Origin of the sequence: Stenotrophomonas maltophilia group sp. Smal32 (genome assembly GCF_030237085.1) — a bacterium.
Taxonomy (GTDB): domain Bacteria; phylum Pseudomonadota; class Gammaproteobacteria; order Xanthomonadales; family Xanthomonadaceae; genus Stenotrophomonas; species Stenotrophomonas maltophilia_Q.
On record NZ_JASJSI010000005.1, the window covers coordinates 1 to 48,992 of the forward strand.

82 protein-coding genes, 1 tRNA gene and 1 other RNA gene (1 of these 84 running past the window's edge) are annotated in these 48,992 nt (G+C 64.3%); 48 read left to right on the forward strand and 36 right to left on the reverse strand.

Going from position 1 to position 48,992, the window contains the following annotated elements:
• Positions 1 to 408: 408 nt before the first annotated feature.
• The 19 genes from QRO91_RS01960 (at position 409) to QRO91_RS02045 (ending at position 11,694) form a co-directional block, all read left to right on the forward strand.
• Positions 409 to 795, forward strand: coding sequence for a hypothetical protein (locus QRO91_RS01960; RefSeq protein WP_197650369.1), 387 nt, complete (start codon positions 409 to 411; stop codon positions 793 to 795).
• A gap of 102 nt (positions 796 to 897) precedes the next feature.
• A complete protein-coding gene (locus QRO91_RS01965; protein WP_285310214.1) occupies positions 898 to 1,563 on the forward strand; it encodes a glycoside hydrolase family 19 protein in 666 nt (221 codons plus the stop codon).
• Complete coding sequence (locus QRO91_RS01970; protein WP_053462892.1) at positions 1,560 to 1,886, forward strand: hypothetical protein; 327 nt, start codon at positions 1,560 to 1,562, stop codon at positions 1,884 to 1,886. Before QRO91_RS01965 ends, QRO91_RS01970 begins: the two co-directional genes overlap by 4 nt.
• Positions 1,883 to 2,098 carry a hypothetical protein gene (locus QRO91_RS01975; protein ID WP_043034789.1) on the forward strand — a complete coding sequence of 72 codons (216 nt, stop codon included), beginning with the start codon at positions 1,883 to 1,885 and terminating at the stop codon, positions 2,096 to 2,098. Before QRO91_RS01970 ends, QRO91_RS01975 begins: the two co-directional genes overlap by 4 nt.
• Position 2,099: 1 nt before the next feature.
• Positions 2,100 to 2,576 carry a hypothetical protein gene (locus QRO91_RS01980; RefSeq protein WP_285310215.1) on the forward strand — a complete coding sequence of 159 codons (477 nt, stop codon included), beginning with the start codon at positions 2,100 to 2,102 and terminating at the stop codon, positions 2,574 to 2,576.
• Positions 2,573 to 2,773: a hypothetical protein gene (locus tag QRO91_RS01985; protein WP_197650366.1), complete on the forward strand. Its 201-nt coding sequence runs from the start codon at positions 2,573 to 2,575 to the stop codon at positions 2,771 to 2,773. The genes QRO91_RS01980 and QRO91_RS01985 overlap by 4 nt, the downstream gene beginning before the upstream one ends.
• A gap of 128 nt (positions 2,774 to 2,901) precedes the next feature.
• Complete coding sequence (locus QRO91_RS22530) at positions 2,902 to 3,099, forward strand: HNH endonuclease (RefSeq protein WP_197650365.1); 198 nt, start codon at positions 2,902 to 2,904, stop codon at positions 3,097 to 3,099.
• Positions 3,100 to 3,244: 145 nt separating this feature from the next.
• Positions 3,245 to 3,670, forward strand: coding sequence for a hypothetical protein (locus QRO91_RS01990; RefSeq protein ID WP_197644492.1), 426 nt, complete (start codon positions 3,245 to 3,247; stop codon positions 3,668 to 3,670).
• Positions 3,603 to 5,351 carry a terminase large subunit gene (locus tag QRO91_RS01995; protein ID WP_197650364.1) on the forward strand — a complete coding sequence of 583 codons (1,749 nt, stop codon included), beginning with the start codon at positions 3,603 to 3,605 and terminating at the stop codon, positions 5,349 to 5,351. Before QRO91_RS01990 ends, QRO91_RS01995 begins: the two co-directional genes overlap by 68 nt.
• Positions 5,348 to 6,637, forward strand: coding sequence for a phage portal protein (locus tag QRO91_RS02000; protein WP_197650363.1), 1,290 nt, complete (start codon positions 5,348 to 5,350; stop codon positions 6,635 to 6,637). Before QRO91_RS01995 ends, QRO91_RS02000 begins: the two co-directional genes overlap by 4 nt.
• 3 nt (positions 6,638 to 6,640) lie before the next feature.
• Complete coding sequence (locus QRO91_RS02005; protein WP_197650362.1) at positions 6,641 to 7,507, forward strand: head maturation protease, ClpP-related; 867 nt, start codon at positions 6,641 to 6,643, stop codon at positions 7,505 to 7,507.
• An 11-nt stretch (positions 7,508 to 7,518) separates the two neighbouring features.
• On the forward strand, positions 7,519 to 8,730 hold the full coding sequence (locus tag QRO91_RS02010; protein ID WP_285310216.1) for a phage major capsid protein: 1,212 nt from the start codon (positions 7,519 to 7,521) through the stop codon (positions 8,728 to 8,730).
• 54 nt (positions 8,731 to 8,784) lie between these two features.
• Complete coding sequence (locus QRO91_RS02015; protein ID WP_197650360.1) at positions 8,785 to 9,144, forward strand: hypothetical protein; 360 nt, start codon at positions 8,785 to 8,787, stop codon at positions 9,142 to 9,144.
• A 3-nt stretch (positions 9,145 to 9,147) separates the two neighbouring features.
• Complete coding sequence (locus QRO91_RS02020; RefSeq protein WP_197650359.1) at positions 9,148 to 9,492, forward strand: head-tail connector protein; 345 nt, start codon at positions 9,148 to 9,150, stop codon at positions 9,490 to 9,492.
• Position 9,493: 1 nt separating this feature from the next.
• Entirely contained in the window at positions 9,494 to 9,832 is a 339-nt protein-coding gene (locus tag QRO91_RS02025) for a phage head closure protein (RefSeq protein ID WP_197650358.1), read from the forward strand.
• 5 nt (positions 9,833 to 9,837) lie between these two features.
• On the forward strand, positions 9,838 to 10,326 hold the full coding sequence (locus QRO91_RS02030) for a hypothetical protein (RefSeq protein ID WP_197650357.1): 489 nt from the start codon (positions 9,838 to 9,840) through the stop codon (positions 10,324 to 10,326).
• Positions 10,326 to 10,688 (forward strand): DUF3168 domain-containing protein, encoded by a 363-nt coding sequence (locus QRO91_RS02035; RefSeq protein WP_119007729.1) that lies wholly within the window; start codon positions 10,326 to 10,328, stop codon positions 10,686 to 10,688. Before QRO91_RS02030 ends, QRO91_RS02035 begins: the two co-directional genes overlap by 1 nt.
• Positions 10,689 to 10,750: 62 nt before the next feature.
• Positions 10,751 to 11,254 carry a phage tail tube protein gene (locus tag QRO91_RS02040; protein ID WP_119007730.1) on the forward strand — a complete coding sequence of 168 codons (504 nt, stop codon included), beginning with the start codon at positions 10,751 to 10,753 and terminating at the stop codon, positions 11,252 to 11,254.
• A gap of 83 nt (positions 11,255 to 11,337) precedes the next feature.
• Complete coding sequence (locus QRO91_RS02045; RefSeq protein ID WP_197650356.1) at positions 11,338 to 11,694, forward strand: phage tail assembly chaperone family protein, TAC; 357 nt, start codon at positions 11,338 to 11,340, stop codon at positions 11,692 to 11,694.
• Here the strand turns inward: QRO91_RS02045 and QRO91_RS02050 are convergent.
• Entirely contained in the window at positions 11,691 to 11,960 is a 270-nt protein-coding gene (locus QRO91_RS02050; RefSeq protein ID WP_197650355.1) for a hypothetical protein, read from the reverse strand. The genes QRO91_RS02045 and QRO91_RS02050 overlap by 4 nt on opposite strands.
• Between QRO91_RS02050 and QRO91_RS02055 the strand changes: the two genes are divergently transcribed.
• From QRO91_RS02055 to QRO91_RS02095, 9 genes are all read left to right on the forward strand, one after another.
• A complete protein-coding gene (locus QRO91_RS02055) occupies positions 11,959 to 14,133 on the forward strand; it encodes a hypothetical protein (protein WP_197650354.1) in 2,175 nt (724 codons plus the stop codon). The genes QRO91_RS02050 and QRO91_RS02055 overlap by 2 nt on opposite strands.
• Positions 14,126 to 14,461 (forward strand): phage tail protein, encoded by a 336-nt coding sequence (locus QRO91_RS02060; RefSeq protein WP_197650353.1) that lies wholly within the window; start codon positions 14,126 to 14,128, stop codon positions 14,459 to 14,461. Before QRO91_RS02055 ends, QRO91_RS02060 begins: the two co-directional genes overlap by 8 nt.
• A gap of 9 nt (positions 14,462 to 14,470) precedes the next feature.
• A complete protein-coding gene (locus QRO91_RS02065; RefSeq protein WP_197650352.1) occupies positions 14,471 to 14,920 on the forward strand; it encodes a hypothetical protein in 450 nt (149 codons plus the stop codon).
• Between the two features lie 2 nt (positions 14,921 to 14,922).
• Positions 14,923 to 15,294 carry a hypothetical protein gene (locus QRO91_RS02070; RefSeq protein WP_197650351.1) on the forward strand — a complete coding sequence of 124 codons (372 nt, stop codon included), beginning with the start codon at positions 14,923 to 14,925 and terminating at the stop codon, positions 15,292 to 15,294.
• Entirely contained in the window at positions 15,291 to 15,986 is a 696-nt protein-coding gene (locus tag QRO91_RS02075) for a phage minor tail protein L (RefSeq protein ID WP_197650350.1), read from the forward strand. Before QRO91_RS02070 ends, QRO91_RS02075 begins: the two co-directional genes overlap by 4 nt.
• 156 nt (positions 15,987 to 16,142) lie before the next feature.
• Positions 16,143 to 16,883, forward strand: a complete 741-nt coding sequence (locus QRO91_RS02080; protein WP_285310217.1) for a C40 family peptidase — start codon at positions 16,143 to 16,145, stop codon at positions 16,881 to 16,883.
• On the forward strand, positions 16,876 to 17,475 hold the full coding sequence (locus QRO91_RS02085) for a tail assembly protein (RefSeq protein WP_197650348.1): 600 nt from the start codon (positions 16,876 to 16,878) through the stop codon (positions 17,473 to 17,475). The genes QRO91_RS02080 and QRO91_RS02085 overlap by 8 nt, the downstream gene beginning before the upstream one ends.
• On the forward strand, positions 17,472 to 20,945 hold the full coding sequence (locus tag QRO91_RS02090; RefSeq protein WP_285310218.1) for a host specificity protein J: 3,474 nt from the start codon (positions 17,472 to 17,474) through the stop codon (positions 20,943 to 20,945). The genes QRO91_RS02085 and QRO91_RS02090 overlap by 4 nt, the downstream gene beginning before the upstream one ends.
• A 296-nt stretch (positions 20,946 to 21,241) precedes the next feature.
• On the forward strand, positions 21,242 to 21,979 hold the full coding sequence (locus QRO91_RS02095) for a hypothetical protein (RefSeq protein WP_197650347.1): 738 nt from the start codon (positions 21,242 to 21,244) through the stop codon (positions 21,977 to 21,979).
• Here QRO91_RS02095 and QRO91_RS02100 read toward each other — a convergent pair.
• Together QRO91_RS02100 and QRO91_RS02105 are read right to left on the reverse strand one after the other, a co-directional pair.
• Complete coding sequence (locus tag QRO91_RS02100) at positions 21,976 to 22,407, reverse strand: hypothetical protein (RefSeq protein ID WP_197650346.1); 432 nt, start codon at positions 22,405 to 22,407, stop codon at positions 21,976 to 21,978. The two genes, QRO91_RS02095 and QRO91_RS02100, sit on opposite strands and share 4 nt — an antisense overlap.
• A gap of 104 nt (positions 22,408 to 22,511) precedes the next feature.
• Entirely contained in the window at positions 22,512 to 23,177 is a 666-nt protein-coding gene (locus tag QRO91_RS02105) for an SOS response-associated peptidase (protein WP_197650372.1), read from the reverse strand.
• A gap of 143 nt (positions 23,178 to 23,320) precedes the next feature.
• Here QRO91_RS02105 and QRO91_RS02110 point away from each other — a divergent pair, with 143 nt between their 5' ends.
• Together QRO91_RS02110 and QRO91_RS02115 are read left to right on the forward strand one after the other, a co-directional pair.
• A complete protein-coding gene (locus QRO91_RS02110; RefSeq protein WP_197650345.1) occupies positions 23,321 to 23,749 on the forward strand; it encodes a BLUF domain-containing protein in 429 nt (142 codons plus the stop codon).
• A gap of 91 nt (positions 23,750 to 23,840) precedes the next feature.
• Positions 23,841 to 24,344 (forward strand): hypothetical protein, encoded by a 504-nt coding sequence (locus QRO91_RS02115; protein ID WP_197650371.1) that lies wholly within the window; start codon positions 23,841 to 23,843, stop codon positions 24,342 to 24,344.
• Between the two features lie 3 nt (positions 24,345 to 24,347).
• Here QRO91_RS02115 and QRO91_RS02120 read toward each other — a convergent pair whose 3' ends face one another.
• From QRO91_RS02120 to QRO91_RS02250, 27 genes are all read right to left on the reverse strand, one after another.
• Complete coding sequence (locus QRO91_RS02120) at positions 24,348 to 25,553, reverse strand: phage integrase central domain-containing protein (RefSeq protein WP_197650344.1); 1,206 nt, start codon at positions 25,551 to 25,553, stop codon at positions 24,348 to 24,350.
• 165 nt (positions 25,554 to 25,718) lie between these two features.
• Positions 25,719 to 26,072: a transfer-messenger RNA gene (gene ssrA, locus QRO91_RS02125) on the reverse strand.
• 110 nt (positions 26,073 to 26,182) lie between these two features.
• Complete coding sequence (locus QRO91_RS02130) at positions 26,183 to 26,755, reverse strand: hypothetical protein (protein WP_285310219.1); 573 nt, start codon at positions 26,753 to 26,755, stop codon at positions 26,183 to 26,185.
• A gap of 39 nt (positions 26,756 to 26,794) precedes the next feature.
• The gene (locus QRO91_RS02135; RefSeq protein WP_285310220.1) at positions 26,795 to 27,934 is read right to left on the reverse strand and encodes a site-specific integrase; all 1,140 of its coding nucleotides are present in this window, start codon (positions 27,932 to 27,934) and stop codon (positions 26,795 to 26,797) included.
• On the reverse strand, positions 27,931 to 28,179 hold the full coding sequence (locus QRO91_RS02140) for an excisionase (RefSeq protein WP_285310221.1): 249 nt from the start codon (positions 28,177 to 28,179) through the stop codon (positions 27,931 to 27,933). The genes QRO91_RS02135 and QRO91_RS02140 overlap by 4 nt, the downstream gene beginning before the upstream one ends.
• Entirely contained in the window at positions 28,172 to 28,402 is a 231-nt protein-coding gene (locus QRO91_RS02145) for a winged helix-turn-helix domain-containing protein (protein WP_285310222.1), read from the reverse strand. Before QRO91_RS02145 ends, QRO91_RS02140 begins: the two co-directional genes overlap by 8 nt.
• The gene (locus tag QRO91_RS02150) at positions 28,395 to 28,664 is read right to left on the reverse strand and encodes a hypothetical protein (RefSeq protein WP_285310223.1); all 270 of its coding nucleotides are present in this window, start codon (positions 28,662 to 28,664) and stop codon (positions 28,395 to 28,397) included. Before QRO91_RS02150 ends, QRO91_RS02145 begins: the two co-directional genes overlap by 8 nt.
• Positions 28,661 to 29,221 carry a hypothetical protein gene (locus QRO91_RS02155; protein ID WP_285310224.1) on the reverse strand — a complete coding sequence of 187 codons (561 nt, stop codon included), beginning with the start codon at positions 29,219 to 29,221 and terminating at the stop codon, positions 28,661 to 28,663. Before QRO91_RS02155 ends, QRO91_RS02150 begins: the two co-directional genes overlap by 4 nt.
• Entirely contained in the window at positions 29,214 to 29,390 is a 177-nt protein-coding gene (locus QRO91_RS02160; RefSeq protein ID WP_285310225.1) for a hypothetical protein, read from the reverse strand. The genes QRO91_RS02155 and QRO91_RS02160 overlap by 8 nt, the downstream gene beginning before the upstream one ends.
• On the reverse strand, positions 29,383 to 29,565 hold the full coding sequence (locus tag QRO91_RS02165; RefSeq protein ID WP_285310226.1) for a hypothetical protein: 183 nt from the start codon (positions 29,563 to 29,565) through the stop codon (positions 29,383 to 29,385). The genes QRO91_RS02160 and QRO91_RS02165 overlap by 8 nt, the downstream gene beginning before the upstream one ends.
• A 90-nt stretch (positions 29,566 to 29,655) precedes the next feature.
• The gene (locus tag QRO91_RS02170; RefSeq protein ID WP_285310227.1) at positions 29,656 to 30,324 is read right to left on the reverse strand and encodes a hypothetical protein; all 669 of its coding nucleotides are present in this window, start codon (positions 30,322 to 30,324) and stop codon (positions 29,656 to 29,658) included.
• Positions 30,317 to 31,054, reverse strand: coding sequence for a hypothetical protein (locus tag QRO91_RS02175; protein WP_285310228.1), 738 nt, complete (start codon positions 31,052 to 31,054; stop codon positions 30,317 to 30,319). Before QRO91_RS02175 ends, QRO91_RS02170 begins: the two co-directional genes overlap by 8 nt.
• Positions 31,041 to 31,349 (reverse strand): hypothetical protein, encoded by a 309-nt coding sequence (locus QRO91_RS02180; protein WP_285310229.1) that lies wholly within the window; start codon positions 31,347 to 31,349, stop codon positions 31,041 to 31,043. The genes QRO91_RS02175 and QRO91_RS02180 overlap by 14 nt, the downstream gene beginning before the upstream one ends.
• A gap of 2 nt (positions 31,350 to 31,351) precedes the next feature.
• The gene (locus QRO91_RS02185) at positions 31,352 to 31,609 is read right to left on the reverse strand and encodes a hypothetical protein (RefSeq protein WP_285310230.1); all 258 of its coding nucleotides are present in this window, start codon (positions 31,607 to 31,609) and stop codon (positions 31,352 to 31,354) included.
• Positions 31,590 to 32,312, reverse strand: coding sequence for an HNH endonuclease (locus QRO91_RS02190; RefSeq protein WP_285310231.1), 723 nt, complete (start codon positions 32,310 to 32,312; stop codon positions 31,590 to 31,592). Before QRO91_RS02190 ends, QRO91_RS02185 begins: the two co-directional genes overlap by 20 nt.
• Positions 32,313 to 32,315: 3 nt before the next feature.
• Positions 32,316 to 33,032 carry a hypothetical protein gene (locus tag QRO91_RS02195; RefSeq protein WP_285310232.1) on the reverse strand — a complete coding sequence of 239 codons (717 nt, stop codon included), beginning with the start codon at positions 33,030 to 33,032 and terminating at the stop codon, positions 32,316 to 32,318.
• Positions 33,029 to 33,280, reverse strand: a complete 252-nt coding sequence (locus tag QRO91_RS02200; RefSeq protein ID WP_049397828.1) for a hypothetical protein — start codon at positions 33,278 to 33,280, stop codon at positions 33,029 to 33,031. The genes QRO91_RS02195 and QRO91_RS02200 overlap by 4 nt, the downstream gene beginning before the upstream one ends.
• Before the next feature lie 7 nt (positions 33,281 to 33,287).
• Complete coding sequence (locus tag QRO91_RS02205; RefSeq protein WP_049406977.1) at positions 33,288 to 34,190, reverse strand: recombination-associated protein RdgC; 903 nt, start codon at positions 34,188 to 34,190, stop codon at positions 33,288 to 33,290.
• Positions 34,190 to 34,348, reverse strand: a complete 159-nt coding sequence (locus QRO91_RS02210) for a hypothetical protein (RefSeq protein WP_160314045.1) — start codon at positions 34,346 to 34,348, stop codon at positions 34,190 to 34,192. The genes QRO91_RS02205 and QRO91_RS02210 overlap by 1 nt, the downstream gene beginning before the upstream one ends.
• Positions 34,345 to 34,608 carry a hypothetical protein gene (locus QRO91_RS02215; protein ID WP_049397826.1) on the reverse strand — a complete coding sequence of 88 codons (264 nt, stop codon included), beginning with the start codon at positions 34,606 to 34,608 and terminating at the stop codon, positions 34,345 to 34,347. The genes QRO91_RS02210 and QRO91_RS02215 overlap by 4 nt, the downstream gene beginning before the upstream one ends.
• Positions 34,605 to 34,853, reverse strand: coding sequence for a hypothetical protein (locus QRO91_RS02220; RefSeq protein ID WP_049485231.1), 249 nt, complete (start codon positions 34,851 to 34,853; stop codon positions 34,605 to 34,607). The genes QRO91_RS02215 and QRO91_RS02220 overlap by 4 nt, the downstream gene beginning before the upstream one ends.
• On the reverse strand, positions 34,850 to 34,978 hold the full coding sequence (locus QRO91_RS02225) for a hypothetical protein (protein ID WP_263969833.1): 129 nt from the start codon (positions 34,976 to 34,978) through the stop codon (positions 34,850 to 34,852). Before QRO91_RS02225 ends, QRO91_RS02220 begins: the two co-directional genes overlap by 4 nt.
• Complete coding sequence (locus QRO91_RS02230) at positions 34,975 to 35,274, reverse strand: hypothetical protein (protein WP_151458193.1); 300 nt, start codon at positions 35,272 to 35,274, stop codon at positions 34,975 to 34,977. Before QRO91_RS02230 ends, QRO91_RS02225 begins: the two co-directional genes overlap by 4 nt.
• On the reverse strand, positions 35,271 to 35,702 hold the full coding sequence (locus tag QRO91_RS02235; protein WP_049397823.1) for a helix-turn-helix domain-containing protein: 432 nt from the start codon (positions 35,700 to 35,702) through the stop codon (positions 35,271 to 35,273). Before QRO91_RS02235 ends, QRO91_RS02230 begins: the two co-directional genes overlap by 4 nt.
• Complete coding sequence (locus QRO91_RS02240) at positions 35,702 to 36,193, reverse strand: hypothetical protein (RefSeq protein WP_225792086.1); 492 nt, start codon at positions 36,191 to 36,193, stop codon at positions 35,702 to 35,704. The genes QRO91_RS02235 and QRO91_RS02240 overlap by 1 nt, the downstream gene beginning before the upstream one ends.
• 116 nt (positions 36,194 to 36,309) lie before the next feature.
• A complete protein-coding gene (locus QRO91_RS02245) occupies positions 36,310 to 36,654 on the reverse strand; it encodes a hypothetical protein (protein WP_033834770.1) in 345 nt (114 codons plus the stop codon).
• A 6-nt stretch (positions 36,655 to 36,660) separates the two neighbouring features.
• On the reverse strand, positions 36,661 to 37,050 hold the full coding sequence (locus QRO91_RS02250) for a helix-turn-helix domain-containing protein (protein ID WP_049442625.1): 390 nt from the start codon (positions 37,048 to 37,050) through the stop codon (positions 36,661 to 36,663).
• Between the two features lie 73 nt (positions 37,051 to 37,123).
• On the opposite strand from QRO91_RS02250, the gene QRO91_RS02255 reads away from it, so the two are divergent.
• Both QRO91_RS02255 and QRO91_RS02260 read left to right on the forward strand, forming a co-directional pair.
• On the forward strand, positions 37,124 to 37,444 hold the full coding sequence (locus QRO91_RS02255) for a hypothetical protein (RefSeq protein WP_049397820.1): 321 nt from the start codon (positions 37,124 to 37,126) through the stop codon (positions 37,442 to 37,444).
• Positions 37,444 to 37,734, forward strand: a complete 291-nt coding sequence (locus QRO91_RS02260) for a hypothetical protein (protein WP_049397819.1) — start codon at positions 37,444 to 37,446, stop codon at positions 37,732 to 37,734. The genes QRO91_RS02255 and QRO91_RS02260 overlap by 1 nt, the downstream gene beginning before the upstream one ends.
• A gap of 6 nt (positions 37,735 to 37,740) precedes the next feature.
• Here QRO91_RS02260 and QRO91_RS02265 read toward each other — a convergent pair whose 3' ends face one another.
• From QRO91_RS02265 to QRO91_RS02285, 5 genes are all read right to left on the reverse strand, one after another.
• Positions 37,741 to 37,881, reverse strand: a complete 141-nt coding sequence (locus QRO91_RS02265; RefSeq protein ID WP_162838287.1) for a hypothetical protein — start codon at positions 37,879 to 37,881, stop codon at positions 37,741 to 37,743.
• 325 nt (positions 37,882 to 38,206) lie between these two features.
• Complete coding sequence (locus QRO91_RS02270) at positions 38,207 to 38,584, reverse strand: hypothetical protein (RefSeq protein WP_049397818.1); 378 nt, start codon at positions 38,582 to 38,584, stop codon at positions 38,207 to 38,209.
• A gap of 292 nt (positions 38,585 to 38,876) precedes the next feature.
• Complete coding sequence (locus QRO91_RS02275) at positions 38,877 to 39,230, reverse strand: hypothetical protein (RefSeq protein ID WP_049485234.1); 354 nt, start codon at positions 39,228 to 39,230, stop codon at positions 38,877 to 38,879.
• 205 nt (positions 39,231 to 39,435) lie between these two features.
• Positions 39,436 to 39,777, reverse strand: a complete 342-nt coding sequence (locus QRO91_RS02280) for a hypothetical protein (protein ID WP_049397815.1) — start codon at positions 39,775 to 39,777, stop codon at positions 39,436 to 39,438.
• Between the two features lie 160 nt (positions 39,778 to 39,937).
• Complete coding sequence (locus tag QRO91_RS02285) at positions 39,938 to 40,258, reverse strand: hypothetical protein (protein WP_049397814.1); 321 nt, start codon at positions 40,256 to 40,258, stop codon at positions 39,938 to 39,940.
• Between the two features lie 81 nt (positions 40,259 to 40,339).
• On the opposite strand from QRO91_RS02285, the gene QRO91_RS02290 reads away from it, so the two are divergent.
• From QRO91_RS02290 to QRO91_RS02325, 8 genes are read left to right on the forward strand one after another with little or no spacing between them, the layout of a single operon-like run.
• Positions 40,340 to 40,864, forward strand: a complete 525-nt coding sequence (locus QRO91_RS02290; RefSeq protein WP_049397813.1) for a phage regulatory CII family protein — start codon at positions 40,340 to 40,342, stop codon at positions 40,862 to 40,864.
• Between the two features lie 17 nt (positions 40,865 to 40,881).
• Positions 40,882 to 41,928, forward strand: a complete 1,047-nt coding sequence (locus tag QRO91_RS02295) for a helix-turn-helix domain-containing protein (RefSeq protein ID WP_049397812.1) — start codon at positions 40,882 to 40,884, stop codon at positions 41,926 to 41,928.
• Positions 41,921 to 42,475, forward strand: coding sequence for a hypothetical protein (locus QRO91_RS02300; protein WP_049397811.1), 555 nt, complete (start codon positions 41,921 to 41,923; stop codon positions 42,473 to 42,475). The genes QRO91_RS02295 and QRO91_RS02300 overlap by 8 nt, the downstream gene beginning before the upstream one ends.
• A complete protein-coding gene (locus tag QRO91_RS02305) occupies positions 42,472 to 43,011 on the forward strand; it encodes a hypothetical protein (protein WP_049397810.1) in 540 nt (179 codons plus the stop codon). The genes QRO91_RS02300 and QRO91_RS02305 overlap by 4 nt, the downstream gene beginning before the upstream one ends.
• A complete protein-coding gene (locus QRO91_RS02310) occupies positions 43,008 to 43,439 on the forward strand; it encodes a DUF1064 domain-containing protein (RefSeq protein ID WP_049397809.1) in 432 nt (143 codons plus the stop codon). Before QRO91_RS02305 ends, QRO91_RS02310 begins: the two co-directional genes overlap by 4 nt.
• Before the next feature lie 53 nt (positions 43,440 to 43,492).
• The gene (locus tag QRO91_RS02315) at positions 43,493 to 43,774 is read left to right on the forward strand and encodes a hypothetical protein (RefSeq protein ID WP_225792085.1); all 282 of its coding nucleotides are present in this window, start codon (positions 43,493 to 43,495) and stop codon (positions 43,772 to 43,774) included.
• Positions 43,771 to 44,598, forward strand: a complete 828-nt coding sequence (locus QRO91_RS02320) for a hypothetical protein (protein WP_049397807.1) — start codon at positions 43,771 to 43,773, stop codon at positions 44,596 to 44,598. Before QRO91_RS02315 ends, QRO91_RS02320 begins: the two co-directional genes overlap by 4 nt.
• The gene (locus QRO91_RS02325; protein WP_049397806.1) at positions 44,595 to 45,569 is read left to right on the forward strand and encodes a hypothetical protein; all 975 of its coding nucleotides are present in this window, start codon (positions 44,595 to 44,597) and stop codon (positions 45,567 to 45,569) included. The genes QRO91_RS02320 and QRO91_RS02325 overlap by 4 nt, the downstream gene beginning before the upstream one ends.
• A gap of 3 nt (positions 45,570 to 45,572) precedes the next feature.
• Here the strand turns inward: QRO91_RS02325 and QRO91_RS02330 are convergent, their stop codons facing one another.
• Positions 45,573 to 46,145, reverse strand: coding sequence for a hypothetical protein (locus QRO91_RS02330; protein ID WP_049397805.1), 573 nt, complete (start codon positions 46,143 to 46,145; stop codon positions 45,573 to 45,575).
• Between the two features lie 83 nt (positions 46,146 to 46,228).
• Between QRO91_RS02330 and QRO91_RS02335 the strand changes: the two genes are divergently transcribed.
• The 8 genes from QRO91_RS02335 to QRO91_RS02370 form a co-directional block, all read left to right on the forward strand.
• Positions 46,229 to 46,660 (forward strand): hypothetical protein, encoded by a 432-nt coding sequence (locus tag QRO91_RS02335; RefSeq protein ID WP_049397804.1) that lies wholly within the window; start codon positions 46,229 to 46,231, stop codon positions 46,658 to 46,660.
• 204 nt (positions 46,661 to 46,864) lie between these two features.
• Positions 46,865 to 46,941, forward strand: a tRNA-Met gene (locus QRO91_RS02340).
• A gap of 131 nt (positions 46,942 to 47,072) precedes the next feature.
• Complete coding sequence (locus tag QRO91_RS02345; protein ID WP_049397803.1) at positions 47,073 to 47,327, forward strand: hypothetical protein; 255 nt, start codon at positions 47,073 to 47,075, stop codon at positions 47,325 to 47,327.
• A complete protein-coding gene (locus tag QRO91_RS02350) occupies positions 47,320 to 47,862 on the forward strand; it encodes a lysozyme (protein WP_049397802.1) in 543 nt (180 codons plus the stop codon). Before QRO91_RS02345 ends, QRO91_RS02350 begins: the two co-directional genes overlap by 8 nt.
• The gene (locus QRO91_RS02355) at positions 47,859 to 48,233 is read left to right on the forward strand and encodes a hypothetical protein (protein WP_049397801.1); all 375 of its coding nucleotides are present in this window, start codon (positions 47,859 to 47,861) and stop codon (positions 48,231 to 48,233) included. Before QRO91_RS02350 ends, QRO91_RS02355 begins: the two co-directional genes overlap by 4 nt.
• Positions 48,230 to 48,559: a hypothetical protein gene (locus QRO91_RS02360; RefSeq protein WP_053451716.1), complete on the forward strand. Its 330-nt coding sequence runs from the start codon at positions 48,230 to 48,232 to the stop codon at positions 48,557 to 48,559. The genes QRO91_RS02355 and QRO91_RS02360 overlap by 4 nt, the downstream gene beginning before the upstream one ends.
• Before the next feature lie 4 nt (positions 48,560 to 48,563).
• Positions 48,564 to 48,860 (forward strand): hypothetical protein, encoded by a 297-nt coding sequence (locus QRO91_RS02365; protein ID WP_053451715.1) that lies wholly within the window; start codon positions 48,564 to 48,566, stop codon positions 48,858 to 48,860.
• Between the two features lie 29 nt (positions 48,861 to 48,889).
• Positions 48,890 to 48,992, forward strand: partial view of a hypothetical protein gene (locus QRO91_RS02370; protein ID WP_053451714.1) — the 5' end (the start) only. The gene runs 182 nt beyond the window's last position; the window shows 103 of its 285 coding nt (coding positions 1-103); it begins with the start codon at positions 48,890 to 48,892; its stop codon lies beyond the right edge, outside the window.

Genomic DNA, 48,992 nt, shown 5'->3' on the forward strand with positions numbered 1-48,992 from the left:
CGCCATTCGCAGGCATTCTTGAACAAGATCGCCAGACGTCTCAACGAAAGACCTCGTAAGACCTTGGGCTTCCAGACGCCAGCCGCTAAGCTGAGCCAAGCCGTTGCGTCGACGGGTTGAACTCACCATGACCTTTTGTTGTATCGACGGCTTGAGAATGGTCGGGTAGTTTGCCTATCCCTTGATGAGGAAGGCCACTTCGGGCCAGAAAGGGAAATCAGCATCCACGAGGCATGGTTGGCTAAGCCGAGAATTGACGAGTATCTCGGACTCGTACAGCTCACCTTCAATGACTGGGAGAGTTTCGCTCTCGAGCGGCGCTATCGATGGGGACGAATCCGAATCCGCCTATTACGTTTGATCAGAGCAGCGCGTTCCAAGTTGGACCGTTACAGGAAGAAGACTGCTGTGGAGCGCTATACCGTGCTCAACACCGTCAGAAGCCTGCGAGTTGGAGATAGGCAGCCAACGGCTTGGGATGTAGCTAGCCGGCTGCTGGGGCAATTCTGGGCCGACAATGTCGACGCGTTTGACCGGCTTGATCAGGTAGAGGCCATGCTGGATGCATTGGAGGAGTTGGGTGAAGTGAAGAAGAACGGTGTGCGCTACTTGGTGACAGGGAAGGGGATTGCAAGTTTGTCCCAGTACGAAGAGGAGGAGCGGAAGCACCGCGAGTCGATGAAGAACCAAAATGCTATCCGTTGGCTCACGGTGATTATGGCCATCGCAGCGCTGTTGCAGGCGAGGGTGATCAACGTGCCTGCTCTGCTCAACATCAAGGCATGGCCTTGGTGAAGTGCGGGGTTGATACCCCCGCACTTTTCCCGCTATTTTTCTACCATCGCGCACGACCTAACCCCGGCCACCCAGCCGGGGTTTTTCATTTCCGGAACCGCCATGATCCTGACCGCCTCGACAATCCAGCAGGCGGTGGGCTGCAGTGCCGCCGTCGCCGCCCAGTGGGCCCAGCCCCTGACTGACGCCTGCACGGCGTTTGGCATTAGCACACCGAAGCGGGTGGCAGCCTTCCTGGCGCAGGTCGGTCACGAGTCGGCGAGCCTGACCCGCACCGTCGAGAACCTGAACTACGGTGCGCAGGGCATGGCCGATACCTGGCCCAGCCGCTACGCCGTTGACCCCAGGGCCAAGCCGAGGAAGCCGAACGACCTGGCGCGCGCGCTGGAGCGGAAGCCGGTTGCGATCGGCAACAACGCTTACGCCAATCGGCTTGGCAACGGCTCGGAGTCGAGTGGCGATGGCTACCGCTATCGCGGCCGTGGTCCCATCCAGAACACGGGCCGGGCCAACTACGCGGCCATCCGCGACGCTCTCCGTGCGAAGGGCATCAAGGGCGTGCCTGACTTCGAGGCCAGACCCGAGGAACTGGAGCAGCCGAAATGGGGTGCCCTGGCCGCCGGAGCATTCTGGGATGCCCGATCCCTGAACAAGCTGGCGGATGCCAGCCGTTTCGATGAGATCACCGAGCGAATCAACGGTGGGCAGACCGGCGCGGCTGACCGAAGGGCACGCTACGCCCGCGCGCTGAAGGCGCTGGCCGCATGACGCCGAAGAAGAAGGGCGCCAAGTTGTCGCCGGTCAACCAGCTGCAGGGCGTGCTGGTGGTGCTGGAGAGTCAGAAAGCCAAAAGCCCCACGGCGGAGCTATTGCTGGCAATCCGCGAGATGGTCAGCGATGCGCTGGCCGTCCTGCAGGAGCCTGATCCGACCAAGCAGCGAATCGCATTCGTGCTGCTGGCAGTTCAGCAGTCCACTCAGGTGGCCATCAAGGAGGTGCGCGGCAAGCGCCTCACGCGCGTGACCATCATCGACCAGCAGCTCTACCACTGGGCGCTGGAGGAAATTCATTCACTGGCAGGTGCCGCATGACCTTCGCGACCCGCAACATAGGCGCCGCTCGCGTCGGCATTGCCGTGCTGGTGCTGTTCCTGCTTGGGATGGCCATGGCCGCCCTGATCGCAGTGGCCATTCCGCCGGAGAACAAGGACTCGTTCGGCATGCTGATCGGTGGCTTGAACAACGCGACCGGCATGGTTATCGGCTACTTCTTCGGCATGACCCGCAAGGGCCCGGGAGCCTGAGATGAACCGAATTGCTATCTACCTTCTGGTGTTCGTCGCCTGGTCTGCTGGCATGTTCGGCGCAGGCTGGGCCTGGCGCGGTGACCGGGCTGAGACAGTGGAAGCCCGGCAGCTGGCCGGCGCCAGCGCCGCCCAGGTCGAGCAGATCACCCAGACCCGTGCCGTAGAGCACAGCCACGCCGAGGCGCTGGCCACCATCGGAGCCAAGCATGAAGAAGACCGCACCGCGGCCACGGCCGTCCCTGCTGCTGTTGTTGCTGGCGTGCGCGATGGCAGCCTCCAGCTGCGCGACGACCTCGCCACCTGCAACACCGCTCGCCTGTCCCAGGCTGTCGCCGGCACCATCGAACGTGATGCGCACGCCCAACTACGAGCAGAGGTTGCGGGAGCTGTTGTTCAAGTCGGCCGAGACGCAGACGACCACATCCGTGCCAGCCAAGCCGTCATCGCAGCAGACCGTGCCGAGGTGACGCGATGAGCCTGCACGACCTGCTGCGCCGGATCGAGCTGCAGCAGGAAGAGCAGCGCCAGGCCACCGCCAGGCTTGAAGGGAAGGTTGATGCATTGTTGGCCGCGCTGGCAGCTGAGGGCGAGGAAGAGCAGGACGAGGTAGCCCGCAGCCTGGACGGTGAGCTGGTGCCAGGCGAGCGCGACCAGTCGCAGAGCCTGGGCTGATGGCAAGCTACCCTCGTCGACATAGACCGATGCCGCAGCTGGCTCCGGTACACGTCGCGCAAGCACCGCAGGAGAACTACGGCAAAGGCCGAGGCGGAAGGCCGTGGCGTCGCAAGCGCGATGCAGTGATGGCACGTGACCTGTACCTCTGTCAGCCATGCCGTGCAGCCGGTCGCATCCGCCAGGCAGAAGAGGTTGACCACGTTGTGCCGCAGGCTGAAGGTGGCACGGATGCGCTGGATAACCTGCAGGCGATCTGCTGCGAGTGCCACGGCACCAAGACCAAGGCAGAGGCGGCACGAGGCGCGAATCGTTCTCATCCGTAGCTGTCGAAGCGATGAATGCGATCGATTCTCATCAAGCGCTCCGGGGGGGGAGGGGAAAATGTTCGAAGCGTTCCCCTCGGACACCGGCCGCTCAGTCGTTTTTTTGCACCGTCAATTCGGAAAATTCAGTTTTTGAGGCCCGTCTATGTCCCGCCCCCGCAAGCCGACAGCGCTGAAGGTGGTGGCCGGCACCGACCGGCCCGACCGCGAAGCTCCTGCCGCCACCGAACTCCCTCTGGTGTCCGATGTACCACCGGCACCGGACTGGATGCCCAACGCACACGCACGTAAGGAATGGGAGCGCCTAGCTCCGATCCTCCACGCAAACAAGCTCCTGACCGAGGCCGGGCTGTCGGCGCTCGGCCAGCTCTGCGCTCTTCATGGAAAAACCGTCCAGCTGTACGCCGCCGGCGAGGCGCCGGTTGCATCGATGGTTGCCCAGCTGCGTGGACTGATGAACGACTTCGGCCTGACGCCAGTGGCGCAGGGAAAGGTGAAACCGAATGGCGACACGGAAAAGCCGAGCAACGCGTTCTCCGCGCTCGGAAAGCCCCGCGCCGCCGGAAAATGACTACGTCGATGTCGCGATCGGGTATGCGAAAGCGGCTGCGGCAGATAGGGGAGGGAGGTTCGGCCGGCTGATCAAGCTGGCAGCGAAACGGTTCCTGGACGATCTGAAGCGCGCAAAGAAGAAGGGGGCGCCCTTCTCCTTCTCGCGCGATCACGCCAATCACGCCTGCAGCTGGATCGAATTGCTCCCGCACGTGGAAGGCAAGTGGGAGACGCCGGAGATCCGGCTACACCCATCGCACGTCTGGTTCGTGGTTCAGCTGTTCGGGTTCCGCAAGCCCGATGGAACCCGACGCTTCACGTCCGCACTGTTCGCGGTCGCGCGCAAGAACGCGAAGTCGACGCTGTCGGCCGCCATCTTGCTTTACTGCGAATGCTGTGAAGAGGAAGAGGGTGCGCAGGTCATTTCCGCGGCTACCACTGGCAGCCAGGCGCGCATCATCTTCAACGTGGCCAAGCGGATGGCCGAGAAGAAGGCCGATCTGAGGGAGGCCTACGGGCTGGAGTGCTGGGCCAATGCGATCAGCCGGGTCGAGACCGGCGCGACGTTCAAACCGATCAACGCGAAGGCATCGACGCAGGACGGCCTTAACCCGTCCCACGTCGGTCTCGACGAGATCCATGCGCACAAGACCCCCGATCTGCTGAACGTATTGCAGTCGGCCGCCGGTGCGCGCCGGAATCCTCTGTGGTTGTTCACGACCACAGAGGGATACGCGAATCCTGGTCCATGGTCAGAGATTCGGCAGTTCGCCACGCAGCTGCTGGAAGGGGTGTTCGGCGACGCAGCAGACCACTTCTTGGCCATCTTCTTCGCTGTGGACAAGGAGGACGGGGACTTCGACGAGAAGGCCTGGCACAAGGCCAACCCGTTGATGGACGTGAACCCCCATCTGCTGGCGGCAATCAGGAAGGAGTCGATCGAGGCGAAGGCGATGCCTTCGAAGCTCGCTGAGTTCCAGATCAAGCGGCTGAACCGACCTGCCGCAGCGGCAAACGGTTTCATCCTGCTGCCGAAGTGGAATGCCTGCCATGGCGTAGTCGATCTTGATGCACTGAAGGACGTTCCATGCTGGGGTGGACTTGACCTTGCCAGCACGCGCGACCTTGCATCGCTGCGGCTGGTCTGGCGCTTGGATGACAAGATCATCACCTGGGGACGGCGCTGGGTGCCCGAGTCCGCGGTGGCACAGCGCACCGAGCGCGGCACTGTCCCGTACGCGGGGTGGGTCGCAGCCGGGCTGCTGGAGCAGACTGAGGGCGAGGTCACCGACTACGCGGTGATTGAGCAGGCGGTTCTGGACGTGCACGAGCGCTTCAACCTGCAGTCGCTTGCGTTTGATCGCTGGAACGCGACCGAGATGGTCAGCCGGCTGGTAGCCGCAGAGGTTCCGCTGGTTGAGTTCATCCAAGGGACGAAGTCCTACCACCCCGCGATGGTCGAGCTGGAGCGCGCCTACATCGGAAAGCGGCTGGTGCACGACGGCGACCCTGTGTTGGCCTGGTGCGCGGCCAACCTGGTCGCTCGCAAGGACGTAAACCTGAACATGGCGCCGGACAAGCGCCGGTCCGCCGACAAGATCGACGACATGACCGCGTTGCTGATGGCCCTCGGTGTGAGTCTGACCACCAGCACCGAGCAGCCGATCGATGATTTCCTCAATAGCCCGGTGATCGGATGAAAATGATGAAGAAGCCAGGGCGCCTGCGCGCTGCAGCGCTTAAGTGGCTCGGCGTCCCGATCCATCTTACTGACAGCGACTTCTGGGCGGAGTTCTTTGGATCGAGCTCGGCGGCCGGTGTGCCGGTGAATCATCAAACCGTGCTGAAGCTTTCGGCCGTCTGGTCCTGTGTTCGGTTGATATCGGAGACTATTTCGACGCTCCCGCTCTCGATGTACGAGAAGACGAGTAGCGGTAAGAGAGTGGCGAGCCAGCACCCGCTGCAGTTCATCATTCACGATCAGCCAAATGCAGACACGACCGCAGCTGTACATTGGGAGGCGAGCGTGGCGGCCATGTTGCTTCGCGGTAACGCGCGCTGCGAAAAGCTGATGATGGGCGGCCGGTTGGTGGGCCTCCAGTTCCTGCATCCTGATCGGCTGACCTGGTTTCGGCGCGACGGGGTCAAGGTGTGGAGGTATACCGACGAGAACGGCCTCCAGCGGGAGATCCCGAACGATCGCATTTGGGGGATACCCGGGTTCTCCCTGGACGGTGTGGAGGGCGTCTCTGTCATTGGTTACGGTGCAGAGGTATTCGGCGCCGCCATCGGCGCTGACATGGCGGCAAGCTCAACGTTCTCCAAGGGGCTGATGCCGACCACTGCTATTTCCTACCCGAGCACGCTTAAGCCCGAACAGCGAAAAGAGGCGAGGGAAACCCTGGAAACGCTCAGTGGGGCCGTGAATGCTGGGAGACCAGTCATTCTGGAAGCGGGGTCTGATATCAAGACGATTGGTATCAACCCGGCCGACGCCCAGCTGCTCGAATCACGCGCGTTTTCGGTAGAGGAGATCTGTCGCTGGTTCCGTGTTCCTCCGTTCATGGTTGGCCACGCCGAGAAGTCGACCAGCTGGGGCACCGGAATCGAGCAGCAGATGATCGGTTTTCTGACATTCACGCTTGGACCTTGGCTTCGCCGGATTGAACAGGCGATCAGCAAGGACCTTCTGACGCCCTCAGAGCGCACCCGGTTTTACCCCAAGTTCGCAGTCGAAGGGCTTCTGCGCGCCGACAGCGCTGGGCGCGCTTCCTTCTACGCGGCCATGGTGAACAACGGCATCCTGACCCGCGACGAAGTGCGCGAGCTAGAGGATCGCGAACCTATGGGTGGAAACGCCGCGGTGCTGACGGTGCAGACCGCTCTCGCGCCGCTGGACAAGCTTGGCTTGGCCGAAGACGGCAATGCTGCCCGCGCATCGATGCGCGCATTTCTCGGCGTTCCCGACGCCACCAGCAAGGAGTAATCGATGACCATCCGTGCAACCCCGGGCGTTCCCAGAGGACGGCCGCAGATGGATGTGCGCAGCTACATCGCGCCGGCGGCCTTTGATCGTTGGGATTCCAGCATCCGCGCTACAGCTGATGAGCAGGACGACCGGACCATCGGCATCTACGACGTGATCGGCGAGGACTGGTGGACCGGTGGCGGCTTCACGGCGAAGCGCATGTCTGCGGCCCTGCGCTCGCTTGGTAAGGGGCCGGTCACCGTCGCCATCAACTCGCCGGGCGGCGACATGTTCGAGGGCTTGGCCATGTACTCGATGCTTCGCGAGCATCCTGGCGAGGTCACCGTAAAGGTGATGGGAATTGCTGCGTCGGCTGCTTCGATCGTCGGTATGGCCGGTGACAAGATCCAGATCGCCAGGGCTGGATTCTTGATGATCCATAACTGCTGGCTTCTGGCGGCCGGCAACCGTCACGAGCTTCGCGAGATCGCAGACCAGCTCGAGCCATTCGACTTGGCCATGGCCGACGTGTACGCAGCCAGGACCGGCGAAGACGTCAAAGCCATGCAAAAGCTGATGGATCGAGAGTCGTACATCGGCGGCAGTGCTGCCGTTTCCCAAGGCTTCGCCGATTCGCTGCTCGATTCCGATGAGATTGGCAAGGCCGACGACGGCAAGAACGCCTCTGCGGTGCGCCGTATGGAGGCCGCCCTGCGGGCCTCTGGCATGCCCAAGTCGGAGGCGATGCGGCTGATCAGCCAGTTCAAGTCCAGCGCGGGTGATCCCGCTGGCAGCGGTGAGGGCGAGCCCACCGAACACGGTCAGCGCGACGCTGCCGGCTTCACGACTACTGCGGCGCTTGCCGCCAACCTCACCACCATCCTGTAAGGAGAGCCTCAATGGCCCAGATCGACGACGACATCAAGAACATCAACGCCAGCCTCGGGCAGGTGAATGAGCAGCTGAAGAAGCACGCTGAGCAGGCCAAGGCCGATATCAACGCGCATGCGAAGCTGTCCGAAGAAACCAAGGCTAAGGTCGACCAGCTGCTGGTCACCCAGGGCGAGCTGCAGGCCAACCTGCAGGCTGCCCAGCAGGTCATCGCCAAGCTGGAGCAGGGCGGCGGCGTGCCGGCCAAGGCGCTGACCATCGGCGAAGTGGTTGCCGCGTCCGATGCCTGCAAGAATTTCAACCCGGGCATGCAGGGCAGTTTCACCGTCAAGGCGGCTATCACCCGCGACGACGCCTCGGCCGGCACTCTGATCCAGCCCCAGCGCGTTCCGGGCATCGTGGCGACCCCGAACCAGCGCCTGTTCCTGCGCGACCTGCTGACCTGGGGCACCACCACCTCGGACAGCATCGAATACGTGCGCGAGACCGGATTCACCAACAACGCCGACGTGGTGGCCGAGAATCCGACCAATCCGAAGCCGGAGTCGGATCTGGCGTTCGAGCTGGACTCGGCCAAGATCACCACCATCGCCCACTGGATCCGCGCGTCCAAGCAGGTGCTGCGTGATGCGGGCCAGCTGCAGGCCTACATCAATGGCCGCCTGATGTACGGCCTGAAGCTGAAGGAAGAAGCGCAGCTGCTGAAGGGTTCGGGCGTCGGCCTGAACATCAATGGCCTCTACACCCAGGCCACGGCCTATGCGAACCCGGGTGTGACCGTGCAGAACGAGACGGCCATTGATCGTCTGCGCATTGCCATGCTGCAGGTGACCCTGGCCTCGTACGAAGCCGATGGCATCGTGCTGAACCCGATCGATTGGACCACCATCGAGCTGTCGAAGACCACCGAGAACGCCTACCTGTTCGCCACGCCGCGTGGCCTGGCTGTCCCCGGTCTGTGGGCGCGCCCGGTCGTGGCAACCAAGGCCATGGATCTGGGCGACTTCCTGACCGGTGCTTTCAAGATGGGTGCTCAGGGCTGGGACCGCGAGCAGGCGAACATCACGGTCTCCAACCAGGACCGCGACAACTTCGTCAAGAACATGGTCACCATCCTCTGCGAAGAGGACGTGGGCCTGACCGTCTTCCGCCCCGAGGCATTCGTGAAGGGTGGCTTCGACGGCCTGCCGGTCACCGACGGTGCTGGCGCCGGCGGCTGATACCACGTGTCGCCCGGTATGGCCGGGCGCTACCCCTGACGAAGGACTCAGATAATGGCCAAGGTCATTGCACTCACCTCGTTCGAACACCACGGAAGCCGTAGTCGCGGCGCTGAGTTCGATGTATCCACCCAACACGCCGACTTGCTGGTCAAGCGCGGCCTCGTGAAGCTGGCTGGCCAGACTGCCGCTGCCGGTGCTGGCCATTCCCCGGCGACTGGCGAGACCAAGGATGGTGCTCAGCTCGTCCGCCAGAAGGCTGCCGATGCGATCGTGGCTATCGCGGCGGTGACCGACCTCGAACTGCTGGCCGCTGCGCTGGAAGCTGAGACTGCCAAGGGTGAGAAGGCCCGCGCTACGGTGGTCGAGGCCATCGAAACTGCCATCAAGGCCGCAACGCCGGCGCAGGCCTGAGCCATGCAGCTGATCACCATCGAGCAGGCCCGGCAGCACTGCCGGGCCGATAGCGCCGACGACGCGATGCTGGAGTTGTATGGTGGTGCGGCCGAGGGCGCTGCACAGCAGTTCCTCAATCGCTGTGTTTTCCCTGACGCCGGCTCAATGGCCGCTGCTGTGCTGGCCGGCACTGCCGGGATCGACCCCATGCTGGTCAACGACTCAATCAGGGCGGCCATCCTGCTGATGCTGGGGCACCTGTACCGCACGCGTGAAGACGTACAAGGCAGCGACGGGGCGACGGTCCAAGTCCCGATGGGCGCCCATAGCCTGCTATGGCCTTATCGAATCGGCCTCGGGGTCTGACATGAGCCTGCCGGCAGGAAGGCTCCGCCACCGCGTGCTGATCCAGCAGCAGGTGACTACCAGAGACTGCGATGGTGTCGAGCAGACGGCGTGGGTCGACGTGGCCACCGTATGGGCATCTGTCGAGCCGCTGTCCGCCCGCGAGTTCATCCAGTCCGGTCAGACCCAATCGGCGGTAACGGCGCGCATCACCATGCGTCACCGCGATGGACTGTTGCCGTCGATGCGCCTGATCCACCGCGGCGAGATCTTCAACATTGCAGGCCTGCTGCCCGACAAGGTGTCTGGGCTGGAGTACATCACGATCCCGGTTTCGGCCGGCGTCAACGACGGGCAGTAGTGGACATGAAAGTCGAGTTCAACATCACCGGCATCCCTGGGATCATCCGCACGCTGAGCAGCCTCCCGGCCGAGGTCGTGAGCAAGAAGGGCGGGCCGGTGAAGTTGGCGCTGGCCAAAGGCGCGAGGTTTCTTCGTGACAAGGAGCGTCAGAACCTGCAGGCGGTGCTCGAACCGGGCGATGAGTCCACCGGCCTGTTGGCGCAGAACATCATCGCGACGCGCGGAAAGGCGCCCAGCGACGGCAACGGCGAGCGCTACCTGGTCCGGATCAAGCGCAGGATGTACCCGGGCCGCAAGGGGGAGCAGGTCAGCACCCTGAAGTCGGCGCAGCTGAAGGAGTACGGGTCTGTGCACCAGCCCGCGCGCTCTTTCATCCGTCGAACGGTGAACGAGCGTGGCGAGGAAACGATCAACCTTGTGGTCGGAGACCTGACCGTGCGGATTGATCGCCTGGTGACCAAGCTGGCCCAGCAGAACCGGGGAGGCCGCTGATGTTCCCGAAGGTGTTCCGGACCATACACACGCCGGCTGTCGAGGCGATCGTCGGTGACCGAATCGGCCGGCACGGGTTCGTCAAACAGACGGAGAAGAGGCCCTACATCACTTGGCAGATCATTTCTGGTCAGCCCTTCGACAATCTCAGCAGCGCGCCAACCGGTGATTTCACAACGGTGCAGATCGACTGCTACTGCGGTGGCGATAACGCCGACGGTCAAGTGGAGGCGTTGGCAACCGCCGTGAGGGCTGCACTGGACGCGGACCTGATCTGCAATCGACTGGTGGTCAACAACCGCGACCCTGACACCGGGCTTTTCCGGGTCGGCATGGAGGCCGACTTCATCGACCAGCGCTGAGCCGCTGGCATCACCCCAACGACCGCCGCGAGGCGGTTTTTCTTTGACCAGAGGACTTTGCAATGACCGAGGGCGTCATCAAAACCCAGGGGTCCGAGCTCTTCACCGTGGACAAGCTGAGTTCCAGCGTCGCCTCGGTCCTGAAGTTCGAGTGCCCGACTGGCATCACCGGCCTGGGCGGCGCTGCCGACCAGATCGAATCCACCTGCCTGAGCACTGTTGGTGACAAGGAGTTCGAGGGCGGCCTGGGCAATCCGGGGCAGGTAAGCGTCCCGTTCAACTTCATCCCGCGCAGCCAGTCGCACCAGATCTTGTTCGATCTGAAGGAATCGCGCGAGGTCATCGACTGGCTGATCGGCCTGAGCGACGGCGTAGCTGCGCCCACCCTGGGCACCGGCGATGCCTTGGTGCCCCCGGCATCGCCCCTGCGCACCTCGATCGGCTTCCGTGGCTACGTCGCGGACCTGAACATCGACATCGCCACCAACGAGATCGTGCGCGGCACGCTGACGATCCAGCGCAGTGGCAGCGTCGTCCCCCACTGGAACGGGCCGTACTCGGCCTGACGGCTCACGCATAGACTTTCCGGGTGTCCGGCTCTGCGCGCCCAGCCGTCGCGTACCCGGCGCCCACCTACTGAGAACGGCTGATGGACAAGAGCAAGATCCTGACGAGCAACGCCCCCGTCGCGCGCGAGGTGAAGTTCAGCGACGGTACGACCGAGACCGTGCACTTCCGCCAGGTCAGCGCCGGCCAGATGCGCCGCTGGCGCGCGGCTGAAGCTTCCGGCAACGAAGACGAGACCTGCTTTGCGATGCAGCGCCTGGTGGCGGCCAGCCTGTGCGACGCCGACGGGACGCTGGTCCTGAGCGAGGCCGAGTCGCAGAACCTGACGGCGAACGGCCTCACCGACCTGTTCCCCCACGTCATGGCCGTGGCCGGGATCGGTGAAGACGCAAAAAAGTCATTGCCGAGCGTGGGCGCGAGTACTTCAGCTGCATCCTAGGCCTCGCGCTCGGCAAAACGCTCGGGGAGATCGACGATCTGCCCGAGCCTGAATTCCAGCGATGGCTGGCCTTCTATCAGCTGTACCCCTTCGACGATCTGCATCGCTACCACCGCCCAGCTGCGCTTATCGGCGCCAGTTTCGGCGGGTCGATCCAGAAGAACCTCGACTTCCTGCAGCCGAATCCGGTTGCCCATGAGTTCCCCGATGCCGACCTGCGAACCCTCGCAGCATTCGGCCTGAAACCCCCGAGAGGCTGATCGCATGGCAACTGCCGGCTCCATCGTCATCGACCTGTTGATGAAAACCGGGTCGTTCGTGACGGACACCCAGCGGGCCGAGAAGTCCATGAAGTCGATGGAGCGGACCGCGGCCGGCGTCAGCAAGGGCATCGTCGCCGGATTCACTGCCATCGGCAGCGTAATCGGCGGTGCCATCGCTGCATTCGCGAGCGTGGACGCGGCGATCACCGGCCTGAGCAATGCGATCAATGCTGCCGACCGCATCGACGAACTGTCCGCCAGGTTCAGTATCTCGACGGAGACGCTGTCGGGGTGGGGCTACGCCGCCAAGATGACTGGATCGGACCTGGAAGGTCTGGTCGGCATCATTCCCAAGTTCAGCAAGAACATCGCGGATGCGTCGAAGGCCGGCAGCGACGCGGACAAGACGTTCAAGGCGCTTGGGATCTCGGTCAAGGACCAGGCCGGTAACCTTCGGAGCTTCGAAGACCTGCTTCCCGAGGTGCAGAATCGGTTCGCTGGCATCAGCAACGAGACCACGAAGACCGCGCTGGCGATGCAGCTTTTCGGCAAGTCGGGCGCGGAATTCCTGGAGTTCCTCAGTCTCGGCGCCGATGGCATGCGGACCATGGAGGAACGGGCGCGTTCGCTCGGCATCGTCATCGACTCGGACACCGCAGGGGCTGCGGCCGAGTTCAACGACCGCCTGGACGACCTGCGCGCCGCAACGCAGGGTTGGTTCACCCAGCTGGCCAGCGAGTTGTTGCCGACGCTGACTGACTTGACCACGCAGCTGGTGGACGTCGCCAAGGAGGGCGGCGGCGTCCGCGATGTCGCTCACGGGATCGCCACGGCGTTCCGCGAGATCGGCAAGGCGGCTGAGATCTTCGGGGTGGTCGAGGACTGGCTGGATCGGCTGCGGGGCGGCCTGGTGGCGGTGGAGAAGCAGGGCAACGCAGTCATCAAGCTGGCCACCGGCCAGTACAGCGGCCTGTTCGGATCGCAGGGAGGCGGATGGGACGCCTTCGCCAAGGACTACATGGCCGGCACCGCCTATGCCGACAAGGGCTGGGCTGCGATGCAGGGCGGCGGATCCGGCATCCCAGAGGGGGCAAGGAGCGGCCCCCGGGGGCGACGCACCCAAGCCACGGCGGAAGAGATCCAGGCCACCAAGGACCAGACCGAGCAACTGCGCCGGGCAGCGGAGTGGGAAGCAAAGCTCCAGGCGACTTGGGCGGAGGGCGAGAAGAAGAAGTCGGCGGCTGCGACGCAGCAGGACAAGCAGGCCAAGAAGCTGCAGGACTCCTATCGGTCCACCAATGAACAGTTGGAGCGGCAGATCGCCCTGTTCGGCGACAGCTCGGAGCTGAGCCGGGTCAACTACGAGATCCAGTCCGGCGGACTGAAGGGTATCGACGCGGCCGCGCAGTCCGCGCTTCGTTCCAGCGCCTCACTGCTGGACATGCTCGGCAACATCGACGAGGCCGAGTCGATCATGGGCGAGAGCGCCAAGAAGTTCGCCGACGCCTTCGACGGCATGTTCGGTATCGACGACGACACCAGCTCGTCTGTGGAGCAGACCTTCGGGCAGTGGAGCACCTACGCCGACCAGTCCGCCCGAAACATGCAGGATGCCTTCGCCGACTTCCTGTTCGATCCGTTCTCCGAACGCTTGGGCGGGATGGTTCAGAGCTTCGCGAAGACGCTGCAGAAGATGGCTGCCCAGGCGGCGGCTTCGCAGATCTTCCAGATGATCGGCAGCTGGGCCAGCAGCTACAGCGGCACAGGGGCGAGCTGGATCAACGCGGTCGGCAGTGCGATCGGCGGCATGGCTGGAGGGCGCGCAGGCGGCGGTCCAGTTGCTGCCGGCAGCATGTACAGGGTCGGCGAGGGCGGTCGGCCCGAATTGCTCGACCAGGGCGGGAAGACCTACCTGATCCCTGGCGACGCTGGTTCGGTTCGTCCGATCACCGCAGGCATGCCCGCATCCGCCATTGGAGGCGGTGGCGGGATCACCAACAACTTCAATACCACGATGAACATCTCGTCCGATGGCACCAGCACCACCCAACAGGGCGATGGCAGCGAGGACGCTCGCCGGCTAAATCAGTTCTTCACTTCCAAGATGAACGAGTGGGCCACCCAACAGTCGCGGCCCGGCGGCCTCTTCCATCAGATGAGGGTGAGCAATGGCTGAGGTCTTCACTTGGTGCGTACGCACCGAGATCACAGGCACAGGCGACTTCCTCACCCGTGAGGCCAGGTTCGGAGACGGCTACCGCCAGACCGCTGCCGATGGCCTGAACAACGAAACGCAGTCCTGGCCGATTTCCATCGTCGGACGCGAGTCGAAGGTCGGGCCGGCGCTGTCCTTCCTGCGCGCCCGCAAGGGTGCGGTGTCCTTCCTGTGGACGCCCCCGCTCGGGGCCCAGGGCCTCTACCTGTGCAAGACCTACAACCTCATTCCCCATGGCAATGGCGTTTTCACGCTAAATGCCACGTTCGAACAGACGTTCCAGCCGTAAGGAAATGCCATGGCACAGCAGATTATCGACATTGATACCGTTCAACCAAACGGAAAGCGCGGAGAGCCAGCGCGAAGCATGTCGCAAAAAATAAACGCAAACTGCACTGAGCTCTACACCGGCAAAGTATCCAAAGGTTCCAACGGGTCGTGGCCTGACGCAATTCCATCGGCTTGGAACGCTTGGGAGGGTCCCCGAGTCATTCAGTCATATGCCTCGGGAACTCCGAATACGCCATCCGCGTTCGGCGTCGCGTTGGCATGGGCAAACGTTGCACCTGACGCAAGTGGAAACTTCACGAGGGGCAGTGGTCGATGGATCAACCAGCTCGCGTTCGGCACCAGCAACGATGTGTACTTCAGCCAGTCAATCAACGGTGCGCAGTTCGGTGCCTGGCGCCAGTTCTGGCACTCCGGAAACACAACGGTTGATGCCAACAACTTCATCAAGCGAGCCTGACGATGGACAGCACCTGCGCTACAGCGTTCAACATCCGGCCGGACGGCAGTATCGTCCTCGATGGCGACCACGCGCCCGGGACCAGCATCGGTTGCTCGTTTGAAGATCTGGGCATCGCGTGCACTCGGGTCGGAACCGGCTTGTACCGGGTGACAGGCCCAGGCATCCAACCGGCAGCTGGATGGCGAGCGAGCGTATACCGTGACGAGAACGACGAGCAGACCATTCGTCTGGCCATCCAGCAGGAGACTGATGCGGTGCTCTACTCATGCACCGATCCAGCAACCGGAGCGCCCAAGGACATCGTCTATCTATTGACCGTCCGCGTGACCGTGACGCTCTCCGACGACGGACGGGAGGGTGAGCCGGCATGATCACCGCCGATGCCCAGCAGTTGGAGCCAGGCGGTCGCATTACACTGTTCGAACTGGACGCCAGCAGCTTCGGCGCCGATCAGCTGTTCTTCCACGCGCACCTGCAGTCGGGCGTGATCTGGTGGCAGGGCCAGGAGTACGGGGCCTGGCCGATCGAGGCGACCGGCTTCTCCCGGACCAGCGATCAGCCGCCGAACCCCCGACTTAAGGTCAGCAACATCGACGGCCGCATTACGGCCCTGTGCCTGCTGTTCGACGACCTGGTGGGCGCGCGCGTGATCCGCCGGCAGACGCTGGCCAAGTATCTCGACGCGGCGAACTTCCCCGAGGGGAACCCGACGGCCGACCCGAACGAGCACTTCCTCGACGAGATCTGGTTCATCGAGCGCAAGGTCTCGGAGACGAAGGAGACCGTCGAATTTGAGCTGACTACGGCGATCGACCTCAACGGTGAGCAGCTTCCCGGCCGCCAGGTCATCGCCGGCGTCTGCGGCTGGCTGATCCGGGGTGGTTACCGCGGCCCTTACTGCGGTTACAACGGGCCGGCCGTGGCCGACGCCAACGACGTGCCGACCGCCGACCCCGCACGTGACCAATGCGGGGGCAGGGTGGGGAGCTGCAAGCTTCGCTTCGGTGCCGACAAGCCGCTGCCCTATGGCGGGTTCCCGGCCGCTGGCCTGCTGCGCACGTAGTACGATCTCCCACGGTGGCGAACACGCAGGCTGATGCGTTACTGACCGCAGCGTCATGAAGGAACCGGGAGTCCTTCAATGCCGGGATCATCTCCGGCCGCCACCACTCATCACCCTAGGCCCGCCCAGTGCGGGCCTTTTCTATGGGCGACACCCATGCAACAGACGACTCTGCAGGCCATCCAGGCGCACGCCGTGGCCGAGTACCCGCGCGAGTGCTGCGGCCTGATCGTGGCCGCCCGCGACGGGGAGACGTACATCCCGTGCCGCAATGTGGCGACCACACCCTGCGAGCACTTCCGGCTGCGAGCAGAGGACTTCGCCGACGCCGAGGACGTGGGCGAGGTGCTGGCCGTCGTGCACAGCCATCCGAACGCCCCCGCCACAGCTTCGGACGCAGACCGCGTCATGTGCGAGGCCAGCGGACTGCCATGGCACATCGTTAGCGTTGGTCAGGTCACCGGTGCCGGCCCTGAGTGCGGCGACCTGCAGACCATCGAGCCGTGCGGCTACGAGGCGCCGCTGGTGGGCCGGCAGTTCGCTCACGGCCAGTTGGACTGCTACAGCCTGGTGCGCGACTTCTACGCGCGCGAGCTTGGCATCCAGCTCAGCCAGTACGAGCGCGAGGACGACTGGTGGGAGAAGGGCCAGGACCTTTACAGCCTGGACCGGCTGCGCGCCGAGGGCTTTGACCTGATTGAGGGTGAGCCGCAGCGCGGTGACATCGTACTGATGCAGATCCGTTCGCCCGTCCCGAACCACGCCGGTGTCTACCTCGGCGATGGCCAGCTGCTCCATCACATGCACGGCCGCCTGTCGGAGGTGATCACCTACGGCGGCATGTGGGCTGAGCGTACCCGTTACATCGTCCGCCACAAGGAGGCAGCCCATGTCTGAGCGCCTGCGCACCATCCGCCTGTACGGTCAGTTGGGCAGCCGCTTCGGGCGCTCCTTCCGGCTGGCAGTGAATAGCCCTGCCGAGGCCGTGCGCGCGCTGTGTGCGGTCCTGCCGGGCTTCGAGCGCTATCTCCATGGCGCCCAGCGGAATGGCATGGCCTTCGCTGTCTTCATCGGCAGGCAGAACCTCTCCAAGGAGCAGCTGCAGGACCCACCGGGAAATGAAGACATCCGCATCGCGCCGGTGCTGCTTGGTAGCAAGCGAGGCGGTGTGCTGCAGACCATCCTCGGGGTTGTCCTGATCGTCGTCGGCATCTACGGGAACATTGCTGGTGGCTGGGGACAGCCGTTCATCAATGCCGGCGTGGGTATGGTCATTGGTGGCGTTGCTCAGATGCTGGGGCCGCAGCCGAAAGGCCTGGGCTCCCAAGATAGTGCCGAGAACCGACCGAGCTACAGCATGAACGGCACCGTCAATACCCAAGCGCAGGGCAATCCTGTGCCGGTCGCCTACGGCGGCCACGACCAGAAGGGAATGCTCACCGGCAGCGCGGTAATCAGCGGCGGCATCATGGCGGAGGATCAGCTTTGATCCTGCCAGTCCAAACTCCCATCGCCCGTGGGCTGCAGCTGGCCGGCGCTGGCGGCAAGAGCGGCAGCAACGGACGCACGCCGGTGGAGACCCCGGACAGCCTGCACTCGATGGCCGTGGCCAGGATCATCGACCTCGTCAGCGAGGGCGAGATCCGTGGCTTGGTGGCCGGCAACCAGTCGATCTACCTGAACCAGGTTCCCATCCAGAACCCGGACGGCGGGCTGAACTTTGCTGGCGTCACCGTCGACACTAGATCAGGGACACAGGATCAGGTTTACATCCCGGGGTTTCCCTCGGTCGAAAACGAGATCGCTGTGAACGTGGAGCTGCGCAGCGACCAACCGGTCGTGCGTACTGTCAGCGGTTCGGACCTGTCGGCCGTGCGCATCCGTCTCGCCGTCCCCGCGCTGCAGAAGGTGGATGAGGAGAACGGCGACCGAAACGGCTACTCGATCAGCTACGCCGTGGATCTGTCTGTCGACGGTGGCGCGTACACCACCGTGCTCAACGATGCGATCACCGGCAAGACCACGACGCAGTATGAGCGCAGCCGTCGAATTGACTTGCCGGCCGGCTCGCAGTGGCAGGTTCGCATTCGCCGGCTGACCCCGAACAAGAACAACTCGCTGATCTCGGACACGGTGAACGTGCTTTCGATGACCGAGATCATCGACGTGAAGCTTCGCTATCCCAACAGCGCGCTATGTGCGGTGCAGGTCGATGCGAGCCAGTTCCAGAACATCCCGTCGCGGTCCTACCGGGTATGGGGGCGGATCATCCGCGTGCCCACCAACTACGACCCCATCGCCCGCACCTACAGTGGCGTGTGGGACGGCACCTTCAAGTCGGCATGGACGAACAACCCAGCCTGGGTGTTCTTCGACATCGTTACCAACGACCGGTTCGGCCTCGGAAACCGCATCCCGCTGGACTGGGTGGACAAGTGGCGGCTGTACCAGATCGCCCAATATTGCGATCAGTTGGTGAGCGACGGCATGGGCGGCCAGGAGCCGCGATTCACCTGCAGCCTGTACCTGCAGAGCAGGGCGGACGCCTACAAGGTGCTGCAGGACATGGCTGGCATGTTCCGCGGCATCAGCTTCTACGCCGCTGGCCAGGTCATGGCCTCCGCCGACATGCCCAAGGACCCTGGCGCGACCTATAGCCAGGCCAACGTGATCGATGGCCGCTTCCACTACGAAGGTAGCGGCCGGAAGGCGCGCCACACCGTCGCGCTGGTGTCGTGGACCGATCCGGACGACTTCGGCCGGCAGAAGGTGGAGGTCGTTCAGCACATGGACGCCATCGCGCGCTACGGCGTTAACCAGACCGAGGTCACGGCGATCGGCTGTCATTCGCGTGCGCAGGCGCAGCGGGTGGGCAACCACATCCTGTACACGGAGAACCTGGAGACCGAAACCGTCAGCTTCTCGGTAGGCTTGGACGCGCTCAACTGCATGCCGGGCGACGTCATCCAGGTGGCAGATCCGAACCGGGCAGGGCGCCGGAACGCGGGACGCATCCGTGCCGCAGGCGCCAGTAGCCTCACGCTGGACCTGGTTCCCGAGACCATGGCCGTGGGCGACACCTTGCGCGCCACTCTGCCGAATGGACGCACGGAAGGCCGGACCATCAACGGCGTCGACGCCGCCACGGGAGTGGTCACCGTCTCGGCACCGTGGTCGGCTATCCCGGTGCCGCAGTCGGTGTGGGCCACCGAATCCAGCGACCTGGTGCTGCAGCTGTTCCGGGTGATCGCCACCACTGAAGGCGAGGAACTGACCTACAACATCACTGCGCTGAAGCACGTCCCGGGCAAATATGCGGCGATCGACGATGGCACGCGGCTGGAGCTTCCGCCGATCAGCATCATCCCGCCGAGCGTTCAGCCGCCGCCGACCAACGTGGCCCTGTCCTCGCACGTGGTGATCGAGCAGGGCATCGCCACACCGACGCTGACCATCCAGTGGGACCCGGCAGACAAGGCCATTGCGTACGACGTGGAGTGGCGCCGCGACGACCTTAACTGGGTGCGCCAGGGGCGGGTGGCCACCACCAGCATCGAGGTGCCCGGGATCTACGCTGGCCAGTACCTCGCGCGAGTGAGGGCGGTGAATGCGCTCAATGCCGTTTCGCTTCCGGCGGTGAGCCCACTCACGACCATCGCAGGCAAGACCGAGCCGCCGCCGGCGGTGACCTCGCTGACTGCCACGTCCATTGTGTTCGGCATCCGACTGGCGTGGTCGTTCCCGCCTGGGGCGACCGACACCCAGCGCACTGAGATCTGGCGCAGCACCGGCCCGAATCGCGAGACGGCCACGAAGCTGGGCGACTATGCGTACCCGCAGAACCGTCTAGAACTGGACGGCTTGGCCGCCGGTGCGCGGTTCTACTTCTGGGCAAGGCTGGTTGACCGCAGTGGCAACATTGGCCCGTGGTATCCGGCGGGCGCTGGAGTGATGGGCGAGGCCAGCACCAACCAGTCGGACTACGACGCCTATTTCTCGGGACGGATAACGGAGAGTGCGCTTGGTCAGGATCTGCTGACCAAGATCGAGAGCATCGACCAGATCGTGCCACTGATCTGGGAGGCCGGCGCCACGTACGAGGCCGGCGACACAGTAGTGCACAACGGCAAGATCTGGCTGTGGAACGACAACGCGCCGGGCAATGAGGAGCCGCCGGGCACGAAGTGGAAGGACGTAGGTGTGGCGGTCGCGCAGGCCGGTGCTTTGGTGGGTCGGGTCGATCAGCTGGAGCTGGATGTGACGGAGGTGGACGGCAAGATCACCGCGGTTGGCCAGCAGGTGAATGGCCTGGTTGCACAGTACAGCGCAGAGCATGCAGGTGACGAAGACTGGAACGCTGGTGAGGAAACGTCCTTAGCCGGAACCATAACTACGTTGTCAGTCATTGCCACCGGCGATTACGCGCTATCGCGGCGTATCGATACCACGGAAGCATCGGTGGGACAGACCAATGCGCTCGTCCAACAGACTTCTCAGGCCGTGATCGATATGAACGGCCGGATCAGCGCCTCATGGACCCTGAAGCTTCAGGTGGCGGCCAATGGCCGGTACTACGCTGCCGGCATGGGCATCGGCATCGAGAACCAGCCCGACGGCAGCTACCAGAGCCAGATCCTGTTCCAGGCCGACCGGTTTGCGGTGATCAATCTGGCCAACAACAACGTGACCGCGCCATTCGTCATTCAGGGCGGACAGACCTTCATCAACCAGGCCCTGATCGGCACCGGATGGATCCAGAACGCGATGATCGGGGATGTGATCCAGTCGACGGCGGTCGGTGCTGGCGGACAGCCGCGGTGGAAGCTGGACAAGAACGCATCGCTGACGATGCGAGGCGTGAATGCCAACGGGGGATACATGGAGCTGACAGATAGCGCGCTGCGATTCTGGAACAGCGCTGGCAATGTTGCATTGGTCGAACTTGGGGAGCTCCTGTGATGGCGGTTGGATTGAGGCAACGCGATCCAGCCGGGAACATCTTGGTCGACATCACTACGCGATTGCCACGGATCATGAGGCGCCAGCAGCTCAGCGCGGGTGTTAGCGGATCGGTGAGTGTTCCGGCCAGTGGCAGCAATCCGATCTTCTACTGGTTCAACGCGTCTACGTCTGAGCCAGATTACAACGCGTCACCGCGGTTCAGCGACGACGGCAACACGATTACGTGGACCTATTCGTCGGCCAATCCACTGTTTAACCGGTCCGGGGTGCTCGTCTATGGAAGGTACTGACCAATGACAATCGGAGCGCGCATCCGCAATGACGGCGGATCACTCATCCAGATCGACCCGGGCTGGGAGTGTCTGGGGATGAAGGCAGGTCCATTCGTCGTCCAGGCAAACGCCTACACCGTTCCTGGTATCGGCGGTAAGACGATTGGCAGGGCCGTGATTCAGGTTGCCGGCTGCAACGAGCCCATTCTGGCGGTCAACTGCTCCGGCGCGCTTGTTGGCGTGGTGAGCAAGAGCCAGTCGGGTTCCAACTACGAGTGGGTGATCAACACCGACGTCGTCGGGGCAAGCGTCACCTACTGGGTGTTCGACACCACTGACGTGGCTCAAATGCAGTTCATCACTACGAAGGGGCTCAGGATCCGGAATCCGGCCAACAATCGGGTGATCTTCGACTCCCGCTATAAGTACATGCGGGTCCTGCAAATGGTGAACACCCTTGCCGGCACCGGGACCGTGGACATTCCAATCCCGCTCACATCTGGCTATGCGGTAGGTATCTGCAACACGGGGCTCTACACCCGCGTGGACGGCGGACCGATCAGCGGCGGTGGCGGTTGGCGCACCCAGACGGTGGGTTACGTCGTAGGCGTACGGACCAATTCCAATGGAACCATCAGCGTCGGGCTGATCAACACTCGCAGCGCGACGGATGAAGGGCCGGGGCCGCCGTACCCGCCGACCGGCCAGATGGGCTACAACAACCTGACCGGCCTGATCCTGGACATGCGGAACTACTAGCGAACGACGCGAGGCCGCTTGCTGGCGCCGTCCTGGTACTTCACCGACCAGGGCGTGATCAGATAGCCAGGGCGCTGCCAGTTCACCAGCGAGAATTGGTTCTCTCGCACGTCGGTGGCTGTGCCATTCACCAGGACATACGGCTTGCCAGTCTTCGGCAGGCCGCAGTCGCTGACATAGCCGTCGGTCTTCAGCTGCACGCTGAAGATGCCTGCATTCTGTTCGATCTGCCCGCAAACCGTTGCGCGGGCAGTATTGGACGATTCCAAGGCGTGTGGGGCAATGCGGACCACGAAGTCGTCGAGACTCTCGCCGGCGACGGACGACTCCCGATGCAGTTCGACAGTGCGCCCGTGTATCACGCCCGGCGCGGTGCTGCAGCCGGCGACCAGTGCTGCGGCAATGGTGGTGGCAAGCAGTACGCGCATGACGCTCTCCCTGTGTTGTGCTGCGAACAGGGTCGAGATTACGCCCAAACCGGGGCATGCGCCTTACATAAAACCGTTCGCGTTTGGCCAGGGCGAACGTGGTCTCACGACACCTGCTGCAGCAGATCCTCGCGGTTATTCCGAGGCGTGTTGACGGCGCGGCTGACCCGGTAGGCCTCCATCGCCGGCGGCTCGCTGGCCAGCAGCATGGCCATGGCATCGTCGGGGCTGGCGGCCATCCACTCATCGAGCTGGCCGGCATGCAGCCACACCGGCATGCGGTCGTGGATGTCAGCTGAGACGCCGCTGCTGTCGCCGGTGATGATGGTGAAGGTGCCCAAGTTGCCGTCGGGCAGCAGCGGGCTGGTGTCCTCCCACAGGCCAGCGGCGAGCAACGGCTGGGCCGCATGGATGAACCATGGATCCTTCTTGCCGTCCTCGGGGCTGACGGACCATTCGTAGTAGCCGGCCATGGGGATCACGCAGCGACGCTTCTTGAACGCCGACCGGAAGGCGGGCTTGGTGGCCACCGTCTCGATCCGGGCGTTGATGGTTGATCCCTGCAGGCCCTTGGCCTTGGCCCAGAAGGGCAGCAGGCCCCACGCCATCCGGGTGACCTGCCGGCCTTCGCCGCGGTCCAGGATCACCGATGCGCGCTGCGTGGGAGCCAGGTTGTAGCTGGGCTGGATCTCGGCCAAGCCAGGGGCAAGGTCAGCCAGCCCCGGCTGGCCGAAGTCGATCACGGGGAGCTGGACGAATCTGCCGCACATGGCCGGAGAGTAGTCCGGCCGGCCGTGCCCGGCGCGTGTAGGCCAGCGGGAGCCAAACTGTGACGGCATCCCATGGGTCAGCACGCGTCGTGAACATATGTAGGCATAGGCTTCACAGTCTGTAGAGGATGGCGGAGCCGGCTGTGCCAAATCGAGCGGTGGTGTTTGTGAGTGAAGCGATGCCAAGGCTCGACAGTGCTCACCTTGTTGGGCTGATGGCGGACGCGAGGCGGTTCAACCGGGATGCAGGGGTCACTGGCGTGACCCTCTTCGATGGCAGGCGGTTCTTGGCGTACATGGAAGGCCCACCAGATGGCTTAGATGTGGCCTTCTCCAGGGCCGCGGGCTCAACCAGCCACATTGAACTGATCGAGCTGGCCCGGGGGCGGGTGGGGCAGCGTCGGCTTCCATACTGGCCGATGCGTTTGGTCCCCGTATCGCCTGGAGAGCTTTTGATGCTGGTTCGTGCTGACTGGACCGGCTTCCTCCAGCGTGGAGCCGAGCGCACGCCGCCAGCGACAGCCATGGAGATGCTGGTTGCGCTGGTCGAACCATTCGCCGAGGCTGCCTGAGCAGCGGCGCGCCGATACCGAACCCGAACGATTCACAGAGGTGGCGGCCCTGTTCGCAGGATTTGCGACGGCGGCTCGTATCCTTCCGGCCATGTATTCCTCTCACGGCTTCCGCACCGCCCCGATCCCCGCTGGCTGGGTCCAGACCGGTGAACGCTGGGCGCTCTGGTACAACGGCCGCGAGACGGCCAGCGTCACGTCCGATGGCGGTCCAGGGGTGCGCCTCTGGATGGAAGGCCAGAAGATGTGGGACGTAAAGGAAGTGCGGGCCGCCAACGTTCGGCAGGCAAAGCGCTACGGGGAGCGCTGGTGCGCCGTCAGGTTGTACCCCGATCTTCCTTTGCGCGAGGCCGTTGCCCGGCTGACTGACACCACGCCGATCCAGCCGGCACCGCCACTGCCGGGCCTGCCGCCGACCCGCGAGCAGCAGCAACAGGCCCGGCGCCTGGCCGAGGCTGGGGCGAAGGAGGTCGAGCGGATCAAGGCAGCACTCGAACCGCGCAAACCGCCGGCAGAGACAAAGCCCCGAGCGAGGGACATCCGCAGCAAGGCATGGGTGAGGGCAGGTCTGGAGCAGATGCGGCGGGGCGTGTAGGCGTCATCCGGCCCGCAGCTTCACCACGTTGCCATCGCGCAGGCCATCGAGGTAATCCGACCAGACCTGCATCATCCGCACGCGCTCCTGCAGGTGCGATGTGCGGTTGTAGGCCCGACCGTTGGGATCCTTTACCGCGTGAGCAAGCTGGTGCTCGATGATGTCCGGGCGGAAGTGCAGGACCTCGTCCAGAATGGTGCGAGCCGTCGCGCGGAAGCCGTGGCCGGTCATCATCGTGCGGTCGTAACCCATGTTGCGCAGCGCTGCGGTAACGGCGTTCTCCGACATCGGGCGTTTGGGGTCGCGGGCGCCAGAGAACACCCACTTGTGCCGGCCGGTGATCGGCTTGATGTCCTCCAGGATCTGCAGCGCCTGCCTGGACAGCGGCACCAGGTGCGCAGCGCGCATCTTCATCTTGTTGGCAGGGATGGTCCACACGGCCGCGTCGAGGTCGAATTCCTCCCATTCCGCATGCCGCAGTTCTCCAGGACGCAGGAACACCAGCGGCGCCAGCCGCAGCGCCGCCCGGGTGATGGCAGATCCGCTGTATGCCTCGATGGAGCGCAGCAGGCCACCTAGCTGCACAGGGTCGGTAATCGCTGCGTGGTGGGCCTCCTTCGGCGGCGCGAGCGCTCCCTTCAGGTCGGCAACAGGGTTCCGCTCGGCCCGGCCAGTGGCCACGGCGTACCGCATGATCTGGCCGCAGTTCTGCATGATCCGGTGCGCGGATTCGATCGCGCCGCGGTCCTCGATGCGCCGGGCTACCCGAAGGAAGTCGGGAGCGGTGAGTTCACCTGCGGAACGCGACCCAATCCACGGGAAGACGTCGTTCTTCATCCAGGCTTCGACCTTCTCCGCATAGCTGGGCACCCAGGGGCGTGTGGCCAGCCACTCATTGGCGATTGTCTCGAAACTGTCCGAGCCGAGGGCGGAATGGGCGAGGGCAGCAGCCTTCTTCTGCGCGCCCGGGTCGACGCCTCGGGCCAGTAGCCTGCGGGCTTCGTCGCGGGCCTCGCGGGCGCGAGCCAAGGAGACATCCGGGTACAGGCCGATGGACAGCAGCTTCTCCTTGCCGGCGATGCGGTACTTCCAGCGCCAGCTGCGTGCGCCAGTCGGGGTGAGGTAGAGGTACAGGCCGCCGCCGTCGGTGATCTTCTGCGGCTTCTCGCTGGGCTTGGCGCGCCTGATGGCTGCGTCGGTCAGAGGCATTGGGGGTATCGCTTCAGTGGGTGCGGTGGGATACCCCTTGATATACCCCCACCGTCTCGTGGATTGAAACGGATTGCACCGGTCTGCTGCGGACAATAAAAAAGCCCGGAAACCCTTGTGATGCGGGGGGTTCCGGGCTTCTCCGGTCCTTTACGAACCGCTCGTTGGTGGAGGTGGGCGGAATTGAACCGCCGTCCGAAGGCACTCCATCCCCAGCACTACATGCTTAGCTCGCCGTTAGATCTCGTCCCCGAACAGCACGGCGTGCAAAGCGCATCCGGGAACCAGCCTGTTGTGTTCTAGTGCCGGACTGACAGGCAGCCACCCAGCGCGATTCCATGATAGTGACTCTACACCGCGAGCATGGACACAAGCGGTTTCGAGGCTTAGGCCTTAAGCGGCCAGAGCGTAGTTGTCGTCGTTGGCAACTAGAGTTTTGCAGCTGGATTTACGAGGAAAGCTACCCCCTCGGCATGCGCCAGGCGACTTCACAACCCCCGTCGAAACCAATGCACCCCCGGTTTCTTCAAGTGCTGCAAGGCTTTGGGGTCCAAAGCTGACCAAAAGCTGGCAAAGGACCCTGCCCAACGACGCGAATACTACGGCAATCTTCCTGAACAGTCACGCGGTCAGTCGCCGTCAACCGGTGGACCATCCCCGAGCTCAGGATGATCGTTCAGATAGGTAACCACGTCGTCACTAAAGAACTGGCCACGGTAATAGGTGTGGGAGGCGTTAAGAGCGACGAGCTCGCTGAGATGCCTGCGAGTGGAAACGCGGTTGATGATGAATTGTCGTTGGATCAACAACAGCTTGTCGTGTGGTTCCGCTGCCACGTCAATTAGGCGCCCTGGCGGCGCATCTGGTAGAGGGATGTCGCAAGGGGTCTTGTCGCTATTGATCTCCACAAGGCGATCAAAATGAGCCGCTGTCGCGTCGGTGCTCATGATGTACTCCCCACCCTCCATCACCCCTCGGAATTCGAACGTTCCGAGTGGACCGACATGCTCAATCATAGATACATGCCCCTCTTCGTGAAGGCGGCCGCGAACCAAGCCGCCGCTACGACCGTCTACGATCCAACCTGACAAGAAGTCGGAGGTGAAGTCCTCCGGGGAACGGATGAATAGCGTATCCCTGTCCGCATCGGCATCTGTCTTGGAGGCGGCGTCGGCATCCGTGCTTTTCGGTTCGTCGTTCATTCGCTTCCACATGTCGTTCAGGAAGCTCAGGATAGCCCACTAAGTTGTGGACACCTCGCCCCAAACCGCAGCAGCCTTAGCGCCCGCATCGGGGACCATCGAGGGGATCCAGCGGCCGTACTTCTTCGCCGTGATCGTCCAGTCCCGGTGCCCCATCTGCCGGGCAACCCACATGACGTTCTCGCCGGCGCTGAGCGCCTGGGAGGCGAAGGTGTGGCGCATCTGATACGGGTACCGGTACCGGACGCCAGCCTTGCGCAGCGCGCGCTGCCATTCGCCGGCGCGGATGCTCTGATCCGACCCCCAGCGCGCGTTGGTGCGGGGATCGTGGAAGACGAACTCGCCGGCGGTGCCAGTGAAGGCACGCTGCGCCTTCAGGGCGTCGATCGCCGGCTGCAGCAGCTGCACCTCGCGGACACCCGACTCGGTCTTCGGCGCCTTCATCTGCCCCATCACCCAGGCGCGGCGGATCTTCACCTTGCCGCTGCGGAAATCGATGTCCGACCAGCACAGACCGATCATCTCCGAGGTGCGCAGGCCCGTGGCGAAATTGAACTGGCAGTAATTGCGCACCTGGTCATCGCGGCACGCGGCCAGAATGGCCTGCACCTCGAGCGGGGTGAACGGATCCACCTCTTCGCGGGCATTGGCCTTTGCGCGCCGCTTCACCTTGAACCCGTCGAGCGGGTTGGTGGCGATCAGGTCGTCGGCCACCGCCTCGTCCAGGGCGCCGCGCAGGGGACCCAGCACGTTGTTGATGCGCTTGGCTGAGGTCGACTCGTCAAAGGTGGCCACCAGGTCCTTTACCGCCAGGCGGTCGAAGTCGCGCAGGGTGATCGCGCCGCAGCGCGGCACCAGGATGTTGTTCACGATTCGGCGGTACCCGATCATGCTGCTGTGCTCGAGCTCGGGCTCTTTGAGCGCCAGCCAGCGTTGCAGCACCTGCTCCAGTGTGTCCAAGGCGGCCGGCTTGGCCACCACCTGCACCGCCCGCTTGCTGTCGGGGAAGTGGGCAGCGTAGTCGAAGGTGCCTTTCTCGATCTCGATCTTGATCTGGCCCAGCAGGTTTTCGCAGTACCGCAAGTTCCGCGGTGTGGGGGCCAGCTTGATGCGCTCCCGGCAGCGCTTGCCGCGGTACCGGAAATCGATCTCGATGCTGACCTTGGTGATCGGCCTCACCCCGCCTTGCCGTGCATTACCCACTTTTCGTACCCCTCCAAATCGATCAGGTTTCTTCCATCTGGCGCCTTGTGGAACACCGCGCCCTCCAGCCAGTCGCCACGCTTGATCTTCGAGTTGACCGCGTCGACCGTGTAGCCGGTCAGCGTCTCGAACTGCTTGAGCGTGACGAATCGCACCGGGCGCAGGTTCGCGGGGGATGTGGTCCTCGACAACCCTCGCGCTGAAGGGGCTTGGTTACTCATGGGACACCGCCTGCAGGCTCCATAGGACCGATGGGCGCTCGTCGGGCCCGTGAAAGGGCGCGCGCTGCACTCGGCCGGTCTTGGCCAGCTGGTGCAGGTAGCTGCTGACCCTGCTCGAAGGCAGCTGCAGCTCGGCGGCCAGCTCGCCGGCCAGGCTTGGCCCTTCCTGCAGCAGCTGCAGTATCCGGGTGGCAGTGCCGTCGGCAGTGCCTGTATCAGCCATGGTCTACCTCAGCTGCTGCTGGGTGGCCCGGGCAACCGGTACCGCTGTAGTCAAAGCCCTCGCAGAGAGCGAGCGGGATGACCCTGCGGCCATTGGCCAAGTGGTCGGTCAGCACCCTGCGAGCCTCTGCTGCAGTCACCGGCTCTCCGGGCGGGTTGCGCTGGAAAAGCCCCTCCAGATCCTGGTCGGTCATGCTCGTCAGTGCGCCGGCGACGTCCAGGTGCACGTGGTAGCGCACGGGAAGGCGGTCACAACTATTCATGCGTCGGGCTCCTGGTGTTCGGTGCTGCGCTCGGCGGCATTCAAGGCGGCGCGCCGCTGGGCGAAGCCGCGGCAGGCGCTGATGGTGTTGCCGTGCTTGTCGACGGCTTCGTGGCAGAAGAAGGGGCGCTCGCCCGGGGTGGAGCAGTAGTCGGCGTCCTCCGTGGTGGGGAGGCACTGGTTGGCCACGGTGCCGGCGCGGAACGCACAGCCACCGCAGAGCGGGCCAGGGTCGATGCCGGCGGCCAGCACGATGCCGTTGAGGGCGCCTAGGGTGCTGGGCATGTTGATGCGCTCTGCCTCGTGCGGCCACACGTGGCCCTGCAGCACCAGCAGGTCCGTGGCCTGCTCGCGGGCGTTGTAGGCGACCTGGTTGGCTAGGCCAATGAACTCGCCGAACAGATCTACCATCGCGACGTTGCCAATCTGCTCGGCCAAGCGCCGCAGCGCCGGCCTACGGAGATCCATGGGGACCGCGGCGATCGCGCGCAGCTCCCTGGCCAGGTCGGGGTGGATGTTGTGGTCCGTGGCGTCGGCGCACGCTGAGGTGTCAGCCATTCGGCTTCTCCTTCGCAACTGCGATCATGTGCGTGGATCCCATGATCTGAACGCTCTTGACGTACCGATCGCCGGCGCAGACCACCACATAGTCGTTCACGAGGATCCGCTCCTGCAGGACCATGCCCGTAGCGGGGTCGGTGACCGTTACCTTGATGGGGTCAGCCATTGGGCGTGTCTCCTGGGCCGAAGAACACTGCCAGGGCGAGATAGATCGACTGGCCTTGCTCATGGGTCATGTCGATGCACAGACCGCAGCCGAGCAGCTGCAGATCGAAAGCAACTGTGTTCTCGATGGTCAGCTGACCTTCCTCGCCGGTGATGTCGATCGCGACCTCAGCCATGGTCTGCCTCCTGCGGCAGCGGCGGCAGCTGATCCCCAAGCCTCACCCTCCCACCGGCCTGCACGTCCGCCAGGGTCGTCTTGTCGTTGCTCATGCGTCGATCCTCTTGAAGCTGATGACCCACACCCAGGGGTTGCTGTTCCAGTCGCCGCCGGTGCTGTCCCACAGCGCGCTGAAGGCAATACGCTCGTCGCCCGAGTCCAGGTCGCGAATGGGGGTGTCCTGCTCGCCAGCCCACTCCATGGCGCCCTCGGCAAGGGCATCGGCAGGACTGATCGCCTGCAGCCGCTCGACGCGCACGTCGGTGATCTCCAGCACCAGTCGACAGGCCCAGCGCGGCATGTGGATCGATGGCAGATTGCCGCGCGCTGCAGCGTCGGGCAGGTACCAACTGTCCGGGACAGGATTTTGTGACCAGGTGTGGAGCACCCACTCGCCGTCGGCGGAGAAGGTCACGCCGACGCTGTCGCAGTCGCAGCTATCCATCGCGCAGCTATGCACGGTCTGCGGCCGCCATGTTTCCCGAACCCACAGCCAGTCGCCAGGCCGGCCGAAGGGGCACCGGAAGCCGGTGGTCATTTCCTGACTGCCCGCGATGCGAAACTCGCCGGCATTGGAGAAGGCGCGGGCCTGGCTGAAATCTGGATTGCAGCCAAGGCGCCAAGGGATGCCCTTGATCGCGCGCCGTGTCTGCGTTTTCTGGCCTGCCAGGATGGCGCGCACCATGGCGCCATTGAACAGGATGGGCCGCTCACGCATGGGCAGCCTCCGCCAGCGGCGCCGGCGCGCCAATGTCGCTGGGCAGGCCAGTCGGCTCGGCAGCACCTGCGGCATCGTCGTGGGCACGGATCGCACGGGCGATCGCGTACAGGCGCCAGAGGAAGTGGAAGGTGTACTGCTGCAGGGACGATGCGTATTCCCAGGCGTCGGTGATCCGGAAGTCGCTGTAGTCCGGGTCGGTCGGCCTGAAGTCCGACATGGCACTGATCGCGTTGCTCAGGGCATCGTGATCCTCCGAGTCGTTCAGCACTTCGAGCTCGAGCTCCTGCCACAGCCGGGCCACCCATTCCGAAGTCGTGTCCGGATCCACCAGGTCTTCGGGATCCACGCGTTCCTCGACGTATTCCTTGAACAGGCGGGTCACCAGGTCGCGGAAGAGGCGCGCGCTGAATTCCTGCTTCGCGCCGTCGTTGGCCACACACTTTTCGGCCCAGTAGCCGTCGTTCACGAACAGGCCACCGGCCTTCTCATGCTCCGCCGGTTTGGCACGGAAGAACTCGAACATGTCGTGGAGGCGATTGAAAACGGCGGTGCCCATGTCGCCGGAGATCGCCAAGTGCCCGGGCCAGGTGACGATGTCGAATCCGTAGCAGTAGGTGCCAGGGCGCCGGAACTGCAGGTGGCGGTACACGCCGTCGTCGACCACGATCCGCAGCTCATGGGTGGCCGTATCGGCAAGGAAGCGGGGGAGGACGTCACTGCGGTTCATGGTTATCTCCGGACTGTGCGGGGGAGGGCTGGGCAGCCTTGAGGGCGGTTTGCCAGGCAGGCACTGGGCTGTCCTCGGCGTCGAGCAGCTGCAACAGGCCCGGGCGGTGGCCCGTGACGATGCGTCCGCCGGCCTTCAGCACCAGGAGAACCTGCGACTTTTTCGCGAGCGGATCTTGGCGGGGCAGATGACGGACGTTGGTGACCTTGCCGGCCACGATCTCTGCAACGGCAGTGTGGTCAGGGCCTGCGGCAATTTCGCAGGCGAAGGCCGGCGCGGGTCGCTTGGCAGCCATCGTCAGCGCCTCGGGCTCTGCGGCAGCGAGGGGATCTGTTGCGGCTCGGCAACCGCTGCTGTGAGGTTCCCGGTTTCATGCGCCAGCCGGATTGCATCGAGCTCGACCTTCACCGCACCGATATAGGTGGTGGCCACGATGGTGGTGGCCTTGGCGCGCTCGATGACCTGGCCCATCTGCTCTGCACTCAGGTCGTCGTCGCCCAGGCGTTCGAGCATGGCCACCAGGTGATCGCGTACATCACTGACCTTGTTCTTCATCTTCTTGCTCCTTGATTCGCCTCCTGACCCGGCGGGTGATTCGCGCCTTCAGGTGGACCAGTTCTTTCAGTTCCGGAGGGAACCGGTTGTGGTAGCTGTTGCGCCGCATGTTCTCGGCGAGGGTGACGGTCTCGAGGCGATCAGCAGTGATCTCCGCGGCGACCAGCGTCTTCAGACCCGGCCGGAACACCACGATGTGTCCCTCCGGTACCGGGCCGTTTGCCGCCTCCCAGACCATCACGTGCACCGGTCGCCAGCGATTGACCGGGAACAGGGCTGGGTCGTCTGTGACCTTGCGCATCAGCACCTTCCGTTTCGGATCGACCTTCTCGGTCCCGATCGGCACGTAGTTGCGCGCCTCGCTGGCCGGCCGACCCTTCTTGAACTGGGTTTCCCGCATCCGGCCTGCATACCAACCCGGTCGGCGCAGCCCCTTGTTCGCCGGCGTGGCCCCGGGCTTGATGCGTGAGGCAATCGATCCCGGTTCCTGCGTCCCGTTCCAGAGCGCGGCGAGCGGCTGTGTGTGGAAATCGTCTGACTTCTGCAGGCCGAGCACCGCTGCCCGTCGATACACCGCGGTCTTGGGCCTTTTCAGCACATGGGCGATCAGAAAGGCGGGGAACCGCGGCCAGTTCAGCCGCAGCGTCTCGTCCTCGTCGGCTGTCCAGGGCCGGCGCGCGTTGGGGTGTGACGTGCGTGCCATGGATCACGGGTACCACCCGGAACGGCCTGGAGCGTGGGCATGCTGCCGCGCGCGCTGGCGAACCGCTTCCTTCCGAAAGTAGGCCCGGTGCTCGATCTTCTGCCCACGGACGCGGAAGCCCCAGCTGCAGGCGCGCGGCGGCAGGGTCAGCACCAGCGTCCAGGTGCCTTCGTGCTGCAGGTCCTCGGCCAGCGCAATGCGATGCCAGCCCTCAGCACGGCGGAACAGCAGCTGGCCAGCGCCATACCAGGTCGACGAGTACGGTTCCTCGGCGATCGCGGACGGCACCGCGTCCGGTACCGCCGGCAGCGGCCCGTCGAAGGGCCGGTGCTCGAAGTACCCGCCGCGCAGGATCAGGCTGAAGAAGGACCAAGGGTGGTCGTGGAAGACGCCGCCTTGGTCGCTGCTGCGGATGTGATGAAGGCGCAGGGCCAGCCAGGGGCGGGGCTGGCCGCGGTCGTCGACGCCGGCGCGGCCAATGCGCAGCAGCCAGAAGCGATCCATGTACGGCGTGCCGTCCGCGTTGACCAGGTGGAAGTACGGCGTGCGGGCCCCACGCTGTATCAGTGCGGTGGCAAGGCGATCCAGGAGGCGGCGCCCCAACGTGCGCGGCGCCGCCTGCAGATCAATGTAGTTGCCGCAGCGGCCGCACGACTCCATATCCGGCCAGTCACGGGCGCACCCGAACAGGGCGCAGATGAAGGCGCGCAAGCGGCTCACGGCCGCTCACCCTTGTGGATCGGGGTCAGCCCGCTGGATGCGTTCAGGGTGCCAGCCTGGATCTGGCGCATGCGGCGGGCGCGCTCGGCACGGCCGCCGCCGGCCGGTGCCCAGGTGGTGCGGTGTCGTTGCGGCATGCGGCGCACAGGTGCTGCGGGTGCTACGGGGTGCGCCCGCGGCTGGCTCAGCAGGCTGGCCAAGAGCATGTTGAGGAATGGACGGTGGCTGGTCACGAGGATCGAATGCATTGGGGCCTCAGGCGTAGGTGGTGAGGTGGAATTGCTCGCGGACCAGGTCGTACAGCCGGCCGACCTCGGCGATCTGCAGAGCGAAGCGGGCATCGAGCTCGGCGCGCCGGCCGTCTTCGTCCCCGTACTGCAGCTGCTCGACGGCACCGTCCAAGAAGCGGAGCTTTCGGACGATCAGGTCGTCGCCAAGAACGAAGGACAGGTGGTCCTCCAGCACCAGGGCGAGCTTGGTGACCTGCTTGCCGGTCTCCAGGTGGAGATCGACCTCGTCGCAGCGCAGTTCGTGGTGCTGGCAGCGGACGATGGCGCCGCCTTCGACCGGGTCGCGAAGCTCGCATTCCTCGCCCAGGCTGAGGCCTTCGGGCAAGGACTCGCCGGCGAGCCAGCCGGTCAAGATCGCCCGCGGCGACACCTCAGCGTTCAGGGGGAGGGCGGGGAAGCTACCGACCACGTTGCGCAACTGGCTCATGGCGCTCTCGCCGGTCTTGCGGCTGCTGGTGTCGACGAACACGACACCGCGCTGGTGGTCCAGGTAGAGATCCGTGCGGGTAGGGCGGATGAAGGCCCGCGGCAGCAGCTCGTGCAGCAGATCGTCCTTGATGCGCTTCCGCTCGCGGCCGCCGGGGCGGCGCCCCTCTTTTTCTTCGATCTCCAGCAGCTTGAGTTCGAGCAGGTTGCTCACCACGGCCGGCGGCAGGATCTTGTCTTCGGCGCCGATGGCCATCCACACGCAGCGGCCGATCTCGTGCGACAGCAGCTCCTTCTCTTCGCGGCCGAATGGCGAAATGAAGCCGGCGGAGCACATTTCCAGCGGGCCTACCGGTTTCAGGGCGCTCGCCTGCAGGCCGTCCTGCCAGTCGAACATCTGCAGCTGCGGATAGGTGAACATCGTGAGGTTGCGGAAGAACATCAGGTGTCTCCGGTCTGTTCAGAAGTGACGCTGCTGCCTTCGGGCAGCTCGGAAAGGCCCAGGGTGTAGAGCGCGTCGTCGATCGCGGCCGATTCGGATTCGGCGTTGACGCTGTGCGGTCTGGCCACGCCCGGGATGTGGACGTGGAAGAGCCTCATGGTCGGCAGGCCTCGGCGATGCGCTGGAACTTCCGGGCCCAGGTGGCCAGGTCCGGCTTCAGTCCTGCGCTCCAGGCGATCTGGAAGATCGAGCCGAAGCGGATCCGCAGCGCGCGCCACTGGTCCGGTGGTGCGATACACACCGCGCGCTGGTAGCGCTGCACGCGCGCTGCGGCAGTGATCGCCGGCGGCATGCGGTCCAGGTCGTGCTGCACGATGGCGTCGACGCCATGGCCTAGGAGGTGCAGGTCTGTCGTCATGACATCGCCCTCCCGTGCACTACCCAGAGCAGGTCGGCCAGTGCCGGCGGCACGGGGGACATGGCGCGCGCCTCGTAGAAGGCGGCTTCGATGATCTGCTCGAAGGTGCGGCCGTCAGGGGCGCGCGCGGTCTCGCCTTCAACCTTCAGGAGGCGGGCAAGGTAGTCCTTGCTGGCGGAGCCCAGATTCCCGACCAGGTCATCGAGGTCGATCTCCGCGTCGACGGTCATGGTCACCGAGTTCATGACAGCACCGCCCGGGATCCAAGCGTTGCCACGACACCCAGCACGAAGCCCGCCGCGCCGCCGATGGCCAGGACTCGCCGGAACAGCACGGCGGTGGCCTCCGCAATGATCTCTTCCGTCCTCATGCGGCACCGCCTTGGGCGTGTTCGGCGAGGAAGGCCTGCAGCTTCGGCACCAGGGCATCGGGTATGTCGAAGGATGCCGACCCGACCCACAGGGCTGCAGAGGGAAAGGTATCGCCGTCAGCCGGATCCACTCGCGGCAGCTGGCCGGGGACCGCGGTTGCGAAGGCAATTCCGCGGTGATTCCTGTTCTTGCCGACGAAGGTGTAGAGCGACATGCACCAGCTTCCGTCAGGATTTCGGGTGAGGCCGAGGTTCGCGCCGAAGCATTTGGCGGTGAATTCAACTTGGGCGCTCATGCAGCACCGCCTTGGGGCATCACGAAGCGGTAGCCGCGCAGGCGGATGGTCTCGATTGCGTGCTTATGGCCAGCAGCTGAGAGCTTGCGGCGCACGCGCGAGACCAGCACCTGAAGGACGTTGGACTCGCGCGACGGCGGCTTGCTGTCTGGGTACATCGCCGCATGCAGCGCATCGATTTCCACGAGGCGATCGGGGGTCGCGACAAGGGCCTTCATCACGACGGCCTCGGTGCGGCTCAGCTTGATGGCCTTGCCGGCGATCAGCAGGCGCTGGCGCGCGACGACCGCCATGGCGCCTTCGGCGTTAGGGCCTGCAGCTGCGGCGCAGCTGCTGCAAAGGTCGGCCCCGGCCCAGGAGCAACCACCGGGGCAGGCCTGCAGCTCAGTGCAGCTGCAGACGCGGCAGTGACGTTCGGTGGCGGCCATCAGTGCACCTCCACGAAAGCCAGGTCATAGATGACGCACCGCGCCCGGGCCACCACGGGGGAGGTGGCTTTTTCCGTCGACAGGGGGACGACGGTATTGGCCCGGGCGCAGGCGTCGGGGGAAACGGAGTAGGTGCCGGCGACAACCGCGTCGACGGCATCGAGCGCAAGCTGCCAGCGGTAGGGAGAGAAGTCCTTGGCCAGCGCGGCGGACACGCCGGCGGCGCAGTCCGGCACACGGCCGGTGTCGTTGAAGCCGTTGAGCATCGCCTGGGCAATGGTGGTGCGCAGGCCCCAGTCGTTCTCGCTGGCCAGGGTATAGACCTCCAGCGCCGCGCAGATGCGCGGGCTGGTGATCACCAGTGCAGCTGGTGCCCGGACGGCCTGGCCGGGTTCGTCTGTGGAAGGGGACGATGGGGAGAAGAGTGCGCCAAGGCCGGTGGCCCCGAGAGCCCCCAGTGCCAGGTACAGCGACGAAGACAGTGCAGACATGTGCTCAACCATCCGTGCTTGGGATGGCTAGCAACATAGTGATAGATCATCCGTCAGTCAAGCACTAAAATGATAGATTGATGTGATGTGATGCTAAGCAGCTGATTGATCGAGCTTTAGTGGTTGGTCAGCCGCATCACTTCGAGGGACAGACCGGGCGTGATCTGGCCGCCTGCCGCGGTGCGTAGGTCAAACATGGCGTCGGCGAAGTGCTCGGCGCGGACTCGGTCACTTTGCATAGCGCAGGTCCAGAACACTGCGAGTTTCAGCAGTGCCGCATCAAATTCGGACTGAACGAGCTGCTGTTGAAAGCGTTCTTTGACGAGCTTGTTGGCGTGGTCACGCCAATGGGATGGAAGGTTGAAGGTAACCACGCGTGTATGACGATGGATGAACACATCCGCGCCCGTCTGCATTGTCACAACGCCCGCCGCACTGCCAAGAAAGTCGAGTATTCCCATGGCTGCTCATGTCCCTGTGTTCTTGATCGGAACGGTCGCGGGAACCTGGGCATAGCGAACTTCAGCATCCGCCACCCGCAGAATTGTTCGGCGCCCCTCTGCTGGCACGGTGGCGAAAGCGTCCACCAGGCGCTCGATTTCCTCGTCCATGAGGTTGTCCAGCGTGATGTCCTGAACCAGCAGCTTCCAAGGGGTGATTTTGAAAGCGTCGGCAAGCTTGTCGACGGTCGAAGATGTCGGGTTCTTGGAGGCGCCGTCCGGGCTCAGGAGCCCCGACAGGAGAGTTTGCGCAACCCCGGCTTTGCGGCCGAGTTCGGCCTGCGAGAGGTTCAGGTGCTTCATCAATCGGCGCACATTGGCGGCGATGACATCTGCACTCGAGGGACGTTTAGCCATACCTACCATGCTAGTGATGGCTGAACGCTCTTCGATGCTTGATTGCCTAGCATTAGAATGATAGGTTGGTGTCATGGACGCCGATACCCTCTTGCATCAAACCGTGGTGCGCCTGCGTGCGCATGAAGGGAAGTACGCCGAGATCGCCCGGCAGAGCCCGGACATCGGCTATTCGTGGCTGACGAAGCTGGCGCACGGGCAGATCACGAATCCGACGATTGCCAGCCTTCAGCAGCTGATCGAGGCGCTGAACGCTTTCGAGGGCCTGGAGCGGGGCGGCCTGGCCGAAGTGGTGGCGCAGGCGGATCCGGTTATGGATCCGGTTATGGAACGGCGCGCCGAACCGAGCGGCGATGTGGACGCCGGCCGCATCGTGCCGCTGGAGACAGCCTGATGGACACGCGAAGCCTTGCCAATCCTCAGGATGGGGAGCTCAACGGGCATCAGGCTCTCGTTGGGCGGGTCGTCTTGGCCGACTGGGTGGACTCCCACCGGGCCGATGGGTGGCATCACGGCGACGTGGATGCCTCGCCGCTGGCCTGCCGGTCGGCAGGTCTGCTGGTCGCTGCATCGGCCGAGGCGGTGGTGGTGGCTGGTAGCTGGTCCAGGGAAAAGGAACCTCAGCGCTGCGGCGCTATGACGATTCCGACCAAGGCCCTCATTGCGCTGAGGGCCTTGGAATGACGCTGATTACTTCTTCTTCGGCTTGTTCGGGGCCTGGGTCAGCGCGGATGCCGCGACCGACTTCACTGCCTTCGATGAGCTCGGATTGCTCAACAGCTTGGACGCAGTGGTTGCGACCTTCTTGCCGGTCTGTTCGTTCTTTGCCATTTCGACGTTCCTTGAACTGTGCGGTGGATTCCGCACGGCCAATGGTAGCCATTGCTGGGCATACGTGGGGAGGCCGCTATGGTCGCTGAGACCCCTCGGGGCAGCCGTTGGCCCCTGCACCTTCCGGATCGCCTCAACCCCCGGGTCTGGCTCCGCAACTGGCTGAACAAGCAGACCGTAATGGAAACAGCCGCGGCAGAGGAGCGCCACCAGGCCGTCCTTGCCCGCATCCGCGCTCGAGCGCAGCGCGAGGCGGCGGACAGGACTCGCCTGTCGGAGGAAATCACCGCTTCCCAGCAACGCTTTGACCAGTCGCTTGCAGGTATCAGCGACTGTGCTGTCGGGGAAGCGATGCTTGCGGGGCAACTTCGAGAGCTGCTTTCTCGAACTTCGCCTCATAGCGGGGAGTCGCACCTGCGCCCAGAGCTCGGTCCTGGCGCCAGCGCAGCTCCAGCGCCGTCTGTACGCGATCCCGGGTCCGTTGATCGCTTGATTCCAGGAGAAGAGGGATGACGGTTTCCATTACCGCAGTCTTTCCACGCGCGCCATCCAAAAGCCACACCAGTCGCTCGATGACTTTTGCGTGGTCGGCTTGGATCCGCTCTAGGTCGTGGATTCGAATGTTCAGCGCTTCGCGCTGCTTTTCCTGTTCCCCCAGCAGTTCGTGCAGCTGGTCTATGCGGACGTCAGCTGGCAATGCCATGGCGCTTCTCCGGTTCGTGGTTGGTGGTGTGGAAATCCCAGCCTACCAGCCGGAGGGCGCCGCCTCTTGGAGTAAATGCTGATGGCCCGTCGACACCTCAGCAATCCTCGCGAAGGGGAGGATCGAGGCCACGGCCGGGATCGCAGGGAGCTGCGCGCGCTGCGGCAGAGGGTCCGCGAGCTGGAGGCCCAGGTCGCGTTCTACCAACAATTCGACACCGAGCCGTTTGACACCGCGATGGCCCAAGTCCATGCAGGCATCGCGGCACTGGAAGACCAGGGTTTGCAGCTGCTTACTCAGCGGCGGGCTCTAGCCGAATGTCAGGAAATACTGAACGCGCGGCCGCCGCAAACTCTTCAAGGAATTCGGGATCCCGGTTCTTCGCGTCCCACACCTCGTATGCGACTTGCAGCTTTGCTTGCGCATATTGACGCGTGGCTGCGTCGGCGTGCGCCAGGAGGGACTCGATGATGGCGCGCTGGGCAGCCCACATGCCGTCCTTCTTCTGCTCGCTCAGGTACAGGTCCTTGAACGCGATGTTGATGGCTTCGGTGACGTCCGTCAAAGAAGCAACGATCTGCGAGTTCTGGGTCTGCAGCGCGATAACGGCCCTCTCGAGGGTGTCCAAGCGAGTGCTCGCTTCCATGGTGATCTCCGTGGTTGGTGTGGTTGGGTGGTACCACCAAGCCTGCCCGGAGATCGCCGCCACTGCCAGCATCGGTTGTGGAGAAAGGAGTCGCCCATGACTAAGGGCCTGCCCCAATCGACTCCGACGGTCATGACCGCGGCGCTGCAGCGCATCGGCGCGCTTGAGCGCCGGGTGCGCGCGCTGGAGCAGCGGCAGCCAGCTTCTAGTGTTCCTGCTCAGATCCAGCGCGTTGCTGTTCCAACAGCCGCTCCGCCTCCGCCGCTTCCGCCAGCTCCTGTCGGCTCTGCTGCGCCTTCAGGATCTGACGCTCGATCTCCAACAGGCGAAGCACGGTTGCAGCGGCCACGCCGGCCGGGGCTTCGGGCGAGGTTTTGCCGCGCAGTGTTTGGATGGCGGCGCGAACTACCTCCAGCAGCATCTCTGTGTCGGGATGACTGCCAATGACGGCCAGCGTGAACCAGCTGTTCGCCTGTTTTTCAGCCTCCAACGCGGCGATTCGTTCGTCGTATTGGGCGAATCGGGCTTCGAGTTCGGATGGGGTCATGAGGAACGTCAATTACTGGGGGAACGCCGATTCTGCCAGCCGACCAACACAGATGCGTACCCAGCACCTACGGAGCGCTGAATGACTGACGAATCTGAAAAGCCGAGCTTCGCCGCCGGCGTAGATCACCCGGCCGCCGAGCAGCGGCCGGGCTTCTGCTTCAGCGGAGAGATTGAGCCTGACGCGCCAGCACGGCCTTCCGGTTCTCGATGGTCTTCTGCAGGTTGTCAAAAGTCGCCTCGAACGACATCGCCCGCTCAGCGGTCGCGGGGTCCGATGCGCCTTCGAAGTCTCGTCGCACGGTTGCGAGCGCTCTTCCTGCGAGGTCGAGATCTGGAAGGACCGAAATGAGCCCATGCAGGGCGACGTTTGTCGCCAGTGCACTGCCGGCGGTGATTTCCAGTTGCTCGTGCAACGCCTTGATTTGAGCCTGGCAGCCCGCCAGCAGCTGCCGCAGTTCCAGTTCCGCAATTGCATCCATGGGTCTCTCCAGGTGGTGGTTGGGTTGGGTCGCACCGCCATTCTGCCAGCCGGAGGACCCGCCCAAACCCCGAGGACTCCCATGCCCTGGATCGAAGAAACCTGGCTGCAGGACGCCCTGGCGGCCCTGAAGGCCACCTGCGACGTCGATGCCCATACCCGCAATGAAATGATCCAGTTCCTGCTGGACAACGGCTTCTGGGATCAGGAGAAGCTGAAGGACTGGGCCAGCGCTGTGGCCAAGTTCAACAGCTGCCTCAACCCCAACAAGGCCGAGTTCTTCAAGATCGGTGAGCTGTGGGCGCTGATGCGCCGCTTTGGCCGGCACCAGCTCTTCCTGGCCATGGCCGCAGATCTCGGCTATGAGGTCCGTCCCATTCCCACCGAGCATCGCCGGCAGGCGTTGATGCAGCAGCTGCTCGACGTGCAGGCGCAATGCGCGGCTGCCTCCGAGCGCGTTGCGAGCCAGTTAGAACGCCTCAGCACGCCCGCGCCGGAGCCGCGCCAGGGTGTCGTCCATGGACAGGGTCGCGCGCAGTTCAGCAGCCCCAACGAATGGAGCGCGCCTGGCAGGGCAAACCCCGTCGTCGTGGTGGGCTGCCCGTAACGGGATAGGCCTGCGTAATGAGCAACGAAATCACGAAGCTCTGCTGGCCACTGCAGATGCCGCCGCCCGCAAAGGCGGTGCTGATGGCGATCGCGTGGCACGCAGACGACTTCGGAATGGCTTTCCCGGGCTTCACCACATTGATCGAGAAGACCTGCCTGAGCAAGACAGCACTGCTCAGCGCGATCGCGTGGCTGGAAGACAACCAGGTGCTGACCATTCGACGTGGCGGCAGTGATGCCGGCGGCACCAAGTACAGCAACCGGTACAGCCTCAACCTTGGCCGCCTGGACCCCGAAGTGTTCGCATCGAAGCCGCGGCGCGCGTCCAAACCGGTGCGCCAGACGGACCGGTCCGAGAGCGGCGAAGGGGTTGACCGGTCCGCCACGAGTACCGGTGTGGATGCCGAACCGGTGCGCGTCACGGACGGGTCGGAAGAGACTGAAGGCGCCGACCGGTACGCGGGAGATACCGGTACGCAAGAACGACCGGTGCGTCTCGCGAACTCGACCGGTACGTCTGGCGGACCTGACCGGTCCGTCTCGCGTACTCAACCGGTCCGCGAGACGGACCCTAAAGGTCATGAAAGGTCAGTAAAGGTCATTGAATCGTCAAACGCGCAGGCGCGCGACGACGATGCGGCGATGCCGCAGCTCACCGCCGACGAGGTCAATCGCGAGCTGATGGGCATCCCACGTTTGCCGGCGGGTCTGGACCCGCAAGTCCTGGCCAGGTTCGTGCGTCATCGCCGTGTGCTGGGAAAGCCGATGACGATCAGCAGCTGGCTGGAGCTGCAGCCGCGATTCCGCCAGCTCACGGCCGATGGCCACGACCTCAACCGCTCCCTGCGCCAGACGATGGCTGCAGGCCTGGCACTGCCCGTAACACCGAAACCCGAGGGGACCGACCATGCCAACAATTCAGGCTCTGCTGCCGAACGAGTCCGACGTCGAGCAGAAGAAGACGAGCTCCGTGACGCCGCTGCAGAGGCAGACGCAGCCGCCGGCGCAGCAGGCGCCCTTGACGGCCCGGGCTACGCGAACGCTGTGGGTGCGCATGGCTGAGATCTATGGCTACCGCTGGACCAGCGCCTACGGCGAGGATCCCAGCGGCGGCGCTGCGGCGACCTGGGCAAAAGGCCTTGCCGGCCTCACCGGTGAGCAGCTGGCCGCCGGCCTGGGGTCGAGCATCGCCTCGGCTGATCCGTGGCCACCGACCCTGCCGGAATTCCGTCTACGTTGCCTCGGTGTGCCGAGTTTCGCTGCAGTACGCAACGACACCGGCCGCCGAGACGGGTTCACGCGCCTGGTATGGCAGTACCTGGATGGCCACCGGTACCGGACCTCGAGCGCCGACAAGAGCGATCGCCTGTTGCGCGAGGCCTATGACCAGGCCCGCGAATACGTGATGCGTGGCGGGAGGTTGCCGGAAGAGCCTGTGGCCGTGCTGGGTCAGGCTGCGGCGTACCCACCGGTAGCGGCCAGCCCTGAAGCGTTGCGCCGTGCGGAGCGCGAGATAGCGGAGATCTTCGGTAGCGGCGCCGCGGAGTCCGGCAATGACGACCACCCGCCGGCGACGGGCAAGATGGCAGCAGCAGGATTGGACCGATGATCGACCAGGACCAGCTGCGCATCTATCACCGGCAACAGGTGCTGTACGCCCTGCAGCAGGCGAGTGAGCCGATGACCGCTTCGGAAGTGCACGAGGGCATGACGACCCTGGCCTTGGCCATGGGCCATCCCAGGGAATGCGCTGCCATCACTCCGGCCGCGGTCGCCGGCATCCTTCGCGGCATGCTCGGCGAGCAGCTGGTCATCCAGGGCGAGGACAAGGCCAATCGCCGCTACGGTCGCGCCGAGCCGACCTGGTCGGCCGCTGCTGGCCACGCACAGGTGTCTCAACCAACCGCACCGGGACGCATTGCAGCAGCACCAGTGGGTGCCCCAATGGCGGCCGGGCAGGGCACCCAGCTCCGTCAGATCACCATGGATCAGCGCCTAGCATTCCTGCAGGCCGAGTGCGCCGCACTGCTGGCGGACGTGACCAAGGAACATGCTGCATTCGAGCTCAGGGTTCGGAGCCAGATGGAGGCGTTCGAGGCGCGCGCTGCACGGTTGCTGGGTCTGCCGCAGGACGGTGGCCAATGAGTAACCGGGGCCTTCGCTACAACCGCATCGAGGACATGCCGCAGGGCATGCAGCAGCTGGTGCACAAGGCTGGCCAAGGTGTACCCCATCGCGGGCCAGTTGAGCACCACCAGCCCGCACCAGTGGAGAAGCGGCCGAAGTACGGCAACGTGATCACCACCGTGGACGGGATCCGCTTCGACTCCAAACGCGAGGCGCGCTACTACGAGCAGCTGAAGCTGCGGCAGCAAGCCGGTGAGGTGCACTTCTGGTTGCGCCAAGTACCCATGCACCTGCCAGGCGGCACCAAGTACGTCCTGGACTTCCTGGTGTTCCTGCGCGACGGCAGTGTCGATTTCGTGGACGTGAAGGGGCGGGAGACGAAGGAATTCCGCATCAAGAAGCGTGAAGTTGAGCATCACTATCCGATCAAGGTGCTGCTGGCATGAGCGGCTGGAGATCCAGCGGTCACACGGCGGGCACCCGAGTCGATCTCAGTACGGTGGCCACCACCGATCTGCTGAGGGAGATCGAGCGCCGTTGTTCGACGGCAGGGCCGCCCAAGGTCGCCCGCCCCGCGAAGGAGCGGCCATTCGCGACCAAGGCGCTCTGGGCCGAGGACAAGGTCCATCAGGCACGAGCCAAGCTCGCAGATCTCCGCGCGCTGCCGGTGCCGGCCTGCGAGGCTGAGCGGGCCGCTCGCGCCGCTCAGGACTCCCAACTGGTCACCGATATCGTCAAGTACGACGGCATGGCCAAGGCCTTCGCGAGGAAGGGTCAATGAAGCCTGCAGAGCTCAAGGCGCGGTTCCCGACGGAGGCTGCCCTGTGCACGTGCCTGATCGACTGTCTGACCGAGGCCGGCGGCTGGGAGATCTACCCCGAGACAGCCGGCTTCGACATTCTGGCTGTGTGGAAGGCGACTGGGCATCAGCTCGGCATCGAGGCGAAGCTGCAGCTCAACGCCAAAGTGGCCGATCAGATCCTGCCGGCGCACTGGAGCAACGGCGACCAGCGGGGGCCAGACTTCAGGGCGGTGCTGGTTCCGTGCACGACAGCGGCGAACTACGGCATTGCACGGATGCTCGATGCGCTGGGCGTGCAGGTTCTGGTCCCGGACAGCTGTACTGCCCGTTGGAAGACGGAGCCTGGGCAGCAGGTTCAGCGCGAGGTGCATCGGCATGGCCTGCATCAGGCCGCCCCATGGGATCGCGCATCCGGCGATCTCCGCGAGTGGGGACCTACAGCATGGTTCGACTGGAACCCAACCAAGCGCTGTGAATTGCCTGAGTTTGTGCCGAAAGTTGCCGCGGGCGTGCCGGCGCCGCTGCAGTTGACTCCCTGGAAGGTGGGCGCTCTCAAGGTGTTGGCCGATCTCGAGCTCGATGGTTTCACGACGGCGAAGGGTGTCCGGGCCCATGGCGTGGATCCGCGCCGCTTCTGTGCTTCCGATGGGTGGCTGAGGCAACTGGGCGAGGGGATGTGGGCGCGCGGGAGACTCCCGGCTTTCGAGGACCAGCACCCCGAGGCCTACGCTCAGGTACTGGCCCAGGCGCGCGCCGCGCGCGCTGCAGCGGCAGCAAAGAAGACCCAGGAACAGACGTCATGAACGAAACTGCAGTCGGTACCAACGCGCTCGCAGCCGCGCGCGACCTCGAGGTGGCTTTCCTCAAGGGGAAGAAGATCCCCTCCTGCGCCAACTGCAACGGCAAGGCGAGGGTGTGCTGGCCTGGCCGCGAGTCGCAGCTGGTACAGCTCCAGTGCCGGCACTGCGGGCCACGTGGAGCCATCTTCGACATCAGCGCGCCGGTCCAGTGTGGCCGCTGTGGTACCGCCCCGACTGGTCTGTTCCCGAGGGGCGCACAGATCCAGTGCTGCAGCTGCGGGGCATCCTCAGCCGTGTTCGTTGGTCCGGATCCCGCCGGCGCTCTTGCCGCGGCGCTGGATGCCTGGTGTCGACGTGCGCCGGTGCTTGCTACGGCGGGCGACGACAGTGCAGGCAAGCGGCGCCGGGGCGCAGCTCCGGATGGATTCGACGACGAGGGCAAGGGCGACGTCCTGGAGCTGCTGTCGCGACTGCTGGTCGGCGGGAGCTACCGCATGCCAGTTGAGGGGCGCAGCACATTGGCGCCGCTGGGGAGCAGCGACATCGCCGGCGCGGTCGGCTACATGCGCAACCCACTCGAGAAGCACACCGCCCTCGCGGTGGCGACGCGCATGGGCCCAGCGGCGATCGCTAGGCTATCCCTTGCTGCCTACCGGCAGGTGGCCAAGGACGTGCGCGCAATGCGCCCGCGGCCGCTGGATCTCGGAAAGCCGGCCGATCGGTGGCGCCTTCGCCTGGTGATCTATGACGCAGCCCATGAACTGGTTTGGCCAGAACGGCGGCAGCCGTTCGCCGGCTTGGCCAAGTCCGCGAAGATGCGCAAGGGCAACTACATCAAGGCGCACAAGTGTGCCAGTGCAGTCCTGCATGAAGCGCTTCACGGTGGCAGGAAGGGGTTTCGGAAGGCGCTGTGGTTCGGTCAGCCCTTGCGTGACCGCGCGGAAGAGTGCGATGCAGCTGGCCGGCATCCCTAGCAGTTAATGCTTCAACGTAAGCGCATCAGAGGCCGCAATCTGCAGCGTGATTAGCAACCCCGAAAGCGCGCCTGTGGTGGTGATCAGTTCATTCTCGTGTGCCTTGATCCTAGACTCTGTCTCAGCAATTCGCGTCTCAAGGAGCTCGACCTCATTGCTTATCCGATCATGTGGCAATGCTGACATGAAACCGAGAGCGTCCCACTGAGTGCGGAGCAGAGCCCTGGCCTCGACGATTGCCACTTTGCTTCGGTGTCGCGCATGCAGCGCCTCACTTAGCCCATAGGCAGCGGTACGCACCGGCTTCCCGAAAAGATACCCAGCCTCTTTCGCCAGCCCTGGTAGTGCCGCCAGCTCTGCATCGGTGAGATTGTCGAGATACGTTTTGTCGGCGCATGCCTGCAGTGATTTCATCAGAGCCAAACGACGATCAAAGAGGTCTGCCTTGAGCTTGTTGCGCGCCGTGCGCCACTGCTGCCATGCCACATACGCAACCATCGCGGCCAGCGCCAGCTGCCCCGCTGCAGTGACCAACTTGATCTGTAGATCTGTCAAGCCTAGTACGGTCTCAACCATTGCAACACCCTCCCTGTATTGGCCGGGATTATCACATTTGTTAAGGTTTGTTAGGGCCATCTCGGCCGGGAAAAGGAGCAGCAGTGACGGGACAGTTTTTTGACTTGAGCGGGAACATTGTGACGGCCGAAGAGGCGCTTCGAGCCGCTGCGAGCTTCATCGAAACAGATCTCGATTCGAAGGCTGGAATCACCAAGGGTCGTGTGGCCTGGGAATACGTTCTGAGGCTGAATGCTGGTGGCGGGGCGCAGTTTGATCTGCGCGTGAAAATCTGGCCCTCAAAGATCTCTACAAATAGGTACCGCATGGCTCGTAGCGTCCATGCCAAGGCACCTAACATGCAGCATCCATACCCTGGTAATGACGGAGCGAACACGATCCTTGATGCGCTGCTCGCAGCTGTCCATGACACGATGTACCCAATCAATCAGGGCAAAGAAGAAGGATTCACGTTCGACGCCAGCTGGCTCTATCAACAGCCTTCGTACGCCTACACGCCGGACTTCGGAGACTGACTAGCAGCAGGCAAGACGTTCACATAGCTGACCTCACTTGTTCCTCATGAGGAAGATTTCTTCCTCATGAGGAACCGCAGTTGCCTCGGGAACCGAAAGTAGGTTTGAATTCCTACAGTGGGCGTTCTTATGGGCGCCTCAGTTCAAAGGCCGTTGGTTGACCAGGACGTGGGAGTCCGCTGGTTGATCAGCGGCCTTCTTGTTTGCGGGGTAGAGCAGTCCGGCAGCTCGCGTGGCTCATAACCACGAGGTCGGTGGTTCGAATCCACCTCCCGCTACCAAACGGCCGGTAGTCATGGCCACCACTCAAGCCAGCACATAGGCCGTCGTGAGACGCGCCGCTGGTGTCCGCGCGACCTTGCAACCGCGGTAGTGGTGGGCATGCCGGCCTCCTTTCATTGGGGGAACCGCGGTGAGCATCAAAGAGCAGATCACAACGGACCTGGCGGTCGCAGGTTCGAAGATCGGGGCGGCCGTGAGCGTCACCGCTGCGACCTACTCGCCGGGCTACACCCTGAGCGACTGGGCGCTGATCGGCACGATCATCTTCACCATCGTCCAGACGTTCACCGTCATGGTGAAGAACTGGGGTGACTGGTCGGCCTGGTGGACCGCTCGCATGGGCAACGCCAGGCGACTCTGGGCGTGGATCCGCCGCCGTGGCTGACGCCAAGCTCAGCACCAAGCAACGCGTCGGCTTCGCCGCAGCACCGCTGGCGCTGATCGGTGCCTTGGTCGCCGCCTTGGGCACGAACGACTCGGCTCATGAAGGGCGGCGCTACACCCCGTACTACGACTCGGCCGGCATCCTGACTGTCTGCGCCGGCATCACGGGCCCGGCAGTCGTGAAGGGCAAGAGGTACACCGACGCCGAGTGCACCAGGCTGGAAACGACCTACGTGCAGACCATGCTGGGCCACATGGGGCAGTGCGTCCGCGGCGAGTTCGAGTTCCACGAGATCAAGGCCTGGGGCCACTTCGCCTACAACATCGGCACGCCGGCTTTCTGCGCCAGCACAGCGGCGCGGCGACTCAACGCCGGCGAGCGCCAGGCTGCATGCGCCGAAATGTGGAAGTGGCGTTACGTCACGATCGGCGGCGCGAAACGCGACTGCGCACTGCCACAGTGGAGTGCGAAGTGCGGCGGCATCATCGATCGCCGGCAGTGGGAAATGGCCACCTGCCAAGGCCGCTTGCAGTGATCACCAGGGCGGCCGTCTCTGCCTGGTGGGCAGCCTGGAAGTGGGTTGCCATCCTGACCGGCCTGCTGACCCTGTCGCTCTGGCTCAACGTCAGGCAGTACGGCGATCGCCGTGAGGCTGCAGCTGCATCACGGGCGGCCACTCTCGCGGACACCCTTGAGGTGACGGCAGAAATCGCACGTCAAGCCCAGTCCGACAGTGGCCAGCTGCTGCAGCGCCTGGAGGCGATCGCCGCGCGCGGAGAGCGAACCCGAACCATCTATCGAGCAGCAGCTGCAGCGCAGCCGCTGCCAGCCAACTGCGCCCCGGGTCAGGCCCGGGTCGACGCCATCAACCAGGCCCTCGGGCCGACCAGCAGGACTGCGAAGTGACCCAGAAACCCTCGATCGGACGGATCATCCACTACGCCCTGAGCGATACCGACGCGACCCGTATCAACGCACGCAGGACCGATGGCCCGTCCATCCAGGAGCGGCTGCTGGAAGACGCCTGGCCCGTCGGCGCCCAGGCACACATCGGCAACAAGGTCGCCGCTGGCGACGTGCTGCCGGCCATGATCGTTGCGGTACAGCCGAACGGCCAGATCAACGCCCAAGTGTTCCTGGACGGCAACGACGTGCTGTGGGTCACCAGCCGGGACGAGGCCAGCGAGGAATCCGGCAGCCACCCGGGTCGCTGGCATTGGCCGCAGCGCTGACACCATGCAGCTGCGCCAGGCTCTCCCGATCGCGGCACTGATGCTGCTGGCCGGCTGCACGCAGCACCTGCAGCGTGTGCCGGCGCAGTGCGACGCGATGTGCTTCCGCCCGTGCGTCGATGCCGGCGAAGACACCGGCGTGCGTGTGACGGCCGATCCTGCTGCCGCGGACGCCTGGGACAACATCGGCGGGGACGTGGTCGGCCAGTTGGCCGACAAGCTCCGCACCTGCGACGTGCGACGTAAGGCCTGCGAACAGTGCCTGCGCCGGCTCGACGCCAAGAACGTAATCCAGCTTTGAGCGCCATCCCGGCGCCATAGGAGAGCAGCATGTCGAACCAGCAAGCCGGTACAAGTCCACTGGCGGACCCGCAGACCCCGATCGAATCCGCCGTGAAGGACCTGGCGCGAACTCAGCAGGAGCTGCATATCG

What these genes read in the sequence shown, in the direction of transcription:
- QRO91_RS02325 (WP_049397806.1), top strand. Translation starts at nt 44,595, where the DNA reads ATGAACGAAACTGCAGTCGGTACCAACGCGCTCGCAGCCGCGCGCGAC.
- QRO91_RS02320 (WP_049397807.1), top strand. Translation starts at nt 43,771, where the DNA reads ATGAAGCCTGCAGAGCTCAAGGCGCGGTTCCCGACGGAGGCTGCCCTG.
- QRO91_RS02240 (WP_225792086.1), bottom strand. Translation starts at nt 36,193, where the DNA reads ATGTCTGCACTGTCTTCGTCGCTGTACCTGGCACTGGGGGCTCTCGGG.
- QRO91_RS02160 (WP_285310225.1), bottom strand. Translation starts at nt 29,390, where the DNA reads ATGGCTGACCCCATCAAGGTAACGGTCACCGACCCCGCTACGGGCATG.
- QRO91_RS02260 (WP_049397819.1), top strand. Translation starts at nt 37,444, where the DNA reads ATGGACACGCGAAGCCTTGCCAATCCTCAGGATGGGGAGCTCAACGGG.
- QRO91_RS02015 (WP_197650360.1), top strand. Translation starts at nt 8,785, where the DNA reads ATGGCCAAGGTCATTGCACTCACCTCGTTCGAACACCACGGAAGCCGT.
- QRO91_RS02365 (WP_053451715.1), top strand. Translation starts at nt 48,564, where the DNA reads ATGCAGCTGCGCCAGGCTCTCCCGATCGCGGCACTGATGCTGCTGGCC.
- QRO91_RS02210 (WP_160314045.1), bottom strand. Translation starts at nt 34,348, where the DNA reads ATGAGGCTCTTCCACGTCCACATCCCGGGCGTGGCCAGACCGCACAGC.
- QRO91_RS02230 (WP_151458193.1), bottom strand. Translation starts at nt 35,274, where the DNA reads ATGAGCGCCCAAGTTGAATTCACCGCCAAATGCTTCGGCGCGAACCTC.
- QRO91_RS02085 (WP_197650348.1), top strand. Translation starts at nt 16,876, where the DNA reads ATGTCTGAGCGCCTGCGCACCATCCGCCTGTACGGTCAGTTGGGCAGC.
- QRO91_RS02030 (WP_197650357.1), top strand. Translation starts at nt 9,838, where the DNA reads ATGAAAGTCGAGTTCAACATCACCGGCATCCCTGGGATCATCCGCACG.
- QRO91_RS02205 (WP_049406977.1), bottom strand. Translation starts at nt 34,190, where the DNA reads ATGTTCTTCCGCAACCTCACGATGTTCACCTATCCGCAGCTGCAGATG.
- QRO91_RS02120 (WP_197650344.1), bottom strand. Translation starts at nt 25,553, where the DNA reads ATGCCTCTGACCGACGCAGCCATCAGGCGCGCCAAGCCCAGCGAGAAG.
- QRO91_RS02140 (WP_285310221.1), bottom strand. Translation starts at nt 28,179, where the DNA reads ATGAGTAACCAAGCCCCTTCAGCGCGAGGGTTGTCGAGGACCACATCC.
- QRO91_RS02035 (WP_119007729.1), top strand. Translation starts at nt 10,326, where the DNA reads ATGTTCCCGAAGGTGTTCCGGACCATACACACGCCGGCTGTCGAGGCG.
- QRO91_RS02060 (WP_197650353.1), top strand. Translation starts at nt 14,126, where the DNA reads ATGGCTGAGGTCTTCACTTGGTGCGTACGCACCGAGATCACAGGCACA.
- QRO91_RS02065 (WP_197650352.1), top strand. Translation starts at nt 14,471, where the DNA reads ATGGCACAGCAGATTATCGACATTGATACCGTTCAACCAAACGGAAAG.
- QRO91_RS02005 (WP_197650362.1), top strand. Translation starts at nt 6,641, where the DNA reads ATGACCATCCGTGCAACCCCGGGCGTTCCCAGAGGACGGCCGCAGATG.
- QRO91_RS02285 (WP_049397814.1), bottom strand. Translation starts at nt 40,258, where the DNA reads ATGGATGCAATTGCGGAACTGGAACTGCGGCAGCTGCTGGCGGGCTGC.
- QRO91_RS02080 (WP_285310217.1), top strand. Translation starts at nt 16,143, where the DNA reads ATGCAACAGACGACTCTGCAGGCCATCCAGGCGCACGCCGTGGCCGAG.
- QRO91_RS02105 (WP_197650372.1), bottom strand. Translation starts at nt 23,177, where the DNA reads ATGTGCGGCAGATTCGTCCAGCTCCCCGTGATCGACTTCGGCCAGCCG.
- QRO91_RS01975 (WP_043034789.1), top strand. Translation starts at nt 1,883, where the DNA reads ATGACCTTCGCGACCCGCAACATAGGCGCCGCTCGCGTCGGCATTGCC.
- QRO91_RS02275 (WP_049485234.1), bottom strand. Translation starts at nt 39,230, where the DNA reads ATGGAAGCGAGCACTCGCTTGGACACCCTCGAGAGGGCCGTTATCGCG.
- QRO91_RS22530 (WP_197650365.1), top strand. Translation starts at nt 2,902, where the DNA reads ATGGCACGTGACCTGTACCTCTGTCAGCCATGCCGTGCAGCCGGTCGC.
- QRO91_RS02270 (WP_049397818.1), bottom strand. Translation starts at nt 38,584, where the DNA reads ATGGCATTGCCAGCTGACGTCCGCATAGACCAGCTGCACGAACTGCTG.
- QRO91_RS02235 (WP_049397823.1), bottom strand. Translation starts at nt 35,702, where the DNA reads ATGGCCGCCACCGAACGTCACTGCCGCGTCTGCAGCTGCACTGAGCTG.
- QRO91_RS02295 (WP_049397812.1), top strand. Translation starts at nt 40,882, where the DNA reads ATGAGCAACGAAATCACGAAGCTCTGCTGGCCACTGCAGATGCCGCCG.
- QRO91_RS02255 (WP_049397820.1), top strand. Translation starts at nt 37,124, where the DNA reads ATGGACGCCGATACCCTCTTGCATCAAACCGTGGTGCGCCTGCGTGCG.
- QRO91_RS01985 (WP_197650366.1), top strand. Translation starts at nt 2,573, where the DNA reads ATGAGCCTGCACGACCTGCTGCGCCGGATCGAGCTGCAGCAGGAAGAG.
- QRO91_RS01980 (WP_285310215.1), top strand. Translation starts at nt 2,100, where the DNA reads ATGAACCGAATTGCTATCTACCTTCTGGTGTTCGTCGCCTGGTCTGCT.
- QRO91_RS02165 (WP_285310226.1), bottom strand. Translation starts at nt 29,565, where the DNA reads ATGGCTGAGGTCGCGATCGACATCACCGGCGAGGAAGGTCAGCTGACC.
- QRO91_RS02050 (WP_197650355.1), bottom strand. Translation starts at nt 11,960, where the DNA reads ATGCGATCAGCCTCTCGGGGGTTTCAGGCCGAATGCTGCGAGGGTTCG.
- QRO91_RS02115 (WP_197650371.1), top strand. Translation starts at nt 23,841, where the DNA reads ATGTATTCCTCTCACGGCTTCCGCACCGCCCCGATCCCCGCTGGCTGG.
- QRO91_RS02130 (WP_285310219.1), bottom strand. Translation starts at nt 26,755, where the DNA reads ATGAACGACGAACCGAAAAGCACGGATGCCGACGCCGCCTCCAAGACA.
- QRO91_RS01990 (WP_197644492.1), top strand. Translation starts at nt 3,245, where the DNA reads ATGTCCCGCCCCCGCAAGCCGACAGCGCTGAAGGTGGTGGCCGGCACC.
- QRO91_RS02300 (WP_049397811.1), top strand. Translation starts at nt 41,921, where the DNA reads ATGGCTGAGATCTATGGCTACCGCTGGACCAGCGCCTACGGCGAGGAT.
- QRO91_RS01970 (WP_053462892.1), top strand. Translation starts at nt 1,560, where the DNA reads ATGACGCCGAAGAAGAAGGGCGCCAAGTTGTCGCCGGTCAACCAGCTG.
- QRO91_RS02215 (WP_049397826.1), bottom strand. Translation starts at nt 34,608, where the DNA reads ATGACGACAGACCTGCACCTCCTAGGCCATGGCGTCGACGCCATCGTG.
- QRO91_RS02010 (WP_285310216.1), top strand. Translation starts at nt 7,519, where the DNA reads ATGGCCCAGATCGACGACGACATCAAGAACATCAACGCCAGCCTCGGG.
- QRO91_RS01995 (WP_197650364.1), top strand. Translation starts at nt 3,603, where the DNA reads ATGGCGACACGGAAAAGCCGAGCAACGCGTTCTCCGCGCTCGGAAAGC.
- QRO91_RS02265 (WP_162838287.1), bottom strand. Translation starts at nt 37,881, where the DNA reads ATGGCAAAGAACGAACAGACCGGCAAGAAGGTCGCAACCACTGCGTCC.
- QRO91_RS02025 (WP_197650358.1), top strand. Translation starts at nt 9,494, where the DNA reads ATGAGCCTGCCGGCAGGAAGGCTCCGCCACCGCGTGCTGATCCAGCAG.
- QRO91_RS02055 (WP_197650354.1), top strand. Translation starts at nt 11,959, where the DNA reads ATGGCAACTGCCGGCTCCATCGTCATCGACCTGTTGATGAAAACCGGG.
- QRO91_RS02175 (WP_285310228.1), bottom strand. Translation starts at nt 31,054, where the DNA reads ATGAACCGCAGTGACGTCCTCCCCCGCTTCCTTGCCGATACGGCCACC.
- QRO91_RS01965 (WP_285310214.1), top strand. Translation starts at nt 898, where the DNA reads ATGATCCTGACCGCCTCGACAATCCAGCAGGCGGTGGGCTGCAGTGCC.
- QRO91_RS02280 (WP_049397815.1), bottom strand. Translation starts at nt 39,777, where the DNA reads ATGACCCCATCCGAACTCGAAGCCCGATTCGCCCAATACGACGAACGA.
- QRO91_RS02155 (WP_285310224.1), bottom strand. Translation starts at nt 29,221, where the DNA reads ATGGCTGACACCTCAGCGTGCGCCGACGCCACGGACCACAACATCCAC.
- QRO91_RS02245 (WP_033834770.1), bottom strand. Translation starts at nt 36,654, where the DNA reads ATGGGAATACTCGACTTTCTTGGCAGTGCGGCGGGCGTTGTGACAATG.
- QRO91_RS02170 (WP_285310227.1), bottom strand. Translation starts at nt 30,324, where the DNA reads ATGCGTGAGCGGCCCATCCTGTTCAATGGCGCCATGGTGCGCGCCATC.
- QRO91_RS02145 (WP_285310222.1), bottom strand. Translation starts at nt 28,402, where the DNA reads ATGGCTGATACAGGCACTGCCGACGGCACTGCCACCCGGATACTGCAG.
- QRO91_RS02075 (WP_197650350.1), top strand. Translation starts at nt 15,291, where the DNA reads ATGATCACCGCCGATGCCCAGCAGTTGGAGCCAGGCGGTCGCATTACA.
- QRO91_RS02330 (WP_049397805.1), bottom strand. Translation starts at nt 46,145, where the DNA reads ATGGTTGAGACCGTACTAGGCTTGACAGATCTACAGATCAAGTTGGTC.
- QRO91_RS02250 (WP_049442625.1), bottom strand. Translation starts at nt 37,050, where the DNA reads ATGGCTAAACGTCCCTCGAGTGCAGATGTCATCGCCGCCAATGTGCGC.
- QRO91_RS02020 (WP_197650359.1), top strand. Translation starts at nt 9,148, where the DNA reads ATGCAGCTGATCACCATCGAGCAGGCCCGGCAGCACTGCCGGGCCGAT.
- QRO91_RS02150 (WP_285310223.1), bottom strand. Translation starts at nt 28,664, where the DNA reads ATGAATAGTTGTGACCGCCTTCCCGTGCGCTACCACGTGCACCTGGAC.
- QRO91_RS02070 (WP_197650351.1), top strand. Translation starts at nt 14,923, where the DNA reads ATGGACAGCACCTGCGCTACAGCGTTCAACATCCGGCCGGACGGCAGT.
- QRO91_RS02100 (WP_197650346.1), bottom strand. Translation starts at nt 22,407, where the DNA reads ATGCGCGTACTGCTTGCCACCACCATTGCCGCAGCACTGGTCGCCGGC.
- QRO91_RS02305 (WP_049397810.1), top strand. Translation starts at nt 42,472, where the DNA reads ATGATCGACCAGGACCAGCTGCGCATCTATCACCGGCAACAGGTGCTG.
- QRO91_RS02200 (WP_049397828.1), bottom strand. Translation starts at nt 33,280, where the DNA reads ATGCATTCGATCCTCGTGACCAGCCACCGTCCATTCCTCAACATGCTC.
- QRO91_RS02000 (WP_197650363.1), top strand. Translation starts at nt 5,348, where the DNA reads ATGAAAATGATGAAGAAGCCAGGGCGCCTGCGCGCTGCAGCGCTTAAG.
- QRO91_RS02045 (WP_197650356.1), top strand. Translation starts at nt 11,338, where the DNA reads ATGGACAAGAGCAAGATCCTGACGAGCAACGCCCCCGTCGCGCGCGAG.
- QRO91_RS02290 (WP_049397813.1), top strand. Translation starts at nt 40,340, where the DNA reads ATGCCCTGGATCGAAGAAACCTGGCTGCAGGACGCCCTGGCGGCCCTG.
- QRO91_RS02220 (WP_049485231.1), bottom strand. Translation starts at nt 34,853, where the DNA reads ATGAACTCGGTGACCATGACCGTCGACGCGGAGATCGACCTCGATGAC.
- QRO91_RS02040 (WP_119007730.1), top strand. Translation starts at nt 10,751, where the DNA reads ATGACCGAGGGCGTCATCAAAACCCAGGGGTCCGAGCTCTTCACCGTG.
- QRO91_RS02190 (WP_285310231.1), bottom strand. Translation starts at nt 32,312, where the DNA reads ATGGCACGCACGTCACACCCCAACGCGCGCCGGCCCTGGACAGCCGAC.
- QRO91_RS02185 (WP_285310230.1), bottom strand. Translation starts at nt 31,609, where the DNA reads ATGAAGAACAAGGTCAGTGATGTACGCGATCACCTGGTGGCCATGCTC.
- QRO91_RS02225 (WP_263969833.1), bottom strand. Translation starts at nt 34,978, where the DNA reads ATGAGGACGGAAGAGATCATTGCGGAGGCCACCGCCGTGCTGTTCCGG.
- QRO91_RS02095 (WP_197650347.1), top strand. Translation starts at nt 21,242, where the DNA reads ATGACAATCGGAGCGCGCATCCGCAATGACGGCGGATCACTCATCCAG.
- QRO91_RS02310 (WP_049397809.1), top strand. Translation starts at nt 43,008, where the DNA reads ATGAGTAACCGGGGCCTTCGCTACAACCGCATCGAGGACATGCCGCAG.
- QRO91_RS02180 (WP_285310229.1), bottom strand. Translation starts at nt 31,349, where the DNA reads ATGGCTGCCAAGCGACCCGCGCCGGCCTTCGCCTGCGAAATTGCCGCA.